Consider the following 52,404-nt stretch of genomic DNA (forward strand, 5'->3'; position numbering starts at 1 on the left):
TCAGTTCCGGGGCCGAGCGCGCGCCTTCCTTCTCCAGCAGGGCGCGGCCGAAATCGTCCAGCTCCTTGGTGGTCATGCCGGGTTCCAGGGCTTCGCCCATGGCCGCCAGGGTGCGAGCTACCAGGTTGCCGACGACGCGCAGCTTCTCCAGCTGGTCCTCGTTCTCGATGGTCATGGGGGCGCCTCCTAGGTAGTGGGCGCACGATGTCGGCTTCGACGGGTTGGCGCAACGCCCGCGTCCCGGCTATCAGCGACGGATGAACCAGACTCTAGGCCTGCTGGCCGCCCTTCTGTGGCCGCTTCCGATGTTTGTGGCCCTGTTCCTCGTCCTGCGCGACAGGACGCTGAAGCGCCGCATCGTGTTCGCGGTGGTGTGCTTCGTCGGCGTCGGGGCGTTCTGGATGGAACAGTCGACAGGACATTGGGGCTTCGTGCCGCTGGCGATCAGCCTGATGCCCAGCATGCAGCCCGGCTTCTACAAGGCCACGATCCCGGCCGGCGCGTTCGCCGTCTTGTTCGTGCTGTTCCTGCGCGCCCGCAAGCGCGCGTCCGCCGCTAAAACAGCACCCTCTTCAGAATAGAACTCTGGGATTCATGATCCGCTTGGGGTCCAGCGCCCCGCGGATCGCGCGCAAGGCAGCAACCTCGATCGGATCCTTGTAGGTCAGGGCCTCGGCCGTCTTCATCGCCCCCAGGCCATGCTCGGCGCTGATCGAGCCCGAGAACGTCGCGGTGATGTCGTGGACGATCTTGGCGCCCGCTTCGCGCAGGGCCTCGTGAGCGTCGCCATCGCCGCCGACCGGCTGCAGCACGTCGTAGTGGACATTGCCGTCGCCGACATGGCCGAAGGCGACGATGCGCGTGCCCGGGAAGGTCTTTTCGATCGCCGCGTTGGCCTGGCCGATGAAGTCGGGGATCTTCGAGACCGGCACGCTAACGTCGTGCTTCCACACCGCGCCCTCGGGCTTCTGGCCCGCCGAGTGGCCCTCGCGGATGTGCCAGAAGGCCTTCATCTGGGTTTCGGTCTGGGCGACCGCCGCGTCCGCGATCAGGCCGCGCTCCAGGGCGCCGGCCAGCAGGCGTTCCAGCGCCGCCTCGGCCACGCCGGGCTCGCCGCTGGCGATCTCGATCAGCACGTACCAGGAATGCACGTCCGGCAGCGGGTCGCGCAGGCCGGGCACGTTGCGGACGGTCAGCTCGAAGCCGAGACGGCCCATCAGCTCGAAGGCCTCGACCGCGCCGCCGGTCTCGTCCTTGGCGCGGGCCAGCAACTGGATGGCGTCGGCCGGCGAGGCCAGGCCCACGATCGCCACGGCCCGCGAGGCCAGCAAGGCGTGCAGCTTCAGGCTGGCGGCGGTGACCACACCCAGCGTGCCCTCGGCCCCGATCAGCAACTGCTTGAGGTCGTAGCCGGTGTTGTCCTTGCGCAGGCGTTTCAGGCCATTCCAGATCTCGCCATTGGGCAGGACCGCCTCGATGCCCAGCACCTGCTCGCGCATCATGCCGTAGCGCAGGACGGCGGTGCCGCCGGCATTGGTCGAGATCAGCCCGCCGATCGTGCACGAGCCTTCCGAGGCCACGCCGACGGTGAAGCGGCGGCCGACCTTGGCGGCCTGCTGGTGGGCCTCGTACAGGGTGACCCCGGCCTCCAGCACCATGGCGTCGTCGATCGGGTCGACGTCACGGATGGCGATCAGCTTCTGGGTGGAGAGCAGGATCTCGCCGTGCGGGATCTGGCCGGCGACCAGGCCCGTATTGCCGCCCTGGGGCGTGATCGCCACGCCCTCGGCCGCGCAGATGCCGACGACGGCGGCGACCTCGGCGGTCGAGCGCGGCGTGACCAGGATGGGCGTCTCGCCCTTCCAGCGGCCGCGCCACTCGACCAGCTTGGGCGCGATCACGTCGGGATCCTGGCTCCAGCCGCCCTCGCCGAGCACGGCCTTCAGGCGGGAGACGACATCGGCGGGAACGGGCTTGGTCATGGCGCGCAGTATAGGCGTCTCGCGGGCCTAGCCCAAGGCTGGGTCGGGCAGACCCCGAATGTCGCGCCAGTATTCCTCGCGCACATCGTCGTCGATCACCGGCGGATCCCCCGCGCCCTTGAAGAGCCGGTCGGCGCCGTCCTTGCGCGCCTTGGCGATCCAGTACGGCAGGCCCGTAGCCCTATCCTCGAAATTGGCCTTCAGGCCCGAATGGCGCAGCGTCGTGAACGTCTGGCCGGCGTAGTAGAGGGTCTCGCCGGTTTTGGACGACTCGACCCGCCCGATCCGCGCGGGCCCGTTTATGCCCTTGGACTTGTCCTCGACATACATGATCCGGGTTTTCATCGGTCTATCCTACGAAACCGGCGGCGCGACGCAGCCGGTCATTGATCGCTTCGCCCAGGCCGTCTTCCGGGATCGGCGCGACGGCGATGGCCGAGGGGCGCAGACGGTCGGCGGCGCGCAGGAACGCGAAAAGGTTGGCCGCGGCTTCAGCAAGATCGCCGGCCGGGCTGAGGTTGAAAACGCGCGGGCTTTCCGGCCAGTCGCCGAACGCGAGGTAGGCTTCGCCGGCCTCCGGCGTCTTGGCGTTGATCCGCACCGGGGCGTCGGGGGCGTAGTGCAGGGCCAGGCGGCCGGGCGAGCGCCTGGCGTCGTCCTCGGCTTCCGCCAGCGGGCCGACGATCTGCTGCAGCTGCACGCGGGTGACGGCGCCGGGACGCAGCAGGCGCGGATAGCCGTCCAGCACCGAGACGACGGTGGACTCCAGGCCGACAGCGCAGGGTCCGCCATCCAGGGCGGCGGTGGCCTTGTCGCCGGTCTCGGCGACAGCGTCGGCGAAGGTGGTCGGGCTGGGTCGACCCGAGCGGTTGGCCGAGGGCGCGACGACCGCGCCGCCGAACGCCTCGAGGACCGCATGCGAAACCGGGTGCCCCGGCACGCGGATGGCGACGGTGTCGAGCCCCGCGCGGGCCAGGTCGCAGACGGCGCTCGTGTCCTTGATCGGCGCGACGATGGTCAGCGGACCGGGCCAGAATTCGCGCGCCAGGGCGTAGGCGCGGTCGTCCAGGTCGGCGATCCGCGCCGCGGTCTCCAGGTCGGCGACGTGGGCGATCAGCGGGTTGAAGCGCGGACGGCCCTTGGCCTCGAAGATTGCCGCCACAGCCGCCGGGTTCGAGGCGTCAGCCCCGAGTCCGTAGACCGTCTCGGTCGGCAGCAGGACCAGCCCGCCGGCGCGCAGCGCGCCGGCGGCCGCTGCTATTTCTTCTTGGCGGTGATCGAGAAGCTGACCTTCACCTTCGCCGCAATTTCGTCCGTCGACGCCCATTCGCCCTGTCCAACTCCGAATGTCGTCCGGTCCAGGGTGGTTACACCCCGCGCGGTCGCCGTGTCGCCGTCGATCTTCAGGGTGAAGGGCAGGCTGAGCGGCTTTTTCACGCCGCGCAGGTCCAGCGTGCCGTCGGCGACGAACTTGCCCTCGCCGGTCTTGCGGAACTTGGTGGCGGTAAAGGTCGCCTTCGGGTGCTCGGCGGTGTCGAAGAAGTCGCCGCTGGGCAGGCTCTGGTCGCGCTGGTCGTCGCCGGTGGCGGCCGAGGCCATGTCGATGCTGACGCTGACCTTCGAGCGGTCCAGAGCCTCGGGCGAGAACAGGATGTCGGCGCTCCAGGTCTTGAACCGGCCCTCGATGCCGCTGCCCGACCAGGTGGCGGTGAAGGTCAGGGTCGAGCTCTTCTGGACGGTCCAGGCGACAGGGTCCTTCAGGGGGGATTCGGCCGGCGGCGCGACTGCGGTCTCAGCGGCGGGCGTCGGCGTGGTCTCGGCCGGCGCCGCGACCGGAGCGGGCTCCTCGACCGGCGCGGGGGCCGGGGTCGGGGCCTTCACGGCCGGCATGTAGAGGTAGCCGGCGGCGACCACGGCGGCCAGGCCCGCGGCGGCCAGCCACAAACGCGGCTCCTTGATCCCCGGCTTGGCGCCGACGGCCATGTGGCCGAAGACTTCGTCGCGATCCAGGATCTGGTGCTTGGCCACCGCGCCCAAGTGCAGGAGCAGCAGCAGGTAGGTGGTCTTGACCAGCACGCCGTGACCCAGCTCGCCGGCCTGATGCCAGGCGTGCTTGGCCCCGGCCGCCAGCTCGGGCAGGCCCGGAATGTGCGGCCACGGCACGGCCCCGTACAGCAGGGTTGGGATCGGCACGCGGCTGGTCGAGACGATGATCCAGCCCGTCACCGGCAGGCCGATCATGATGACGTAGAAGCCCCAGTGCACGACGTGCGAGGCGATCCGCTCCCACTTGGGCTGGCCCTCGGGTGGCGCGGGCGGCTTGTTGAACAGCCGCCAGGCCAGCCGCGCCAGGCTCAGCAGCAGGATGGTGATGCCGATCGACTTGTGGAGCTGGAACAGGGCGTAGGTGGTCGGCCCTTTCGGGCCATCCCCCATCCGCCAGCCCAGGATGATCTGGAAGATGATGGCCGCGGCGATCAGCCAGTGAATGACGATCGCCACCGTCGTGTAGCGCGTACGGCTCTCGGCCATGCAGGTCTCCCAGATCCCTGAACTCGGTCTAGCTTACTTCTTGTCGAACTCGACTTCGATGTTCAGCTGCACGTCGTCGCCGACCAGCGGAACGTACTTCGTCACGCCGAATTCCGAGCGCTTGATCGTGGTCGAGGCTGAGAAGCCCGTCTTGACGCTGCCCGGCACGAAGCCCGAGCCAACGCCGTTGAAGGTGACGTCCAGCACGATGGGCTTGGTCACGCCGTGCAGGGTAAAGTCGCCATAGACCTTGCCAGTCGCCGGCTCGACCTTGGTCGAGACGAAGGTGGCGGTCGGGAACTTGTTGGCTTCCAGCCAGCCGTCGCCAGCCAGTTCCTTGTTGAACTTCAGGCCGAAGGCGTCGGCGCCGGTCGCGGTGTCGACCGAGCCCGGATCGATGGTGACGCTGATCTTGGCGGCTTCCGGAGCCTTGGGATCGTAGTCGAAGCTGGCGTCCACCTTGGTGAAGCGGAACTGATAGTTCGAGAAGCCCATGTGCTTGATCTTGGCCACGACCGAGGCGTGGGTCTTGTCGAGCACATAGTGGCCGGCGGGCAGGTCGGCCGGCTTGGTCGAGGAGACGCCCGGCGCGGCCAGCGCGGCGGGGGCCGTCAGGAGGGCGACGGCGAGCGCGCCATAAGCGAGCTTGGAAACGGCGAACGGACGGGACATTGGGGGAAGGGCTCCAGTTAAAACTAAAACAGCAGCAGTTACTGTTTCCCCGACTTAGGAACTCCACCATGGGATGGAAGGGCCCAGCACCCACCATGTGATCACGAGACCGTGATCATGCACAGAAAGCCGACCTCGGCTTGGCGACGTAGCGTCACCCCGCCTAAACAGGTCGCCGAAAGTCTGGAGTTTTCGGCATGACCTACCGCGCGCCCGTTCGTGACCTTGCCTTCTCGCTGCGGCATGCGGCGGATTTCGGGCGGCTGGCCGACGCCTTCCCCGAGGCCGACGCCGACACAGTAGCAGCGGTGCTGGAAGCGGCCGGCGCCTTCGCGGCCGACGTGCTGGCCCCGCTGAACCGCCAGGGCGATCTGGTGGGCGCCAAGCTGGAGAACGGCGTGGTCCGCTGCGCCCCCGGGTTCGCCGACGCCTACAAGCAGTTTGCCGAAGGTGGCTGGGCCAGCCTGGCCGCGCCGGTCGAGCATGGCGGCCAGGGCTTGCCCAAGACGCTAGAGGTCGCGGTGCTGGAAATGGTCCAGGCCGCCAACATGGCGTTCGGCCTGTGCCCCATGCTGAGCCTGGGCGCGATCGAGGCGCTGGAGCACCACGGCACGGATAGCCAGAAGCATCTCTACCTGCCGCGCCTGGTCTCGGGCGAGTGGACCGGCACCATGAACCTGACCGAGCCGCAGGCCGGCTCGGACCTGGCCGCCCTGACCACGATGGCGACGCCCGACGGCGACGGCGGCTGGAAGATCACTGGCCAGAAGATCTTCATCACCTGGGGCGACCACGACGCGGCCGATAACATCGTCCATCTGGTCCTGGCCCGCACGCCCGACGCGCCTCCGGGCGTGAAGGGCATCTCGCTGTTCCTGGCGCCGAAGGTGCTGGTCAATGCCGACGGCTCACTGGGTGAGGCCAACAGCGTGCGGGTCGGCGGGTTGGAGCACAAGCTGGGCATCCACGGCTCCCCCACCTGCGTGATGCTGTTCGAGGGCGCCAAGGCCGAGCTGGTCGGCGGCCTGGGCCAAGGCCTGCCCAACATGTTCACGATGATGAACGCCGCCCGCCTGCAGGTCGGGACGCAAGGGACCGCCATCGCCGAGCGCGCCTATCAGCAGGCGCTGGCCTTCAGTCAGGAGCGCGCCCAGGGCCGCTCGGCCTGGACCGGCGCCTATCCCTCGCGCCTGTTCGATCACCCGGACATCCGTCGCACGCTCGTCCTGATGAAGGCCCATATCGAGGCCGCGCGGGGCATCTGCCTGTCGACCGCCGTCGCCGCCGACCTGTCGTGCGCCGCCACCGACGAAGCCACCCGCACCGGCGCCAAGCTGCGCGAGGAGCTGCTGACCCCGATCGCCAAGTCCTGGTCGACCGACGTCGGCGTCTGGGTCGCCTCGCAGGGCGTGCAGATCCACGGCGGCATGGGCTTCATCGAGGAAACCGGCGCGGCCCAGCACTATCGCGACGCCCGCATTGCCCCGATCTACGAGGGCGCCAACGGCATCCAGGCCATCGACCTAGTCGGCCGCAAGCTGATGCTGGGCGAGGGCCAGGCGGTCGGCGATCTGATGGACGACATCCGCGACACGATCGAGATCCTGGTCGCCGGCGACCTCAAGGCCGTCGGCCTGCGCCTGGAAGCGGCCCTGGACGCGGCCGCCTCGGCCACCGCCTGGCTGATCGAGCGCCGGGCCAAGTCGATGCCGGACGCGCTGTCGGGGGCCACGGCCTATCAGAAGCTGTTGGGCGATGTCGTGGGCGGCTGGATGCTGGCCAAAGGCGCCCTGGCGGCGGCCGGCGAGGCTGATGCGGCCTGGGCGGAAAGCAAGCGGGCCCTGGCGCGCGTGTTCGCCGAGAGCGTGCTGGCGCAGGTTCCCGGCGCGGCCGCCGGCGTGATGCTGGGCGCGGCGGACCTCAAGGCGATGACGCCGGAGGTCCTGGGGGCCTGATGCGCGAAAGCGCCCGTCCTCGCGGACGGGCGCTCGCATTGACGTCGAACCCTAGGCCTTGAAGAACGCCAGCAGGTCCGCGTTGATCACGTCCGGGTGCGTGGACGCCATGCCGTGCGGCAGGCCCGGATAGGTCTTCAACGTGCCCTTCTTGACCAGCTTGATGGCCAGGTGGGCGCTGTCGGCGATCGGGACGATCTGGTCGTCTTCGCCGTGCATGATGAAGACCGGGACATCGACCTTCTTCAGATCGTCGGTGAAGTCGGTTTCCGAGAAGGCCTTGATGCAGTCGTAGTGGGCCTTGGCGCCGCCCGTCATGCCCTGGCGCCACCAGTTGTCGATCAGGCCCTGGCTGACCTTGGCGCCCGGACGGTTGAAGCCGAAGAACGGGCCCTCGGGGATGTCGCGGAAGAACTGGGCGCGGTTGGCGACCAGAGCCGTGCGGAAGCTGTCGAACACCTCGATCGGCAGGCCGCCCGGATTCTTGGCCGACTTGAGCATCACCGGCGGCACCGCGCCGATCAGCACCACCTTGCCCACCCGGCCCGGCTTGGCGCGCGCCGCGTAGTGGATCGCCTCGCCGCCGCCAGTCGAGTGGCCGACGTGGAAGGCGCTCTTCAGGTCCAGGTGGTCGGCCAGGGCGATGACGTCGGCGGCGTAGGTGTCCATCTCGTTGCCGGTGTCGGTCTGGGTCGAACGGCCGTGGCCCCGGCGGTCATGGGCGATGACGCGATAGCCCTTCAGCAGGAAGAACATCATCTGCGCGTCCCAGTCGTCGGCGCTGAGCGGCCAGCCGTGGTGGAACACGATCGGCTGGGCGTCCTTGGGACCCCAATCCTTGTAGAAGATCTGGACGCCGTCCTTGGTGGTGACGAAGCCGCTCTCGGCGCGGTTCGCCGCGTGCGGCGTCGTGGTCGCTTTAGGGGTCGCGGCCTGGGCGGAAGCGCCCAGCGAGGCGGCCGCCACGGCGGCGAGACCGAAGCCGGCGGTCATCACGCCGCGACGGGAAGCTTGGTTCGACTGGCTCATGGATCAACCCTCATTTCTTGATTGCGATAATGATTATTGCGAGAACTAGAAGTGATCTAGACCGCGATCGCGGCGCTGTCCATCATTTTCTTTATCGCGATATCGTTTTTCGTGGTAAGAAGGATCCATGACGACCAAACCCCCATCCCCGCGCCCGCTGGAACAGCAGATCTGTTTCACCCTGTACGCGACCAGCATGGCGATCACCCGCGCCTACAAGCCCCTGCTCGACGAACTGGGCCTGACCTATCCGCAGTACCTGACGCTGAGCGTGCTGGGCGAGGCGGGCGAAGGCATCACCATCGGCGGCATCGCCGAACGGCTGGACCTGGAGTCCAGCACGGTGACGCCGCTGGTCAAACGCCTGGAAGCCGCCGGCCTGGTCGCGCGGCGGCGCGGACTCGAGGACGAGCGCCGGGTCGAGGTGACGATGACGGAGGCCGGGCGCGCCCTGCTGGTCCGCTCTGGATGCCTGAACGACACGCTGCTGGAGCGGTCCGGCATGGAAGGCGAGGACCTGGGCACGCTCAACAAGCGGATCCAGGCGCTGCACGAAGCGATCGTCAAAAAGTAGGTGAAAGTAGATGCTCCCCCGCGGTGCGGGGGAGCATCTATGTCTTACAGCTGTTCCAGCAGGTACTCGGCCGACGAGACCTTGAACTGGCCGGCTTCCTCGATGTTCAGCTGGGTGACGACGCCGTCCTTGGCGATCAGCGAATAACGCTGCGAGCGGCCGCCCATGCCGAACTTCGAACCGTCGAAGTCCAGGCCGATCGTGCGGGTAAAGTCACCGTTGCCGTCGGCCAGCAGCAGGACTTCACCGTCGATGCCCTGGTCCTTGCCCCAGGCCTTCATCACGAAGACGTCGTTGACCGAGACGCAGGCGATCGTGTCGACGCCCTTGGCCTTCAATTCGGCGGCCTTCTCCTTGAAGCCCGGCAGGTGCTTGGCCGAGCAGGTCGGGGTGAAGGCGCCGGGAACGGCGAACAGGGCGACGGTCTTGCCCTTGAAGATGTCGTCGCTGGTGAGCGGCGCCGGCCCTTCGGCCGTGCTGGTCATGAAAGTCGCCGCGGGCAGCGTGTCGCCAACCTTGATCGCCATGGGCCGTGTTTCCTCGTGTGTGCGATTGAATTGCGCCTGATCGCATATCCCTCGCGGGGGCAGTCGCCAAGCGCGCTTTGATAACGTGTGCGACTTGAAACCGTCACGTCGAAGGCCAATGCTCAATCCATGGCTAGCTTCATAGACGACGACGAAGATGACGACGCGGACTTCCTGACCGGACGCTTGCTGGTGGCGATGCCCGGCATCGAGGATCCGCGGTTCGAGCGCACAGTGCTGTATCTCTGCGCCCACGACGAGGAGCAGGCCATGGGCCTGGCCGTGAACCGACCGGTCGACGGCCTGACCGTCTACGAACTGCTGGACCGCCTGGGCGTGAAGTCCGAGACCCAGACGCCCAGCGATCTCGTGCTGCTCGGCGGCCCGATCGAGCGCGAGCGGGGCTTTGTCCTGCACACCGACGACTTCAACTCACCGGACTCGACCCTGCCCGTGGCCGACGGCCTGGGCCTGACCGCCACCCGCGACGTGCTGGACGCCATGGCCAGCCGCATGCGCCGGCCGCGCAAGGCGATCCTGGCCCTGGGCTATGCCGGCTGGGGTCCGGGGCAGCTGGAGCAAGAGCTGCGCGACAACATCTGGCTGATCTGCGACGCCGACGAGGGCATCCTGTTCGACGAGGACCACGAGCATAAGTGGACGCGGGCCCTGGCCAAGCTGGGGATCACCGCCGACCACCTGTCGGCGACAGCAGGCAGCGCTTAGCCGCGGGCCTTCACGGGCGCGGCGCCGTCGACATAGGCCTCGTTCAGATAGACCTCGGCCTCTTGCGGCGACAAGGCCGGCGCGTAGCCGAAGCCCTGGCCGTAGTCGCAGCCCAGCGATTGCAGGGCGCGGGCCATCTCGGCGTTCTCGACGCCCTCGGCGACGACTTCGAGGTCCAGGTCCTGGCCCAGCTTGACGACCGAACGGACGATCTTGGCCGAGCCAGCGTTGCCGCCCATGGTGCGGACGAAGTAGCGGTCGATCTTCAGCGTGTCGAACGGCAGGCGCGTCAGGTACGACAGCGACGAGAAGCCGGTGCCGAAGTCGTCCAGCGCCAGGCCGGCGCCCGCTTCGCGCAGGGTCTTGAGGATCACGGCGGCCCGCTCGGGATCGCGCATGATGTCGCTTTCGGTGACTTCCAGCTTCAGGGCGCCGCGCGGCAGACGGTTGACGCGCAAGGTCTCGGCGACGTCGGCCACCAGGCCGGGCCGGTCGATCTCGCCGGTCGACAGATTGACGCTGACGGTCAGGGCGCCCATCGCCGGGTGCGCATCGCGCCACGCAGCCAGCTGCTTGGCCGAGGTGTGCATCATGTGCGCCCCCAGCTCGCTCATCAGGCCCATCTCTTCGATCAGCGGCAGGAACTCGTCCGGCGGCAGCATGCCCCGGCGCGGGTGGATCCAGCGGGCCAGGGCCTCGAAGCCCGACAGCGCGCCCGTCGACAGGCGCACGACAGGCTGGAAGTAGGGCGTGATCTCGCCACGGCCGATGGCGCCGCGCAGGTCGGCTTCCAGGGCCAGCCGCGAGAGACCGTCGGTCTCCATCGAGCGGCCATAGGCGGCCGCGCCGCCACGACCGGCGGACGAAGCGGCCTCGACAGCCAGTTCGGCGCGGCGCAGCAGTTCACAAGCGTCCGGCGCATCCAGGCCGCCTTCGGCCGAGACGGCGCCGATCGACAGGGTCGGGTGAATGTCGAAGCCGGCCACGCGCAGCGGCTGCTCCAGGGCCTGGCGCAGCATCTCGGCCGGCTCGTAGCCTTGCGGCTCGCAGAGCACGGCGAACTCGTCCTCGCCGATCCGGCCCAGCAGGGCGTCGGACGGGAAGGCGGCGGCCAAGCGCGAGCCCAGGGCGGCCAGCACCAGATCGGCGCGTTCGTGGCCCAAGGCCTCGTTCAGGCGACGCAGACGGTCCAGGTCGGCCACGACCAGCTCGTGCATGCCGTCCTGGCCCAGGCGCTCACGGGCGCGGGCGATGAAGCTGCGGCGGTCCAGCAGGCCGGTGAGCTCGCAACGCTCGGAGGCGGTGAATTTGGTTTCCGGGGCGACGACACCGGCGGCGCGAACGCCCTCTTCCAGCCAGACGCCCCGCCAGAGACAGGTCTCGCCGCCGCGCACGCGGAAGCGGGCGACGACTTCACAGCCGGGTTCGCGGACCTTGAGGACTTCCTCGGCCTGGGCGCGATCTTGCGGCAGGGCCAGGGCGCGGAAGGCGGCCGACGAGCATTCCGGCGCCAGCGGACCCAGACCCAGGGCGCGCGCCGCGCCGTTCAGGCGAAGGCGGTCGGCTTCGGGTTCCCAGATCCACAGCGCGACGTCGGCCCCGCCCAACGCTTCAAGCGTGGCGGTGGTGTCCCAGATCCGTCGCTCACCGGTACGAAAAGACATGCCTATCCCGACTGTGCCGGCGTGCGCTTACTCGGGCGCGACCATGCCGAACAGACGATGATCTCTCCAACCGCCGTTAATTTTCAAATAAGCGGGCGCATATCCCTCTTCGGAAAAGCCGCATTTCAGCAAAAGCGCGGCCGAAGCGTGGTTTTCCGGCATGCATGCGGCTTCAAGTCTGTGCAGGTCCAGGCCGGTGAAAGCAAAGCGGATCACGGTCTCCACCGCGTCGCGCATGTGTCCTTGGCGAGTAAAGGGCTGACCGATCCAGTAACCGACCGAGCCAGTCTGGGCGACACCACGCCGCACGTGGAAAAGACGCACCGCGCCGACCAGGGCGTCGTCTTCCCGACGGAAAATGAAGAACGGATAGGCCTCGCCCAGCTCCAGCTCGCGGGCATAGGCCGACAGGCGGGCGCGGAAGGCGGCGCGAGTCAGGTCGTGCTCGGGCCAGGTCGGCTCCCAGGGCTCCAGGAACGGCCGGGACTTGGCGCGCAGGGCGGCCCAGGCGCGATGGTCGCCGGGACGCGGCGGCCGCAGATAGACGGCGCGGCCCTCCAGGCGCAAACGGGGCCGGGTCTTCAGGAACGGCAGTAAGGCATTCACGACCGCACCATCCGACGCTACGCCTTGGAGGACAACGCCTTGGAGAACGCTTCACCGGCCTTCAAGGCCGACTTGGCGCCCAGGACAGCGGTGGCGGGCGGGCCGCTCAGCAGGCGCGCGCCCAGGCGGGCGACGTCGGCGTGGGTCACCGCATCGACCTCGGCGGCCAGCTCGGTCGTCGGATAGAGGCGATCGAACAGCAGCACCTGCCCCGCCCCCTGCTCGGCGCGCGACAATGGCTGTTCGCGGGCCATGAACATGTGGGCCTTCAGCTGGGCCTTGGCGCGGGCCAGTTCTGCATCGTCGATCTTGTTGATCAGCTTGACCAGCTCCTCGGCGCAGACCTTGGCGGTCTCGACCGCGTCGCCGGCCGCGCAGCCGGCATAGATGCCCAGCGCCCCATGATCAGCGTAAGTGTCGGCATAGGCGTCGATATTGTAGGCCAGACCGCGCTTCTCGCGCGCTTCCTGGAACAGGCGCGAGGACATGCCGCCGCCAAGCGTCTCGGCGAAGATCCGCAGGGCGAAATAGTCCTGCTCGCGCGCGCCGCAGGCCGGCAGCATGAAGACCAGATGCGCCTGCTCCAGCTTACGGGTCTCGGCCTGCGGACCGCCGATGAAGGTCGCCGGCTGCGGGACGGTCGCGCCGGCCGTCGCGGGCAGGTCGCCGAAGGCGCGCTCTGCGGCGGCCATCAGCTCGGCCTCGTTCACCGCGCCCGTGGTGCTGACCACCAGGCGGTCGGCGGCGTAGACGCTGGCGCGCCAGTCCGAGAGGGCCTCGACCGTGGCGGCGTTGACCGTGTCGTCGCTGCCCAGGATCGGACGGCCCACCGGGTGGTCGCCCCAGCTGGCGCGTTGGATCAGGTCGAAGACGTAGTCGTCGGGCGCGTCGGCGGCCTCGGCGATCTCTTGGGCCACGACCTGCTTCTCGCGGGTCAGGTCGGCGGGATCGAGCGTGGGGCGACGGACCAGGTCGGCGATGACGTCCATGCCGAGATCCAGACCGCCCTTGAGGGCGCGAACCTGGAAGCTGGTGCGCTCATAGCCGGTGGCCGCGTTGATCGAGCCGCCCTGGTTTTCGATGACCTCGACGATGTCGCGGGCCGAGCGGCTGCCCGCGCCCTTGAACACCATGTGCTCGAGCAGGTGCGACCAGCCCGACCGCGCCGGATCCTCGTAGGCTGCTCCCCGTCCCGCCACGACCGTCAGGGCCAGGGTTTCAAGGCCCGGCATCGGGTCACACACGACGCGGACGCCGTTCGAAAGGGTGCGGAGAGTGGTCGTCATGTGGCGCGGTATCTAGGCGCGCTTGCGCCTAAATACCAGTCTCGCCTCAAGTATTGGCCGCGAAGGTCCGCACGAAGGCCTTCACCGAGGAGCCGTCCGCCGGCAGGCGCTCGAACTTCTCCGGCTTCTTGGAGAGGTCCGGCGTGGCGCGCGGGGTCGTCGGCGCCAGGCCCGTGGCGGCCAGGACGGCCTCGGGGAACTTGGCCGGGTGGGCGGTCGACAGCACCACCACCGGGACCGAGGCCGGGACGTCCACGCCCTTGGCGGCGGCCAGGCCGACGGCGGTGTGCGGGTCGATGACCTCGCCCGTCTCGTTCAGGGTCGAGAGCATGGTCTTGGCGGTGTCGGCCTCGCTGACCGAGGCGCCGCGGAACAGCTCGCGCATCCAGCCGTGGGCGCCGGGTGGGATGTCCAGCAGGCCGGTAGCGGCGAAGGCGCGGAAGGCTCGGCCGGTCTCGGCGCCATCGCGGCGGACGGCTTCGAAATAGAGGCGCTCGAAGTTGCTGGCGACCTGGATGTCCATGGCCGGGCTCTGGGTCGCCGCGACGTCGCCGCGCGAATAGCGGCCGGTCTCGATGGCGCGGGCCAGGATGTCGTTGGAGTTGGTGGCTGCCGTCACCGAATGGATCGGCAGGCCCAGCTTCTTGGCTACGAAGGCGGCATAGGCGTCGCCGAAGTTGCCGGTCGGCACCACGAAGGCCACCTGCCGCTCAGGCGCGCCCAGGGCGACGGCCGAGGTGAAGTAGTAGACGCTCTGAGCCGCGATCCGCGCCCAGTTGATCGAGTTGACGCCCGACAGGTCCACCGCGTGGCGGAACTGGTCGTCCTGGAACGCCGACTTGACGATGTGCTGGCAGTCGTCGAACGAGCCCAGGATCGAGACGCAGGCGACATTGGCGTCGGTCGCCGTGGTCATGAACCGGCGCTGCACCTCGCTGATGCGGCCCTCCGGGAAGAGCGCGACGATGCGGGCGTTCTTGCGGCCGCGGAACGCCTCGACGGCCGCGCCGCCGGTGTCGCCCGAGGTGGCGCAGATGATGGTCATCTTCCGCGACTGGCGCTCCAGCACGTAGTCGTACAGACGGCCCAGCAGCTGCATGGCGACGTCCTTGAACGCCAGGGTCGGCCCGTGGAACAGCTCCAGCAGGTACTGGTTCGGGGCCAGCTGCTTGACCGGCACGACGGCCGTGTGGGCGAAGCTGGCATAGGCCTCCTCGCACATGTGCAGCAGGTCTTCGGCCGGGATGTCGTCGCCGACGAACTTGCCGACCACGGCGGCCGCCACTTGCGCGTAGGGCTTGCCCGCGAACGCCGCGATTTCCGCCGGCTTGAAGCTGGGCCACTCGGCCGGCACGTACAGGCCGCCGTCGGGGGCCAGGCCGGCCAGCACCGCATCCAGGAAGCCGATAGGGGCGGACTCGCCGCGGGTCGACACGTAGCGCATCAGGGTCTCACTCTCCGCCAGAGCATGGCGGCATAGATAAACAGCAGGGTTACGGCAAGACCGAACCACGTCAGGGCGTATTCCAGGTGCCGATTGGAAATTTCTGCCGGCAGCGGCGCGGGCGTGATTTCGGCCGGCGTCGGGGTCTCGCGCTCGGCCATCAGCACCAGCGGCGCGGGCTTGCGGCCGGGGTAGCGGGCGAACACCTGGGCGCGGTCGCCGCCCATCTGCGCGATCGGGGTCAGCACGCCGACGACCTGGCGTGGGGCGGCGAAGGTCTTGGCCGGCGCCTGGACCTGGCCGGTCAGGCCGGGCACGACGCCGCGATCGACCAGGATCAGGTCATAGCCGCCAGCCTGTATCCCGCAGGCCGCTTGGGCCCGCCAGACCATGTCGCCGTCGCGCACGCCATAGGCCAGGGGCAGAGGCGCGCCGGGGACGTCGGCGCAGTCGACGCTGACCCGCTCCCAGGCCAGGGCCTCGGGCTTGACGCTGGTGGTCAGCACGCTGGCTAGGGGCACGGGCGGCGCGGTCTTCAGCTTCTCGACCCGCGCCAGCAGGTCTTCCTTCCAGTGTAGGCGCTGCATCTGCCAGCCGCCCAGGCCGCACAGGATGGCGAACGAGATGCCCGTGGCGACCGTCAGGCCGATCGGAAAGCCGGTTTTCTTGGGAGCGGGCTCAGACATCGGCGCGGCCCGCTTCAGAGGCCTTCTGGGCGATCTGGGCGGCGACCATCAGGCCCTTGGCCGGTCGCATCAAGCCCAGGGTGATGACCAGCACCGCCGGCAACCAGACCAGCAGCAGCAGCCACACCGGCCAGTTCCAGGCGAACATCGAGAACAGCGCCCCGAACGCGCAGACCGTGCCGGCGATCAGGATCACGAAGGTCGCCGCGCCGTCGCCGGTCTCGAACTTGCCCAGCTCGAAGCCGCAGGCCTCGCAGGTGGGGGTCACCTTCAGGAAGCCCTCGAACAGATAGCCCTCGCCGCAGTGGGGGCACAGGCCGCGCGCGCCGGCGGCGTAGGGGTTGGTCTTGGTCATCGACAAACAGGGCCTTGAAACGAAAAAGGCCCGGAACGCTGGTCTGCGTTCCGGGCCCCTCGGGATCTTTCGATCCGGAGCGCGTCGCCGCGCTCATCTTTTGTGAGCTAGAGCCTTCTAATGAAGGCTCTAGTGGGCCGAGGCCCCGAAGATCACGTAGATGAACGCGAACAGGAACAGCCAGACCACGTCCACGAAGTGCCAGTACCAGGCGGCCGCTTCGAAGCCGAAGTGCTGCTTGGGCGTGAAGGCGCCGTTCAGCAGGCGGATCAGGCAGACGATCAGGAACAGGGTGCCGACGAACACGTGGAAGCCGTGGAAGCCGGTGGCCAGGAAGAAGGTCGAACCGTACAGGCCCGAGTTCGCCGCGGCTTCCGAGTAGAACAGCTGCTCGTGGTTGATGTGGGCGTATTCATAGACCTGGATGCAGGTGAACAGCGCGCCCAGCAGGATGGTCAGGATCAGGCCCCACTTGGCGCCCTTGCGGTCGCCGACTTGCAGAGCGTGGTGAGCCCAGGTGACGGTCGTGCCCGAGAGCAGCAGGGTCAGGGTGTTGACCAGCGGCAGGTGCCAGGGCGAGACGGTCTCGACGCCGGCAGGCGGCCAGGTGGCCCAGGCGGTGCGGACTTCTTCGATGCCCGACAGGGTGCGGTGGTGATGGAACAGCGCCATCTCGAAGAACATCCAGAACCACGCCACGAAGAACATCACTTCCGAAGCGATGAACAGGATCATGCCGTAGCGCAGGCCGATCGAGACGACCGGGGTGTGGTCGCCGGCCTTGGCTTCCTTGGCCACGTCCGACCACCAGCCGAACATGGTGTAGAGCACGCCCGCGAAGCCGGCGGCGAAAATGGCCCAGTTGCCCTTCTCGATGCCGAACACGCCGCCCTTGATCCAGCCGATGAGGCCGATCGCCATGACGGTGGCCGCAGCCGAGCCCACGAAGGGCCACGGGCTGGGCGGAAGGATGTGGTAGTCGTGTTTGACGGCGCCGGCCATGTTGCTGCTAACCCTTATATCCCTCTTGATCACGTCGCCGGTTCCCCCCGCGACATGGTCGTTGTGAACGCTATAGCCCTCTCGACGGTGCGCCGCCAAGGGGTTCCACGATGCGAGGCGTCGCCACGGCGGCGACTTTTTTGTTTTTGCCTTTGCCGTCTCCGCCGGCGGGGTCGTCCTCGACGGCCGGGAAGAACGTGTAGCTGAGCGTGATCTCGTTCTTGCCCTTGGTCTCGGGATCGTCCGCGAATTGGGGATCCACGAAATAGACGACCGGGAATTCCACCGTCTGGTGGGGCTGGATCGTCTGGCTGGAGAAGCAGAAGCACTCCAGTTTCTGGAAGTACGGACCCGCCGATTCCGGCACCACATTGTACAGCGCCCGGCCCGTCTGCGGCTTGTCGGTGGGGTTGGTGACCTTGAAGAAGGCCAGGCCCGTGTCGCCGATGCGGATGTCCTGGCTGGCCTGCAGGGTCTGGAACTGCCACGGCAGCTCGCGGATGTTGGCGTCGAAGCGGACGGTGACCTTGCGGTCCAGGATCCGGGTCGGAGCGACCTCGGCCTTGCGCACCGTGCCGTCGAAGCCGGTGGCCTGGCAGAACAGCTTGTACAGCGGCACGGCGGCATAGGCCGCGCCGATCATGCCGAAGAACGCGCCCGCGCAGATCAGGGCCACCTTGCCGTTGCGGCGGGCGGCCAGTTCCTGCGGCGTGAGCTCCGAGTCGGGCTTCTTAGTGCGGGTGCGCGACATTGCCGCCGAGCCTCACGAGGGTGACCACGAACACCAGGAGCACGAAGCCCACCAGGCCCAGGGCGAGCGCGATGTTGCGCCCGTCGCGAGCCTTCTTGGCCGCGGCCGTCTGGTCCGGGGCCGTCTGATTGTCGACCGGTTGATTCACTTGAGCAGCTCCAGGGCGTGCACGTTCGCCACGGCCTCGCCCAGCAGGGCGGCGAACATCGCGAAGAGATACAGGATCGAGAAGGCGAACAGGTTGCGCGCGGCCTTGGCGCCGGCGGCCTTCTCGTCCTCGGTGACGTCGTACAGGTCGCGGTCGGCCGCGCGCGGGTCGGCCGCATCGCCAGCCTTGCTGGTGAACACGCGCCAGGCCAGGATCAGGAACACCGCGCCGCCCAGGGCGGCCACGGCCAGGTAGATCGGGCCGCCCAGGCCGGTCAGCACCGGCGTCAGGCAGATCGGGATCAGGAGCAGGCTGTAGAGCAGGATCTGCTTGCGCGTCTCCTTGGCGCCCTTGACCACCGGCAGCATCGGCACGCCGGCCTTGGCGTAGTCGGTGGTGATGTACAGCGACAGCGCCCAGAAGTGCGGCGGGGTCCAGAAGAAGATGATGGCCACCATCAGCCAGGCATTCAGCGGGGCCGAACCCGTGGCCGCGGCCCAGCCGATGGCGGGCGGAAGGGCGCCGGCCAGGCCGCCGATGACGATGTTCTGCGCCGTCCAGCGCTTGAGCCACATCGTGTAGACGACGGCGTAGAAGACGATAGTGAAGGCCAGAAGGGCGGCCGCGAACCAGTTGATCGCAAACCCCAAGAACATCACCGACAGGATCGAGAGGACCACGCCCAGCGAGGCGGCTTCCTCGCCCTTGACCTTGCCGGCCGGGACCGGGCGGCCGCGCGTGCGGCGCATCTCGGCGTCGATGTCGGCGTCGTACCACATGTTCAGCGCGCCCGAGGCGCCGGCCCCGACGGCGATGCACAGCACCGCGATCGCGCCCAGAACGGGGTGGATCGGCGCGCGGGCGGCCAGCAGACCCGTCAGGCCCGTGAACACCACCAGCGACATGACGCGGGGCTTCATCAGCTGGAAGTAGTCCTTCCAGCTGGCGGTCTGCGTCGTATCCGGCTGAGCCGTCTCTGCCTGAGCGGTTTCCGGGGTCATGGCGAGGGTCTTCGACATCGAGGTTGGAATATATCGGTCTTGAATGGGCGAAGGGCGCGGCCTGGACCCTTAAGGATCCCGACCGCGCCCCCGCTTTAGGTCCGGTTACGGACGACAGAGCACCTTAGTGGTGGCTGTCTTCCTTGATCACCGGCGGTTCGCTGAACTGGTGGAACGGCGGCGGCGAGGACAGGGTCCATTCCAGCGTCGTGGCGCCTTCGCCCCACGGGTTGGCTTCCGCCGGACGGCGACGGATCGCGGCTTCCAGCAGCAGGATCAGGAACACGCCCACGCCAGCGGCGGTGATCATGTAGCCGACCGACGACACGTAGTTCCACTTCGCGAAGGCTTCCGGATAGTCGACGTAGCGACGTGGCATGCCTTGCAGGCCCAGGAAGTGCTGCGGGAAGAACACCAGGTTCACGCCGACGAACATGATCCAGAACTGGATGCAGCCCAGGGCCTCGTTGTACTTCACACCCCACATCTTCTCGAACCAGTAGAAGAAGCCGGCGAAGATCGCGAACACGGCGCCCAGCGACAGCACGTAGTGGAAGTGGGCGACGACGTAGTAGGTGTCGTGCAGGCTGTAGTCGATGCCGGCGTTCGACAGGACGACGCCCGTCACGCCACCGACGGTGAACAGGAAGATGAAGCCGATCGCCCACAGCATGGGCGTCTTGAACTCCAGCGAGCCGCCCCACATCGTGGCGATCCAGCTGAAGATCTTCACGCCCGTCGGGACGGCGATGATCATCGTGGCGGCCACGAAGTAGGCGCGCAGGTTGATGCTCATGCCGACGGTGTACATGTGGTGCGCCCACACGACGAAGCCGACGAAGCCGATGGCGACCATCGCGTAGGCCATCGCCAGGTAGCCGAAGACCGGCTTCTTGGAGAAGGTCGAGACGATGTGGCTGATGATGCCGAACCCGGGCAGGATCAGGATGTACACTTCCGGGTGACCGAAGAACCAGAACAGGTGCTGGAACATGACGGGGTCGCCGCCGGCGGCCGGGTCGAAGAAGTGGGTGCCGAAGTTACGGTCGGTCAGCAGCATAGTGATGGCGCCGGCCAGGACGGGCAGCGACAGCAGCAGCAGGAAGGCGGTGATCAGCACCGACCACGCAAACAGCGGCATGCGGTGCAGGGTCATGCCCGGCGCGCGCATGTTGAAGATCGTGGTGATGAAGTTGATCGCGCCCAGGATCGACGAAGCGCCGGCCAGGTGGAGCGACAGGATCGCCAGGTCCATGGCCGGACCCTTGTGACCGATGGTCGACAGGGGCGGATAGATCGTCCAGCCGCCGCCGAAGCCGTGGCCCGGGCCGCCGTCGACGAACATCGAGCTGACCAGCAGGACCCAAGCGGCGACCAGCAGCCAGAACGAGATGTTGTTCATCCGCGGGAAGGCCATGTCCGGCGCGCCGATCATGATCGGAACGAACCAGTTGCCGTAGCCGCCGATCATGGCGGGCATGACCATGAAGAAGATCATGATCAGGGCGTGGGCGGTGACGACGGCGTTGAAGCCGTGCTTGCCCTTGAAGATGCCGAGTTGGGCCAGCAGGCCGTCGTCGGTGAACACCTGGATGCCCGGGTGCATCAGCTCCCAGCGGATCAGGCCCGACAGGAGGCCGCCGACCAGGCCCGCCATGATGGCGAACAGGATGTACAGCGTGCCGATGTCCTTGTGGTTCGTCGAGAAGAACCAGCGGGCGATGAAGGGCGGCTTGTGGTCGGCGTCGTCGTGACCGCCGTGGCCGTGGGTGTCTGCGGCGTGAGCCATCGGACTTCTATCCTACGTAGTCTTTAGGCCGCCGGCGCGGCGGGAGCCGCGGCCGGAGCGGAAGCGGGGGCGGCGGCCGGAGCCGAGGCGGGGGTCGCGCCAGGAGCCACGGGGGCGGCAGGCGCAGCGCCTTCGGCCGGAGCGGCCGGGGCCGGCGGAGCGACCTTTTCCTTAACCCACGCATCGAACTGGGCCTGGGTCACGACCTGGATCTCGATCGGCATGTTCGAGTGATCGACACCGCACAGTTCCGAGCACTGACCGTAGAAGACGCCCGTCTTCTCGGCCTTGAACCAGGTTTCGTTCAGGCGACCCGGGATGGCGTCGATCTTCAGGCCGAAGGCCGGAAGCGCGAAGGCGTGGATCACGTCGGCGCCGGTGACCTGCACGCGGACGACCTGGTTGACCGGGACGACCATCGCCTTGTCGGCGGCCAGCAGGTACGGGACCTTCTTGGCGTTGGCCTGTTCCTTGGTCAGAGGCAGCGACACGATCTCGCTGATCTTCTGGTCCGGATACTCGTAGCCCCAGTACCACTGATAGCCCGTGGCCTTCACGGTCATGTAGGGCTTGGGCATGTCGTTGTAGTGGAACAACAGGCGGAACGAGAAGATGGCGATGACCATCAGGATCAGCACCGGGACCAGGGTCCAGATGATCTCGATCGTGGTGTTGTGACTGAACTTGGCCGGAACCGGGTTCGCTTTCTTATTGTAGCGCACCACGATCCAGATCAGCAGGCCCAGCACCAGCAAGGTGATGAGCGTGATGATCGGCATCAGGACCAGGTTGTGGAACTGGATCGCGTGGTGCTTCAGCTCAGAAGCGGCCGGCTGAAGGTCGATCGCCCCCGGCGTCGGCTGGCCCAGCAGATCCTCGGCGAGGGCGTTCCCCGCGAACATCATCGTGGCGGCGAGGGCGGACGCGCCCGTCAAGAACCGCTTAATCCCCGAAAATTGCGCCTTCATATCCCTCACGGCCCGTTTCGGCGGCGATTTGGACTCCGGATCCCATGGGGAATCCCAAGACCGCGCCGCGCCGACTTTGCGTATTACGACCCCCGGGCCGGCCCTCTGCAATCGATGCTGCTCACAGGTGAGTCGCGCGTCGACGCCCAGTCCGCCCGATGGTCGGTCCGGAGGCTGCATACGCGCATCGCCAGCGGTTGCCAAGCACCAGAGACCACGTGTGCGACATGGGATTGTCCGGTTATCGCCACAAGGGCGGGTCCAGTTGCGAACCCCTCTCAACACCGTCGTGGAACCTTGCCCGGAACGGCTCGCGCCACCCTTCCGGAACGCCCCAAACATTACGTATCATTCATCAGTAGGTACCTTGCGATACCCAGTACCTGGCGATAGATAGGTCTTATCAACGGAGGCCAAGGACGCCGTGCCGGAAACGATTGAGATCCAACTGAAGAAAGGCGTGCTGGCGCTGTGCGTGCTGGCCCTGCTCTCGCACGCCGACAGCTACGCCTACGAGATCGCCAGCAGGCTCACGAGGGACATCGATATGGGGGAAGGGACGATCTATCCGCTGATGCGCCGCATGCAGTCGGATGGCCTGGTCGAGACCTATCTGGTGGAAAGCCAGAGCGGTCCGCCACGCAAGTACTACCGCCTGACGCAGACCGGGCGCCTGAGCCTGGAACAGCAGAAGGCCGAATGGACCGCCTTCTCGAGCGCGGTCAACGACATCGTGGGAGCTTCCGCATGACCCGCGCCGAGTTCATCACCCGTCTGCGTCGTGGCCTGGCCGGCCTGCCGGTCACCACGATCGCCGACGTCGTCGCCGACCACGAGGCCCACTTCGCCGACGGCCAGGCCGCCGGCCGGACCGAGGCCGAGGTCGCCGCCGCCCTGGGCGATCCCGACCGCCTGGCCCGCGAGATGCGCGCCGAGGCGGGCCTGAAGTCGTGGGAAGAGAAGAAGACGCCGTCCAACGCCATGGGCGCGATCATCGCGCTGATCGGCCTGGGCGCCCTGGACGTGATCTTCCTGCTGCCCCTGCTGATGGGCGTGCTGGGCGCGCTGTTCGGGTTCCTGGTCGCCGTGGTGACCATGTTCATCGCCGGGGGCTTCGTCTTCGCCGCCGGCCCGCTGACCGGACCGCCCGGCGGCCCGATCACCGCCTTCCTGGCGGGCCTGGGCCTGATGGGCCTGGCCACCTGCTTCGGCGCCCTGCTGACGCTGGTGACCATCGGGGTCTTCAACGCGGTCGTCTGGTACGCCCGCCTGCACTACCGGCTGCTGAAGCCGGCCATCGAACAAGTCTGAGCGGAACAGGAGGGGACCATGTTGATCCGCAATACGCTCATCGTCGCCGGGGCCAGCTTCGCGCTCGCCGTCGGCTGCTTCGTCGGGGTGGCGGCCATCGCCGGCCCGGAAATCATGAAGAATGGCTGGACCCTGCCGTTCGACGGCGACGGCGAGACCGTCATCGTCCGCGACAACGGTCAGGTGATCCGCTCGGCGCGCCACGTCACCGTCACGGGCCAGGCCTCGTCGCCGGCCATCGACCGCACCTTTCCCTGGACGGGCAAGGACCAGCTGATCATCGACCTGCCGGTCGACGTGGTCTTCGTCCAGGGCGCAGAGGGCAAGATCGTGGCGTCCGGCCCCAAGGACTACATCAACCGCCTGCGCGTCGACGGCGGCCGCATCAGCCTTGAGGGCGGCGACGGCGGCGACCACGACCGCCTGACCATCGACGCCATGGGCCTGCGGGTCGAGAGCGACTCCGAACGGGTGAAGATCACGGTCATCGCCCCCGACGTGACCCGCTTCGACATCCGAGGCTCGGGTGATCTCGACATCCGCCGCTACGACCACCCGACCATCGGGGTCAGCGTCAGCGGCAGCGGCGACCTTGGCGCCACGGGTCGGGTCGATCTCGTGACGGTCGACAATTCGGGCTCGGGCTACGTCAACCTGACCGACCTGAAGGCCAAGGACGCGGTCGTCGCGGTGTCGGGCAGCGGCGGCGGCGCGATCTTCGCCACCAACAAGGCCAAGGTCGACATCTCCGGCAGCGGCGACGTCGAACTGCGCACCGAACCCAAGTCGGTCAGCAGCGAGATCACCGGCTCCGGCGAAGTCCGCCGCGAGTATTGATCAGCCTTGCGACAAAAGGGGCGGGGTGACGGATGCGCTCGGAAGTCTTACCTGTAGGACCATGAACGCTCCCATCTCCGCCCCTTCCCTTCTGGACGCCGCCGGCGTCGATCGTGACCGCGCCCAGTCGATCCTCGGCGAAGCCCTGGCGGGCGCCGACGACGGCGAGCTGTTCCTCGAACGCTCCGAGAGCGAGGCCTTCGTCTTCGACGACGGACGCCTCAAGAGCGCCTCCTACGACAGCGGCGAAGGCTTTGGCCTGCGCGTTGTGGCCGGCGAGACGGCCGGCTACGCCCACGCCGCCGAGATTTCCGAGGCCGCCATCGGCCGCGCCGCCGATTCGGCCAAGCTGGCCAAGCGCGGCTATGCCGGCGTCACCGCCGAAGGTCCGCGCTCGACGAACGAAAAGCTGTACGGCGAGGACAACCCGGTCAGCGCGCCCGACTTCTCCGACAAGGTGTCTCTGCTCCAGGAGATCGACGCCTTCGCTCGCGCCCGCGACCCGCGCGTCGTGCAGGTGATGGCCTCGATGGCCGGCGAGCGCCGCGTGGTCGAGATCCTGCGCGCCGACGGCAAGCTGATCCGCGACGTGCGCCCGCTGGTGCGCGTCAACGTCCAGGTCACCGTCGAGAAGGACGGCCGTCGCGAGAGCGGCAACTCCGGCGCCGGCGGCCGCGCCGGCTTCTCGGCCTGGATCAGCCCCGACAAGTGGCAGGGCCAGGTCGACGAGGCCCTGCGCATGGCGCTGGTCAATCTGGACGCCGTCGCCTGCCCGGCCGGTGAAATGGACGTGGTCCTGGGCCCGGGCTGGAACGGCGTGCTGCTGCACGAGGCCGTCGGTCACGGCCTGGAAGGCGACTTCAACCGCAAGGGCATCAGCGCCTTCTCGGGCCGCATCGGCGAGCGCGTGGCCGCCAAGGGCGTCACCGTCTTCGACGACGGCTCGCTGGCCGGTCGCCGCGGCTCGCTGACCGTCGACGACGAAGGCACGCCCACCGAACGCACCGTGCTGATCGAGGACGGGATCCTGGTCGGCTACATGCATGACCGCATGAGCGCGCGCCTGATGGGCATGAAGGCCACCGGCAACGGTCGCCGCCAGTCCTACGCCCACATGCCGATGCCGCGCATGACCAACACCGGCATGCTGGCCGGCAATGACGACCCGCAGGAAATGATCGCATCGCTGAAGCGCGGCCTCTACTGCGCCAATTTCGGCGGCGGCCAGGTCGACATCACCAACGGCAAGTTCGTCTTCCAGTGCACCGAGGCCTATCTGGTCGAGGACGGCAAGATCACCGCGCCGGTCAAGGGCGCGACGCTGATCGGCGATGGCCCGAGCGCCCTGACGCGGGTGACGATGATCGGCAACGACTTCGCGTTTGATCCCGGTATCGGTGTCTGCGGCAAGTCAGGCCAGGGCGTGCCCGTGGGCGTCGGCCAGCCGAGCCTGAAGATCACCGGCCTGACGGTAGGCGGGACGGCGGTTTAACCTATATCCGTTTCCCCGGCGAAAGCCGGGGCCCAGATGCAAGAGCGCCCGCGTTCCGGAGAGGTTCGCGGGCGTCTTTGCGTGCGCCTCACAGCCCTACGATCTGAGTCCCGGCTTTCGCCGGGAAATCGGAATTAGAGAGGGCGCGCCAAGTACGTCACCGTCTTCTTCCCGCCGTGGATCTGCGCCGTACCCACGGTCACAAACCCAAGCGCCGCGTGGAACCTGTCCGACGCCGGGTTCGGCGGATCGGAATTGACCTCGCACACGATCCGCTCGTGCCCCGCCGCCTTGGCCGCCGCGAACAGGTCGTCGTAGAGCGCCCGCGCCAAGCCCCTGCCCCGCGCGGCGTCATCCACCACCACCCGGTCGACATAGACGAAGGCCGGATAGCGCTCGCGGAACCACAGATAGTTGACGCTGTCATAGTCGGCGGCCTGGTCGAAGGTCAGCAGCAGGGCGTCGGCCACGCCCACGCGACGCGCGACGAAGGCCTCGGCCACCAAATGCGCCAGGCGCTCGGGCTCCAGCCACGACAGCTCCACCGCATGGGCGTTGTTCAGCGCCAGCAGGGCCTCGCCGTCCGCGCCGGCCAGGTCGTTCGTCGTCAGCGGCGTCACGGTCATCTGGAGCTCCCTCAGGAACGAGCACCTAGGGCTGCGCAAGCCTGGCCGCAAGCCGGTCCGCGACAGTGATCACCGGCAACGTGTCCGCGATTTAATCCACATTTCACGCTTGTAACTTTCAACGCACCGCGCCCCCGGCCACGTTGCCCCGGCAGAACGAAGGCCCTGGGGAGGGCCTCCAAGGGGACGACCGCGATGCTGGCAAGCGTGCTGATGATGGCCATGGCGGGCGTCGCCCCGCTCGACGCGGATCCGCCCATCTCGACCGCGGCCCTTGCCGCAGCGCCTGTTGCGCAAGACATCGACCCCGCCCAGCGCGGCGTCATTCCCTATGCGCCCGACTTCTTCGCCGCCGCTCAGCCCAGCACCGCGCTGGACATGATCACCCGCCTGCCCGGCTTCTCGCTGGAACAGGGCGACAGCGCGCGCGGCTTCGCCGGGACGGCCGGCAACGTGCTGATCAACGGCGAGCGCCCGACCAGCAAGAACGAATCGCTGGAGGACATGCTGCGCCGGATCGCGGCCCCGACCGTCGAGCGCATCGACCTGATCCGCGGCGGCGCGCCGGGCATCGACATGCAGGGCCGCACGGTGATGGCCAACATCGTGCTCAAGCGTACGGTCCAGGTGCAGAAGGTCCTGAACGTCCAGACCTATGTCTATCCGGACGGCCTGTTCGGCCCCATCGTCGAGCTGGAAGGCTCGCGCCGCGAAGGCGACTACGCCCTGGAAGGCTCGCTGAAGGCCACCCAGGACCGCACCGACAACACCTTCGACGGCGCCGTGCGCCTGCGCTCCGACGGCAAGGGCGTCCCCACCGCCAAGGACGCGCTGAAGGGCTACGACACCATCTACAACTACGTGCTGCGCGGCGCGGTGCAACGACCGACCCTTGGCGGCAAGGCGCGGGTCAACGCCAAGCTCGAGTACTTCGGCTACGACCGCGACGTGACCGCCACGCGGGTCTTCCCCGCCCCCGGCCGCGAGGTCACCGGCGAGAAGCTGCACAGCTGGTCGGGCGAGTTCGGCGCCCGCTTCGACCGCAGCCTGTCGGCGCGCTCGGACCTGCAGCTGGTCGTGCTGCAGAACCTCAACCGCGAGATCTACGGCTCGACCTTCGAGGATCCGCGCCTGTTCGTGGATTACAAGGCGCGCACCGACACTGGCGAGACCATCGTCCGTTCGGAACTGCGCCACCGCCGCAGCGACAAGCTGTCGTTCGAGGCCGGGCTCGAGGGCGCCTACAACGTCCTGGACGGCGACACGCGCTATTTCGAGAACAGCGTCGCCATTCCCCTGCCCGCCGCCCAGGTCAAGGTCGAGGAGCTCCGCGGCGAGCTATCGGGCAAGGCGATCTGGCGCGCCAGTCCCAAGCTGAACGTCGAGGCTGGGGCGCGCCTGGAGGTCTCGAAGATCAGCCAGAGCGGCGACACCGATCTGTCGAAGAAGTTCTTCTATCCCAAGCCCCGGGTGCTCGCGACCTGGTCGCCGACCACCACCGACCAGCTGCGGGTGCGGATCGAGCGCGAGGTCGGCCAGCTGGACTTCGGCGACTTCGTCTCGTCGGCCGGCACCGAGACCGGCACGGTCGACGCCGGCAATCCCGACCTGGTGCCCGAGCGCAAGTGGGTCATGGAGACAGCCTGGGAGAAGCGCTTCTGGGGCGGCGGCGCTCTGGTGCTGCTGTGGCGCCACGCCGAGATCCAGGACGTCGTCGACGTCATCCCGATCAACAAGGTGTTCGAGGCGCCGGGCAATATCGGCGACGGCGCCAGCGACTTCTACCAGGTCAACCTGACCCTGCCGACCGACAGGCTGGGCGTCAGCGGCGGCCAGCTGAAGATGCGGGCCTCGTGGGCGGAAAGCGAGGTCACCGACCCAGTCACCCTGGGCAAGCGCCGCATCTCGGCCCAGACGCCGTTCACCTGCAATGTCAGCTTCACGCGCGACATGCCGGGCGGCAAGTGGAGCTGGGGCGTCACCACCATCTGCCCGAACGAGCAGCGCTACTACCGCGTCGGCGAGGTGCGCACCTTCACGTTCGAGCAGTGGATCGAGGGCTTCTTCGAGTGGCGGCCGCGCAAGGACCTGACCATTCGCACCGAGCTGGCCAACTGGACCAGCCGGCACAAGCACCGCACGCGGGTGATGTACGCCGGTGGCCGGGGGAGTGGCGTCGTCACCCAGGTCGAACAGCGCGAAATCCCTTTCGAGCCGTACCTGTTCATCAAGGTGCGCAAGAGCTTTGGGTAGGGAGCGGAAACGGTCTCGGGCGGTTTGAGCCACCCCCGAGACCGTCCCACCCGAAGGTGAGGCGTGGCCCCTCCACGCCTCGTGAAGGGCCCCGGGCAAGCCGCCGGGGCCCTTCTTTCATTTGGGCCTAGGCTTGGCCCGTAACGGTCGAGTCCGCGATCGGCTGAGGATCGGTCTCGTCGGCGCCGTGCGACCACTTCTTCAGAACCGGCGCCAGGATCAGGAACAGCACGCCCAGGCCGATGGCGGCCAGGCCGATGACCTTGAAGACCAGCAGCGACTGGGCCATGGCGGCGGCGGGGTTCAGGACCTGGCCGCCGATGGTCTCGGTCGCGGCGATGGCGGCGATCCAGCCGCCGAACAGGTTGGCCATGGCCAGGGCCATGTACCAGACGGCCATCACGAACGAGACCATGTGCAGCGGCGACAGCTTGGTCATCTGCGACAGGCCGACCGGCGACATGCACATCTCGCCGCCCGTATGCAGCATGTACATCAGCACGAGGAAGATCAGCGGCATCTTGAAGGCGCCGTCGGCGAACTGAGCCCCGACCAGCAGGATCAGGAAGCCGGCCCCGACCTGGATCAGCGACAGGCCGAACTTGATCATCGGGTTGGGGTTAATCCCCCGCGCGGTCAGCACCGTCCACAGGGCGGCGAAGACCGGGGCGAAGATCAGGATCCAGCCGGCGTTGATGGCCTGGGTCTGGGCGGCGTTGAAGTCGGTGTTGACCCAGAATTTGCCGACCGTCGAGATGCCGGCGGCGGTCAGCTGAGCGGGCGAGCCCAACACCACCGAACCGCCGAACCACTCGACCGGTTTGGAGATCAGGGTCAGGTTGACGTTGGTGGCCGCGAACAGGTTCAGCGACGACCCGGCCTGCTCGAACAGGGTCCAGAACACCACCGCCCCCAGCACCAGCACCGTGGCCAGCAGCAGACGCTCGCGCTCGACCTTCTCGCACTTGGCGAAGGCGAACCACAGGATGTAGCCCAGCGAGCCGAACATGCCGGCCAGCAGGGTGACGTTCACAACAGGGGTGCGCTGGACGACCAGGAACACCGCCGCCACGGCCAGCAGGGAGATGCCGTAGATCACGATCTCGCGGCTGATCGGGCCGATGACCTTCTCCTTCAACTTCGCGCCTTCCGGCGGCTCGCCGCGACCCAGCAGCCAGGGCTTGCCCAGCACGAAGATCACGAAACCGGCCAGCATGCCGAGGCCGGCGGCGCCGAAGCCCGCCCACCAGCCGACATTGACGCCCAGGATGCCGCACAGGATCGAGGCCCAGAACGAGCCCAGATTGATGCCGAAATAGTAGAGGGTGAAGCCCGGATCCCGTCGCGGATCGCCCTGCGGATAGAGCTGTCCGACCAGGGCCGCGACGTTCGACTTCATGAAGCCCACGCCGACGATGATCAGCGACAGGGCCAGCCAGAAGATGTTCAGGTACATCGGGTCGCGGTCTTTGACGTCCAGCTTGTACGCGCCCTTGGGCAGCACGGCTGGCAGGCCCGCGTCGGCCGGCAGGTTCTTGACCGTGAAGTCGCCCGCCTCGGTCGCCGTGACGTCGTAGGGCTTGCCCGCCACGATCATCTTGGCCACGCGGCTGTCACCCCGGCCTTCGGCCTGGAACTCGTAAGTCTGGCCGGCATAGGTCAGGGTCTGGACGGCCGGCTTGCCTTCGACGGCCATGGCCAGGTGGCCGGCTACCAGCAGGATCGCGCCGAACGCCACCGCCTTGCGGGTGCCCAGATAGCGGTCGGCCAGGAAGCCGCCCAGCAGGGGCACGATATAGACCAGCGAGGTGTAGGAGCCGTAGTGGCCGCTGGCGACCTTGGGGTCGAACAGGAAGTGCTGGGTCAGGTAGAAGATCAGCAGGCCCCGCATGCCGTAGTAGGAGAAGCGCTCCCACATCTCGGCCAGGAAGCAGATGATCAGGCCGCGCGGATGGCCCTTCAGAAGTTGGACCAGAACGGGAATGCCGGTCACGAGCGTGACCAGGATGCCCGCGGCGATAACGATGTTCATACGCTAGCCTTGAAACGTAACGAGTGGCGCGGACGGACCCCCCATTGGTCAAATCATCCCCGCCGGCCCCAATTTGGCGGGGAGAAGATCACGCGGAGGACGGTTTCACAAGCAACGGCTTGCCGGGCGGGTTTGGCGTTCCGATCTAAGGCATGAAGCCTGGCAGTCGCCTCATGCGTTTGCATGGCGAACCCTTTCACGGCGGAGCCCGCGATGAAGATCCCCGACGAAAGCCACCCGATCACGATCACCCGCGCGCCCAACACGGTGCGGGTGCTGTTCGAGGGCCACGAGATCGCCGATAGCGACGATGTGCTGGTGCTGAAGGAGGCCAACTATCCGCCGGTCTTCTACTTCCCGCGCGACGACGTGCGGATGGCGTTCCTGCGCCGCACCGACAAGGTGACCCACTGCCCCTACAAGGGCGACGCCAGCTACTTCACCATCTATCGCGACGCCCAGCTGATCGAGAACGCGGTCTGGACCTATGAGGACCCGTTCCCCTCTGTCGGCCAGATCGGCAATCGCGTGGCCTTCTATCCCGAGCATGTCGAGTTCCAGGTCGGCGCGCTGACGGCCGCCGACACCGACGCCCTGAACGTCGACGAGGTTGTGCGCCACACCGACAGCGGCTCGGGCTCCAGCCAGGCCGAGCATTGGCCGCCGAATGTCGAAGGGCCTGATCCCGACCGGATCGAGCGCGACGTCGACAAGCCCTACCGCGACATCGGGTCGCTGTAGGGCCGGGGCGGGCTTAAGCCCGCGTTAACCGCTGGGAGCGTGACCATAAGGTCTAGCTCCCATCAGAGGGGCGCGGAGGAAACCATGGCCTACGTCTCCTATCGGACGGACGCTGTTCACGCGACGACCACTCCCCAGCGCAAGCTCGCCTGGGGCCGCCTGTTCGCCCTGGCAGCGACTGTAACCCTGTGGGTCGGCATCATCGCCGGCGTGCGGGCGATCTTCTAGAGGTTCGCCGCGTCGGCCTCGCACGAGGTCTTCGGCAGCGAGAAGCGCGGATCGGCGACGAAGCGGTCGTCGGTCAGCGTGCGCAGGAACGCGACGAGGTCCTCGACCTCGCCGTCCTTCAGGTCCGTCGCCATCCGGTGCCGCCGGATCGCGCCCGTCAGGGTGTGCGCCGATCCGTCGTGTAGATACGGCGCGCTGATCCCGACGTTGCGTAGCGACGGCGTGCGGAACTTGCCGTTGTCGGCGGTCTTGCCCGTGATCTCGCCCAGCCCCTGGTCGCCGGAGAACGGCAGGTCGATGCGGTGGAAGGCGTTCGGGCCGGTCGCGTCGGTGAAGTCCGGCGCCGCATGGCAGCTCGCGCAGCCGGCCTTGCCGAAGAACAGTTTCTCACCGCGCAGGGCTTCGATCGACGTATCGACCGACTCGCCGCGCTTTTTACGGTCATAGGGCGCGTCGCGGGACACCAGCGTCCGCTGGAAGGCGGCCAGGGCCTTGGTGATGGTCGTCATGCTGACCGCTTCGTTCGGAAAGGCGGCGGCGAACAGCTTGTGATAGCAAGCGCGGCCGCTGATGCGGTCTTCCAGCACCTTCTCCTGGCCGTGGAAGCCCATCTCGACCGGCGTGGTCCCCGCGATCGGGATCAGCGCCTGGTCCTCAAGGCGCATCACGCGCGGGTCGCCCCAGGTCAGGCTGGCGAAGGTCCCGACATTGGCCAGGGTCTGGATGTTGCGCCGCCCCGGATCACCGTGGACGCCCGGCCGCGTGGCGTTGCCGTCGGTGAAGCCGTGATGCTGCTCGTGGCAGGTGGCGCAGGCCATGGTCCCGTCGATCGACAGGTCGGCGTCGTAGAACAATCGCCGGCCCAACTCGACTCGCACTTCGGAAGCCGGACGCTGCGCCAGGCCGGGCGTGAAGATGGCCAGCAGGCTTAGGGCGCCGATCAGCCCCAGCGCCGTGCTGACCGCCCCCAGTCTCATGTCAGGGCTTGGCCGCGACCATGATCGGCAGATTGGCCTCGGCATTGGCCGAGATCTGCACGACATAACGGCCCGGCTGCAGGTCGAAGGTCACCATCTTGCGCAGGGTGGTGCAGGCCGGCCCGCGTCCGTGGCCGGTCGAACGCTGGGCCGCATCGCCCTTCAGCACGTCGATCCAGGCGCCCGTGCCGAGGGCGATGACATAGGACCCGGCGGTCGGCACATCGATGGCGAACAGGCCACCCCTGCTGACCGTGCCGCCCGGCTTTTGGGGCTGGACGATGTAGGTCACGTCCGGCGTCGGGGCCAACGCGGCGACGAAGGCCTGGCCCGGCGTCAGCACAGCCTTGTCCAGATCCTGGACGCCCTTGGCGGCGGTCAGATCCTTCTTGGCCGGCCAGGCGGCCAGTTCGGCCGGCAGGTCCTTGTCCAGGGCGGCGCAGGCCGGGGCCGGCGCGGTCGGAGCCATCTGGGCCGAGGCGGCGAACGGCGTCGCCAGTACGGCGAGAGCGGCGAGAACGGTCAGGCGCATCGTGATCCTCCTAGAACTTGACCCGCAGGTCGGCGCGGAAGTTGCGGCCTTCCTCGGGGAAGCCGTCGACCAGCTGGTACTTCTGGTCCAGCAGGTTGCGGGCCGAGACCTGCACGTCGATCTTTTCCGTCACCTGCACCCGGGCGGTCAGCGCGGCCAGCACATAGGCCCCGGTGCGGTAGTAGCGGACCGGGGTGATCAGGCTGCTTGAGGTCACCGTCCAGCGCTTGGAGGCGGTCTCGACGCTGGGCGTCAGGGTCAGGCGCTCGGCCACCTGCCAGTCGGCATAGGCAAAGAGCTTGTGGGTCGGCACGCCCTGCGGCCGGAACGCGGCGTTGCTCGGGTCGGTGAAGTCGCGGTGCAGATAGGTGTAGTTGCCGCCCAGGGTCAGCTTCGGCGACACCCGTGCGGTCACGGAGCCCTCGGCGCCGTAGTACTCGCCGTCGCCGACATTGCGGGTCTGGCTGACCGTGCCGAACGGCGCCCCCAGGGCCACCGGGATGGCGATCAGGGCGTCGCGGACGTCGCTGTAGAACACCGCGCCCTCGACCGTGATGAAGGGTGTGATGTCGCCGCGCGCGCCGACCTCGTAGTTCACCGCCCGCTCGGCCTTGATGTTCGGGTTCGGGATCGCCGTGCCGAACCGCGAGGAGAACCGCTCGAACAGGGTCGGGAAGCGGGTGCGCGACGAGACGCTGGCGTGCAGCTGGGCGGTGTCGGTCGGCCGCCAGACCAGCGCCGCCTGGCCGTTCCAGGCGCTGTCGCTGGTCAGCGGATAGGCCACCAAGACGTTAGTGTTGAAGTCCTGGGCCATAGACAGGTCGCGATGGTCGCGCGAGACGCCGATGACGAGGTCGACGTCCTTGCCGAAGCTCTGGGTGTCCTCCAGGGCGATCGAGGTGGTGTCCTCGGTCGTGGTCTGACGCGGCTCGATCAGCGGCGGCGCGAAGCTCTGCTGCCACTCGACATGCTCGTCGCGGCGATAGAAGGCGGCGGCCTTCAGGGTGTTGCTCGGGGTCAGCTGGACGCCCAGCTCGACATTCCCGCCATAAGCAACGTCATCGTAGTAGGATCGGAACGCCCGCCCCAGGGTCTGGGTGTTCTGGCGGGCGTTGTCGTACGAGAACAGGCCGTTCTTGAAGGTGTTCCGGTAGAAGCGGGTCTTCAGATAGGCGTTTTCGGCGATCTGGGTGCGGGTCAGCAGGGCCAGGCTGTCGATGTTCCAGTAGGGCCAGGTCCAGTAGCGGGCGCCAGCCGTGTCGGTGACGTGGAACGGCGCGTTCTTCGAACCCTCCTGACGCGTGAAGGTCAGCGAATAGTCATCGCCCTCGCGCGGGGTGAAACCGACCTTGGCGTTGACCCGCCAGTCCTCGCTGTCGGAGTGATCGCGATAGCCGCCGTTCTCCAGCGTGGTGGGACGATAGCCGTCCGGTAGGGCCCAGTGGTTGCGCTCGTTCCGCGCGCCGCTCAGCTGGGCGTAGAAGTGTTCGGTGCGACCGCCGACCCGGCCCGACACCGCGTTGCTGTTCAGCGAACCATCGGCGTCGAAGCCCGCGCCCAGGCGGACTTCGCCCTCGAACGGGGCCTGGGGCGTGCGGGTCACGAGGTTGATCGCACCGCCAATGCCGCCGGGGCCGTCGAGGACCGAGACGTAGCCCTTCGACACCTGCACTTCCGACAGGTCCGCCGTCAGGAAGCGGGCGAAGTCGATGCGGTTGTCGGCCGGCAGGAACACCCGCACGCCGTCGATCGACAGGGTGGTCTGGAAGCGGTCGAAGCCGCGGATGAACACCAGCCGCTCGTTGCGCGACCCGCCGCTGTTGCCGGCCGAGGCGCCGGGGATCAGGTCCAGAGCCTGGTCGACGCTGATCTTGTCGAACTTGCGAAGGTCCTCGCCCTTGATCACCGAGCCGCCGATCAGCCCGCCGTCGCTGCCCCGCGCGGTGATCCGCACCTCGCCCAGCGAATAGACGTCGTCAGATTGCGCGTGCGCGGCGCCGGCCAGCAGCGTGCCGGCGAGCAGGACGGATCGGAACAGCATCGGAAACCCCGTTATGTATTTTGACTACATAACGGGGTGAAGCCGTCAAGGTAAGGGCTTTCCGGTCCTTAAGCGGCCTAGTAGGCGCAGTCGGTGAAGACGCGGCTGATGTCGCCCTGCCATTCGCCGTTGTACAGCGACAGCAGGCGTTCGGCGGGGGTGATGCCGCTGTCGGCGATCTGTTCCAGCTCGCCCAGATAGATGGTCTCGTCCAGGAAACCGCCGTTGATGTGGGCGCGGTTCTTAAGGCCCGACTTGGCGATGGCGACGAAGTCCTTGGCCACGTCCTGCACGGTGCGGCCGGCGACCTGGGCCTTCAGGCCCAGCTTCGGCACATCGCGGCGCAGGCCTTCGCGGTCCTCGAGCGACCAGTCCTTGCAGAGGTCCCAGGCGGCCGCGAGCGCGGCGTCATCGTAGAACACGCCCGTCCACAGCGCCGGCAAGGCGCACAGACGGCTCCAGGGACCGGCGTCGGCGCCGCGCATTTCCAGATAGGTTTTCAGGCGCACTTCCGGGAAGGCCGTGGTCGTGTGGTCGGCGAAGTCCTTGATCGTGGCGATCTCGCCCGGCAGCTCGGGCAGCTTGCCTTCAATGAAGTCGCGGAACGAGCGGCCGGCGACGTCGATATATTTGTCGCCGCGCTTGACGAAATACATCGGCACGTCGAGCGAATAGCGGGCGTAACGCTCGAAATCGAAGCCGTCCTCGAACACGAAGTCGAGCAGGCCCGTGCGGTTGGGATCAGTGTCGGTCCAGACATTCGCCCGCGCGGAGAGGAAGCCGTTGGGCTTGCCTTCCGTGAACGGAGAATTGGCGAACAGCGCCGTGGCGATCGGCTGCAGGGCCAGGCTCATGCGGAACTTGGCGACCATGTCGGCTTCGCTGGAGAAGTCGAGATTGGCCTGCACCGTGCAGGTGCGCAGCATCATGTCGAGGCCGAGGTTGCCGACCTTGGGCATGTAGTTGCGCATGATCACATAGCGGCCCTTGGGCATGATCGGCACGTCGGCGCGCTTCCACACCGGCGAGAAGCCGAGGCCCAGGAAACCCAGGCCCAACTCGTCGGCGACGGTCTTGACCTCGTCCAGGTGCTGGCCGGTCTCGTCGCAGATGTCGTGCATGGTCGCCAGCGGCGCGCCCGACAGCTCGAACTGGCCGCCCGGCTCCAGGCTGACATTGGCGCCATTGCGCTCGAGGCCGATGATGACCTCGCCTTCCATGACCGGCTTCCAGCCAAAGCGCTGCAGCCCGGTCAGCAGGGCGTGCACGCCCTTGTCGCCTTCGTAGGGAACGGGCTCGTGCGAACCCAGGTAGAAGCCGAACTTCTCGTGCTCGGCCCCCACGCGGAAGGCCTCCTTGGGCTTGGACCCTTGAGCGAAATAGTCGGTCAGATCGGCGAGCGTCAGTTGACGCTCTTGGACGCTAGCGGTGTCGGCCATGCAAGCCGTCCCTCCCCAGGGGTTGCGATGCTGAGGGAGGAGAGGGCCCATGCTCTCCGCCGACGGCTATACTAATCGGTCACGCCCAGTTGGGCGTTTTCCCAGTTGGGCGTTTTCTTTAAGAACCTCAAGAGGCGACCTGCGCCTTAAATGCTAACGCCAGTCGCCAGCCGCCGCTTGCCACAGCGTCATCGCCGAAATGGCTGCGGTGTCGGCGCGCAGGATGCGTGGGCCCAAGGACACCGGCGTGACGAAGGAAAGCCCCCGCAGGCGCTCGCGTTCCTCCGGCGCGAACCCGCCTTCGGGACCGATCAGGATGGCGGCCGGCGCGCCGGTTCCCGCCAGCGCCTCGATCGCGGGTTTCGCGTCGCCGCCTTCGTCGCAAAACACCAGGCGGCGGGCTGGATCCCACTCGTCCAGGATCTTTTCCAGCTTTTCGGGATCGGCGACCTCGGGCACGTCCAGGCGGCCGGTCTGCTCGGCGGCCTCCATGGCGATGGCGTCCAGGCGGCCCAGCTTGACGAAGTCGACGTTCGTGCGCCGGGTCATGGTCAGCCGCACGCGGCGGACGCCCAGCTCGGCGGCCTTCTCGACGATGGTCTCGACCCGGCTGCGCTTGACCATGGCGATGATCAGGTCGAGGTCCGGACCCATTTCCATCGGCCGGACCTGTTCGTCGGCCTTCAGCAGGCAGCCGCGCTTGGTCGACTCGATGATGCTGGCTCGCCACTCTCCATCGCGGCCGTTGAACAGCAGGAGCTCCGCCCCCACGCCCAGGCGCATGACCGAGGTCAGGTAGCGCGCCTGGTCGACAGTGGGCACGACTCCGGCGCCGGCGGAGAGGTTGTTGGGAACGAAAAGTCGGATCATTTCGTCCTTCTAGCGCAACAAGTCTTTCCAGGGGTAGGCTCAGCGCATGAGCAAGTCCGACGACTACGAAAACGAGCTGATGCAGCTGCAGTTGGCCCTGATCGCGCTGCAGAAGAAGGCCATCAAGGACGGCGACAAGATCCTGGTGATCTTCGAGGGCCGCGACTCGGCCGGCAAGGACGGCACGATCGCCCGGGTCACCGAGCACCTGTCCAAGCGCGCCACCACGATCGTCGCTCTGCCCAAGCCCACCGAGCGCGAACGCAGCGAGTGGTACTTCCAGCGTTATGTGGACTATCTGCCGGCCTGCGGGGAGGCGGTGATCTTCAACCGCTCTTGGTACAACCGGGCCGGGGTCGAGCGGGTGATGGGCTTCTCCAGCCCCGAGCAGCAGGAGCAGTTCCTCAAGGACGTGCCGGCCTTCGAGCGGATGCTGGTCGAGAACGGCCTGCGCTACGTCAAGTTCTGGCTCGACATCGGCCGCGAGGAACAGGCCGAGCGCCTGAAGGCCCGCCGCGAGGATCCGCTGAAGGCCTTCAAGACCAGCGACCTGGACAAGGTCGCCCAGGACAAGTGGGACGACTACACCAAGGCCCGGGACGAGATGTTCATGCGCACCCACAGCGACGTCGCGCCGTGGATCTGCGTGCGCGCCGACCACAAGAAGGCCGCGCGCCTCAACGTCATCCGCTGGCTGCTGCACGCGGCCGGCGACAAGAAGCTGATCAAGGGCGTGGCAAAGCCCGACCCCAGCGTCATCTTCTCGTTCGAACCGGCGGCGCTGGAAGACGGGCGGCTGGCGCGCTAGCGCTTCTTCCGCGCCGCGCGCTCGGCCACGATCTCCAGGTTCTGCACGATCCTGTGTTGGACGATGTCGGCGATCAGGTCCGGCGGCAACGGGCTGTCGGGCTGGAAGCGGATCGTGCCCTTGGCGGTCTCGAAGCCTTCCAGCCGGTCGGCGAAATGGCCGATCAGCGCGCCCGGATAGAAGGCGCAGTGCTTGGCCGCCGCGCCGAAGTGGACCAGGTTTCCCTGCAGCTTGAAGGTCGGCAGGCCGTAGCTGATCGTCTCCTCGGCCTCCGGCGCGACGTCTCGGATCTGGCCGCGCAGGGTTTCCAACGCCGCGCGCTGGTCGGGCGGCAGCTTGGCCAAGTAGTCGTCGATCGAGGCGGCGGGCGGTTTCATCATCGCGAGATCCTCCGGAACGCGGCCCATCCGGCCACGAAACCAGGACGTTCGAAAAGCCCCCATCCCGACACGCAGCTTCACAACGGTGCGCTAGCGTGGTGCTGTCGCCGAAACGGAGAGAAACGCCCGCATGGACGCGACTGACGCCAAGACGGTTCGCACCGCCGCCGTGACGCGCCTGGCGATCGGCCTCGCCCAGGGCGTGCTGCTGTTCCTGCTGCATCATGCCGACGACACCAAGACCTGGCCGGCCACTCAGCCACTGCTGTTCGCGCCGCTGCTGGTCTGCATCCTGATGGTCCCGCTGATCGCGCTGGGCGGGCTGTCGGCCATGCGCCGCACGCCGCTGATCGTCTGGAGCGCGATCGCGACCGTGCTGGCGGCCGTGCTGGCGGTCCACGCCGCTTGGACCGGGGCCGCGCCCGGCCGGATCGGCGCGGGGGCCCTGTCGCCGGCGGTGTTCCCGGCCGTGGCGGCGCTGCTGTTCATCGCCCACCACCTGATCCAGCCGGCGGAGGCCGCCCGCAAGCCGGTGGCCCCCTACGCGGAATACTTCGACCTGGCCTGGATGCACGGGGTGCAGCTGGTGCTGTCGATCGCCTTCACCGGCGTGTTCTGGATCGTGATCGCGCTGGGCGGGGCGCTGTTCAAGCTGATCGGCATCGACGCCATCCAGAAGCTGACCAACGAGGCGGCCTTCGCCATGCCGGCCACCTGCGTGATGTTCGCCGCCGCCGTGCAGCTGACCGACGTCCGCGCCGGCCTGGTGCGCGGCGTGCGCACCGTCGCGCTCACCCTGCTGGCCTGGCTGCTGCCGCTGATGACCCTGATCGCGGCCGGCTTCCTGGCCAGCCTGCCGTTCACGGGCCTGGCGCCGCTGTGGAAGACCAAGGCCGCCACCGCCCTGCTGCTGTCGGCCGCCGCCCACCTGATCGTGCTGATCAACGCCGCCTATCAGGACGGGACCGAGCCCGGCCCGGTCGTCCTGCGTTGGGCCGCGCGGATCGCCGGGGTGCTGCTGATCCCGATCGCCATCCTGGCCGGCTACGCCCTCTTCCTGCGCGTCGACCAGTACGGCCTGACGCCCGAGCGGGTGTTCGCCGCCGCCTTCGTGGTGGTCGCCGCCGGCTACGCCCTGGGCTATGCGATCGCCGCGATCCGCCCCGGCGCCTGGATGAAGACGCTGGAGCCGACCAACCTGCTCCTGGCCGTGGTCGCGGTCGTGCTGCTGGTCGCCCTGTTCACCCCGATCGCCGACCCGGCCCGCCTGTCGGTGAACAGCCAGGCCCAGCGCCTGGAGGCCGGCAAGGTCGCGCCGGAGAAGTTCGACTACCAGTTCCTGCGCTTCGACAGCGGTCGTTACGGTCGCGAGGCGCTGGACCGGCTGAAGACCGACAAGAACCCCGACATCGCCAAGCGCGCCGCCGACGCCGCGGCCATGAAGGAAAAGATCTACGCCCCCGCCAACCGCGGGCCGGACTTCGCCAACATGAAGGTCTATCCGGCCGGCAAGGCGCTACCGGGCAGCTTCAAGACCCAGGACTGGACCAACAACAGCTCGAACGTGGTCTGCACCTTCGCCGGCATGCAGTGCTCGGCCCTGGTGATCGACATCGACGGCGACGGGACCGACGAGGTGCTGCTGGCCAACGGCTCCAGCTTCGTCGCCTTCAAGGCTACCGACCATGGGTGGCGGCAGGTCGCCGAGGCCAGCTCGTCCTGCCCCGGCGTCGACATCGACGCGGCGCTGAAGGCGGGCACGGTGCGGGCCGAGGAGCCGACCACGCGCCGCGACCTGCTGGTCGGCGACCAGCGGCTAGTGCTGGCCCCTGCGGGCGACGGCTGCAACGGCAGCGTTCCCAACAAGCCGGGCGTCTGGCTGCCGACGGATATCCGCCCGCCTAACCCACCCCAGCGCTGATCGCGTTCAGCCGGGCATAGACCCCGCCACCGGCTGCCAGGTCGGCGTGGCGGCCCTCCTCGACGACCCGCCCGCCCTGGAAGACCAGGATGCGGTCGGCGCCGCGCACGGTCGACAGGCGGTGGGCGATGACGATGGTCGTGCGCCCGTCCATCAGCGCCTCGGCGGCGGCCTGGACCTGGCCCTCGGTCTCGACGTCCAGCGACGAGGTCGCCTCGTCCAAAACGAGGATCGGCGCGTCGGTCAGGAAGGCGCGGGCGATGGCCACGCGCTGGCGCTCGCCGCCCGACAGCTTGACACCCCGCTCGCCGACCAGGGTGTCGTAGCCCTGGGGCAGGCGCAGGATGAAGTCGTGAGCCTTGGCCTTCTTGGCCGCCGCCTCGACCTCCTCGCGGGTCGCGCCGGGCTTGCCGTAGGCGATGTTTTCGAACAGAGAGCGGTGGAACAGGGCCGGGTCCTGCGGCACCACCGCGATGGCGCGGCGCAGGGAGGCCTGGCTGACCCGCGAGACGTCCTGGCCGTCGATGACGATCGCCCCGTCCTGCAGGTCGTGCAGTCGCTGAACCAGCTTGACGAAGGTCGACTTGCCCGAGCCCGTCGGCCCGACCAGCGCCACCCGCTCGCCGGGCGCGATCTTCAGGCTGAAGTGGTCGTACAGCGGCGCGCCGGCCGCCTTGTAGCGGAAGGTGACGTCCTTGAACTCGATGCTCCCGGGACCCGGCTGGAAGGCCGGCGCGTCGGGGATGTCGGCGATCTGGGGCGCGAGGCTGGTCCAGGCCGCAACGTCCTCGGTGTCGTCGATGCCCTTCTGCAGCATGCGGATGTTCTCGCCCAGATTCCGCAGATAGCCGCTCATCAGCATGAACGAGGTGATGGCGAAGACCACGTCACCGGGCGTCGCTGTGCCCTTGGCCCAGCCCCAGACCATGGCCCCGGTCAGGCCGGCCTGCAGCACCACCAGCAGCAGGTTCTGACCCAGCCAGACGTCGGTGAAGCGGCTCCAGGTGACCATCACCGCGTCGCGCCAGGCGGCGGTGACCTCGGCCAGGCGCGCGGCCTCGCGCTGCTCGGCGCCGAAGCTCTTCACGGTTGGGTTGGAGGTCACGGCGTCGGCCAGCGCCCCGCCGATCTGCGAGTCCAGGGCGTTGGAGCGCAGGTTGCTGGGGCGCACGTAACGCTCGGTGATCCACAGGTTCACCGACAGATAGGCCACCACGACGATCAGCGAGATCGCGCCCGCCAGCGGCTGGCGCAGCAGCATGCCGATCGACAGGCCGACCAGCACGATGATGCCCGGCCCCAGCCAGATGGTCACCGCGTCGGTGACGCTGTCATAGCCCCACATGGCGCGGGTCAGCTTGCGCACGGTCGCGCCGGCGAAGCTGTCGGCGTGCCAGTCCGACGAGAAGGCCTGCACTTTCGCAAAACCTTCGTTGGTCATCTCCTCCATGTTCCGGGCCGCCAGCGGTATCCAGAACCGGTGGGCGATGTTGCGCACCACCGCGAAGGCGAAATAGACGCCGACGAACACGCCCAGCGCCTGCCAGGCGGCGACGTCGCCGCGCGGCTTGCTGCCGATGATGTCCACCAGGTGGCCCGAGGCGTAGGGCAGGGCCAGGTCGAAGGCGATCGCCACCAGGGTCAGGCCGACGCCCAGGCCAAACAGCACCGGCCGCCGCTTCCAGAAGCGGGCCACGAAGGCCAGCACCTGGCGGTTCGACAGCGCGCGCTTGCGGGCGCCGGTTTCGTCTTCAGCCTCGATCGCGTCGGTCATGGGCGGGGAGATAGTGCTTTAGCGGCCCGCCGTCAGCCCTTCCGTCTGCGCTTGCGTCCGCCGCCGAACGGCCGCCAGCGCAGGAACCAGCGGATCGCCGGCCCGATCACCGGCACGCGCAGCATCGGCCGGACCGTATGCGGTCGGGTCTTGAGGAAACACAGCACCGCGCCGATCCAGAACACAGTCGTCGGCATGTAAGGAACGACCAGGCCCACCGCGCCCGTGGCGAACAGGGCACCGCCCAGGCCGTCGAGCAGCCGGCGCTCCGTGCGGGTCAGGTCTCGGCGCTTCTTGCGGACGGGCTCAGGGGTCATTCGGGGATCGCGCTGGTGCAAGACGCAAGGCTAGCGCGGGCGCAGGATCGGTCAAAGCCCGGCGGAACCTTAAGCGAGCCTTTCATGAGCGATCTTGTCCTCCCCAAGGGCCGCACCGCCCTGCTGCTGATTGATCCCTACAACGACTTCCTGGCCGACGGCGGCAAGCTGTGGGGCCGCGTGGCCGCCACGAAGGGCGCCGAAGGGCTGCACGACCACATGAAGGCGGTGCTGGCCGCCGCCCGCGCGGCGGGGGTCACGGTGTTCGTCGTCCCGCACCACCGCTACGCGCCGGGCGATCTCGACACCTGGGAGCATCCCAATCCGTATATCCAGGCCAGCGCTCGAGGCCTGGTGTTCGAGAAGGGCGGCTGGGGTGGCGAATGGCATCCGGACTTCGCGCCGAAGCCGGGCGACGTGATCGTCGGCGAGCACTGGTCCAGCGGTTTTTCCGGCACGGATCTGGACTTGCGGCTGAAGCAGCGCGGGGCCACCCACCTCGTGCTGATCGGCCTGGCAGCCCACACCTGCGTCGAGGGTACCGGCCGTTCGGCTTCTGAGCTGGGCTATCACGTGACCCTGGTGCGCGACGCCACCGCCGCCTTCAGCGACGAAGCCCTGCACGCGGCCCACGACATCAACGGCCCGACCTATGCCCACGCCATCGTCACCAGTGACGAGGTCGTCGCGGCGCTGAAGGCCTAGAACGCCTCGGCCACGCCGCCGACCCGACGCGGCGGACGGCGGTTCATGCCGCGCTCGACGCGGGGGCCGAACTTGGTGGCGGCGGTCAGGCGGCGGACCATCTCGTGGTCGCCGACGCGGGCGAACAGCTTGGCCGAAGCGGTCCACAGGCTGGTGGTCACCGGATGAGGCAGGACGATCCCGGCCCCGACGCCCGCCAGCAGCAGGCTCCAACCGGACAGGCGAATGGCGGCGGTGGTCATGGCGGGCTCCTGCGAATGGCTTGCAGGAAGACCTTCGCCGCTGGGGGCAGATAAATCCAATTGATCGTTTCTACTGAGAGGATCGATCTTCCCTATAGGACGCCGCAAAGCGCGCGGGTTAAGCCTCGCCGCATGACCACAGCGATCCTGCCCGACGCCGCCGCGACCAACTGGGTCGACCGCCACGCCCCCGAGGGCCTGCGGCCCTGGCTGAAGCTGGGCCGGTTCGATCGGCCGGCGGGGATCTGGCTGCTGATGTTGCCCGGCTGGCAAGGCATCGCCCTGGCGGCCGCCGAGCAGGGCCGCTGGCCAAACCCGCTGCTGCTGCTGGCGGTATTCATCGGCGCGGCCCTGATGCGGGCGGCCGGCTGCGCGTTCAACGACATCGTCGACCGCGACTTCGACGCGCAAGTGGCTCGCACCGCGATGCGCCCGATCCCGGCGGGCCTGATCACCGTCAAGCAGGCCTGGCTGTTCCTGGTGGGCTGCAGCCTGGTCAGCCTGCTGATCCTGCTGACCCTGGGCTGGGTGGCGATCGGGCTGGGCGTGCTGTCGCTGGGCCTGGTGGCCGGCTACCCGTTCATGAAGCGCATCACCTGGTGGCCGCAGGCGTGGCTGGGCCTGACCTTCAACTGGGGGGCCCTGTTGGGCTACGCCGCCGCCACCGGCCATCTCTCTTGGTCGGCCGCCCTGCTCTACATCGCGGGGATCTTCTGGACCCTGGGCTACGACACGATCTACGCGATCCAGGACATCGAGGACGACGCCCTGGCCGGCATCAAGTCGTCGACCCGTCGGCTGGGCGGTCACGTCCAGATCGGCGTGGCGGCCTTCTACCTGGCCTCGTTCTGCTTCGTGTTCGCGGCCGGCTGGGCAGGCGATGTCGGCCCGCTATTCCTGCCGCTGGCGGCGTTGTTCGCCCTGCACCTGTCGCGCCAAGCGGCTGCCGTCCGCGTGGACGACGGCCCCTTGGCGCTGAAGCTTTTCAAGTCCAACGCCATCGCCGGCGTGATCGTCTTCGCGGGCCTGGTGGCCGGGCTGTGGAAGCCGGGCGTGCGGTTCTAGCCACCCCTTCCTCGCGAGGAAGGGGATCTGCCTAGAACGGCCCCTGCTGGTAGATGCGCTGCATGCCGTTCTCCAGCTCGCCTAGCCGCTTGTCGTAGGCGCGGTTCAGGCAAGCCTTGTTGGCCCCGCACGCGCGGCGATTACGCAGCCATTCCTGTTGCTGGTCGATGAGCGCGCCGCGCCCGCCCATCGCCAGAGTGTGGCGGTTGATCCCGTAGAGCACGTCCATCCGCACGTCCTTGTCGTTCAAGGATCGCTCGGCGCAGATCGCCTTCTCGTCGGCGGTGCGGGCCTTGCGGCAGTCGAAGCTGGCGGCGCTGGCCGGTAGCGCGAGGGCGGCGCACGTGGCGGCCAGAACGAGAGCGGGGATCAGTCGGCGCATGGGCGGCTCCAAATGTGACGTCGGGTCATCCTGTCAGGCCTAAGCTGAATGTGCGATGATCGTTCCATGGCCGTAGCCCCCCGCGTCAAACCGCAGGACCTGTTCACGCCCGCCGAATGGACGCGGATTTCCGCGCGCTCGTCCTGGCGCGGCATCGCCATGGTGGCCCACGCCTGGGCCGTGATCATCGCCGCCGGGGCGCTGTTCGTCTTCTTCCCCAATCCGCTGACCTATGTGCTGGCCGTCATGCTGATCGGCGCGCGGCAGCTGGGCCTGGCGATCCTGATGCATGAGGCCGCGCACGGCGGCCTGCATCCGAACCTCAAGGTCAATGACTGGCTTGGCGAGTGGCTGTGCGCCGCCCCGACGGGCGCCTCCCTGGCCAGCTACCGCCCCTATCACCTGACCCACCACAAGTTCGCCCAGCAGGCCGAGGACCCGGACCTGATCCTGTCGGCGCCCTTCCCGACCACGCGGGCGTCGCTGCGGCGGAAGATCATCCGCGACCTGACGGGCCAGACCTTCTTCAAGCAGCGGTTCGGGCCCTTGCTGGGAAAGATGAAGGGCGACCAACCGAAAGGCGTGATCTTCGCCGGCGAGGTGGCGCGGCAGAAGCCGTTCCTGCTGTGGAACCTCGGCATCCTCGTGGTGCTGTCGGCGATGGGCCTGTGGTGGGCCTGGTTCGCCCTCTGGATCGTGCCGATGGCCACGTGGTTCCCGTTGGTCACCCGCCTGCGCAACATCGCCGAGCACGCCCTGGTGGCCAAGGACGAGCCCGACCCGTTCCGCCACGCTCGCACCACCAGCGCCAACTGGCTCGAACGCGCCCTGATCGCGCCCTACTATGTGAACTTCCATTCCGAGCATCACATGTTCATGCACACCCCTTGCTGGAACCTGCCGCTGGCCCACAGGGTGCTCGAGAAGAAGGGCCTGACCAGCGGCATGCTGACCGCGCCGGGCTATCTGACCGTGCTGAAGGCCGCCTCGAGCAAGACGGTCGCCGCCTAGGCGGGGGCGTGCTCTAAGCGCGCCATGATCGTCCAGACCCTGGAAGGCCGCCGGGCCTTCATCCGCGACAACACGCGCTTCCAGCCGACGCCGCACGCGCCGGAGCTGTCGCTGCACCTGGCCGACGAGATCACCCCAATCTGGAAGCTGACCGAGGAAGCGCTGGAAGCGATCGGCCTGCCGCCGCCGTTCTGGGCCTTCGCCTGGGCCGGCGGCCAGGCCCTAGCGCGCTATATCCTCGATCACCCAGAGACCGTCGCCGGCAAGCGGGTGATCGATTTCGCCACCGGCTCGGGCATCGTCGCCATCGCGGCCATGAAGGCCGGCGCGACCAGCGTGCTGGCGGCCGACATCGACGTCTTCTGCGAGGCCGCCGTCGGCCTGAACGCCGAGGCCAACGGCGTCGCGGTGAGCTTCACCGACATCAACCTGCTGGACTCCCCGCCACCGAGAGCCGACGTGCTGCTGGCCGGCGACATCTGCTACGAAAAGCCCATGGCCGAGGCGGTGATGGACTGGCTGCGGCAGGGCCGGGCCAGCGGGTCTAGCGTGCTGATCGGCGACCCGGGCCGCACCTATTTCCGCAAGGACGACCTGGTGAAGCTGGCCGAGTACCAGGTCGAGACCACCCGCGAACTCGAGGACTTCGCCGTCAAGCGCACCAGCGTCTGGACTCTGCCTTAGCGGCCAATTAGAACATTTGCGGAACATCGTTCAAGGAGACCGCCATGCGTGAAGACGGCAAGATCGACTATATCGAATGGCCCGGCGGCGACCTGCCGGCCACCAAGAGTTTCTATTCGGCCGCCTTCGGCTGGAGCTTCGTCGACTACGGTCCCGACTATGTCGCCTTCGAGGGCCAGGGCGCCGACGGTGGTTTCACCAAGCCGCAGGAAGGCGCCACCGAGCGACCGCTGGTCATCCTGTACGCCAACGACCTGGAAGCCATGTTGGACAAGGTGGTGAAGGCCGGCGGCGTGATCACCGCCCCGATCTTCAGCTTCCCCGGCGGCCGCCGCTTCCATTTCACCGACCCGTCCGGCAATGAGCTGGGCGTCTGGAGCGAGACGGGTGTCGAGTAGAAATATGCGTCTGGTGAGCGTGAGCGTCTTGTTGCTGGCCACGGCTGGAGCCGCGCGTGCGGAGGATCCGCCGCCAGCACCCATTCCCGCCGAGGTCCGCGCGCTGGAAGGCTGCTGGCGCGGCGCCGGCGACGTCATGGGCAAGCCGGTCGAGATCACGCTAGCTGCCCGTCGGGTCGCGCTCGGGACCGCGCTGACGGTTGACGCCGACAGTTTCGCCAAGGCCGATCCGAAGGATCGTTATGCGGCCCACCTGGTGCTGGCCGGCCGGGGCGCGCCGCCCAAGGACGGAGCGCCCACCGGCGTCTCCGGCTTCTGGGCCGACAGCTTCGGCGGCGACTTCACCGCCGTCGGCAAGGGCGAGGTGCAGCCGGGCGGCTTCGACATCGCCTATGCCTATCCGGACGCCAGCTTCCTCAATCGCTGGCGGCGCGACGGCGACCGGCTGACCTGGACCATCGTCGCCCGCACCGGCGCCAAGGAAGCGCCGTTCGCCCACTACGACCTGACCCGGTCGGCCTGCCCCGCGAAGAACGGCTGACGTCTCCGGCCCATCAAACCGTCACACAAGTTTCGTAATGTCCGCCTCCTGACGATTAAGCTCGGTTCGGGCAGGGGCGAGATGGGCGACAAGAGCTGCGGCGGTTGCGGCATGTGCTGCAAGCTGATGGGCGTGGAGGCGCTGGCCAAGCCGCCCCACGCCTGGTGCGGCCATTTCAAGAAGGGCGCGGGCTGCGCGATCTACGTCGATCGCCCGACCGCCTGCGCCGACTTCGCCTGCTATTGGCTAAAAAGCGAAGGCCTAGGCGAGGAGTGGCGGCCCGACCGCGCGCGCTTCATCCTGCACCGCGAAGACCAGGGCCAGCGCATGGTGGTCGAGGTCGATCCGGCCAGCCCCGAGGCCTGGCGCAAGGCTCCTTATCACGCCACCCTACGAGCCTGGGCCGCGCGCGGCGCCGCCGACGGCCTGACCCTGAACGTGCTGGTCGGCCAGCGCGGTTTCGAGATCCGTCCCGACCGTGATGTCGACCTGGGGGTCGTCCGGAGCTTCGCGGCATGAGCCCGCTGGAATTCGCCCAACCCGCCGCCGGCAAGTCCTGCGGCGCGTGCGGCCTGTGCTGCAAGGTCCTGGCGATCGAGGCCCTGGACAAGGCCGATGGCGTCTGGTGCACGCACTTCAGGAAGGGCGGCGGCTGCGGCAACTACGAGCTGCGCCCGACGGCCTGCCGGGGCTTCATGTGCCTGTGGATCACGTCCGAGAAGCTGGGCCCCGAGTGGCGGCCCGACAAGGCTGGCTTCGTGATGTACAGCGACCGCGACGGCAAGCGCCTGAACATCGTCGTGGACGCCGGTAAGCCGGCCGCCTGGCGACGCGAGCCCTACTATTCCTACATCAAGAACATGTCGCGCCGGGCTCTGGACGGCTACGAGCTGGTGGTCTGCATCGGCGACCGCCGCATCGTGGTGTTCCCCGGCGAAGAGATCGACCTCGGCGTCCTGCCGCCCGACCGCAAGCTGGTCAGCGGCTATGTCGAGCGCGACGGCGCGTTGACGCCGTTCGCCATGGTGCTGACAGACGCCGATTAGGCGCGGACTAGAAGCGCGGGTGGAACTTGCGGGGGCTCCACCCGAAGTCCCGCATGGCGTCCGAGCTGTCGAACGTCAGGTCCTGGCCCATCCGCGCGCCCATGGCGACGGTCGCGCCGGGATAGAACGGCTTGGCCAGGCGCATGATCAGGCCAAACAGCCACACCGGCATAGGCAGGCTGCGCGGGTGCTTGCCCAGGCCCTCGAACACCCGGTCGACCATCACGCGATAGGTCACCGTCTCGCCGCCCACCAGGTCGTAGGCGCGGTTGCGCGTGGCCGGGGCGTGGGCGGCGGCCAGGGCGCCGGCGGCCAGGTCGGCGGCGTGCACCGGCTGGCGCAGGCCCTCGCCCTTGCCCGACAGCGGCATCAGGTGGAAACGGCGGATCAGGCGGGCGATGCGGCTGACGTTCTCGTCATGGCCTTCGTCATAGATCAGGGTCGGCCGCAGGATGGTCCAGGCCACGCCGTGCTCGGCGCACCACTTTTCGACCGCGGCTTCCGCGCCGGCCAGCTCCAGGGCCACGGCCCGCTCGCCGGCGTCCGGGGAGTCGGTCTTGGTGAAGCGGCTGGTCGAGGAAAACGCGATCAGCCGCTCCATGCCCCGCGCCTTCAAGGTCGGCAGGGCGTGGGGCAGCAGCCAGATCGGCGACAGCGAGAACACCGTGGCCGCCGGCGGCAGGCGCTCGTCCAGGTCGGGATCCTTCAGATCGCCGCCGATCCAGCAGGTCTCCTCGGTCGGCGGCCGGCGGCTGAAGGCTGTCGGATCCAGGTCCTCGGCCTTGAGCAGGGCCAGCAGGTGACCGCCGATCAGGCTGGTCGCGCCCAGCACCAGCACCGGCGTCTTCAGGGTGTTCTCGGTGTCCATTCGCAACATATAGTCGCGGTTCCGAGGGGTTGCCCATGACATACGAAGACGTGAGAGCCTTCGCGTTCAAACTGCCCGGCGTCGAGGACGGGACCGCCTATGGCCGCCCGTGCCTGAAGGCGCACGGCAAGTTCCTGACCCGCCTGTTCGAGGACGGCGAAAGCCTGGTCTGCCCGGCCGTGCCGTTCGACGAGCGCGAGATGCTGATCGAGGCCGAGCCGGACGTCTTCCACTTCACCGACCACTTCAAGAACTACCCCTATGTCCTGGTCCGGCTGGCGGGCGCCCATCGCGGCACGGTCGAGCGGCTGGTCCTGCGCCAGTGGCGCGCCACCGCGCCCAAGAAGGTGCTGAAGGCCTGGGACGAAGCCCATCCGACGGAGACCGCATGAGAGCCTGGCGTATCCTGATCGCCGCCATCGCCTGCCTGGGCCCGGCCCTGCAGTACGGCCTGATGGTCTATGACGAGACCCTGGTCTCGGCCGCCGTGAAGTCGGTCGAATTCTTCAGCTACTTTACCATCCTGTCGAACATGCTGGCCGCCGCTGCTCTGACCGCGCCGCTGGTCGCGCCGACCAGCCGGTTCGCGACCTGGGCCGAACAAAGCGGTCCGCGCGCGGCGATCGCGACCTATCTGACGATCACCGCCGTGGTCTACCACCTGCTGCTGGCCAGCCAGTGGAACCCGCAGGGTCTGCGTTTCGTGTCCAACCTCATCCTGCATACGATCACCCCGCTGGCCTATCTGGCCGACGTCGCCCTGCGCGGCGGAGCGGGCCAGGCGCGCGGGATCGCGGCGGCCAAGGCCATGGCCTTTCCGGCCCTGTTCGGCGCCTGGACCCTGGTCCATGGGGCGTTGTCGGGCTTCTATCCGTACCCGTTCATGAACGTGGCCAAGCGCGGCTATCCCGCCGTGGTGCTGACCATGGTCGAGATGAGCCTGGCCTTCGCCGCCGTCGCCCTGATCTTCGTGTTTCTCTTACGCGTTCGCACCAGGGCGCCGCTGGCCAAGCCCGCCCCCATATCCGCCTGATCGCTTTTCCGGAGTTCCCCATGTCCAAGCTCGTACCCGCCGTCCGCTCGGGCGATGTCCTGATGCCCGCCCTCGGTTTCGGCACCTGGCAGCTGGAGAACGGCACGGCCGTCCCGCTGGTCGAGAAGGCGCTGGAGGTCGGCTACCGCCACATCGACACCGCCCAGATCTATGGCAACGAGCGCGACGTCGGCGCCGGCATCAAGAACAGCGGGATCAAGCGCGACGAGATCTTCCTGACCACCAAGGTCTGGATCGACAAGTTCGCCGACGGCGACCTGCAGCGCTCGGCCGAGAAGAGCCTGGAGCGCCTGGGCGTCGACCATGTCGACCTCTTGCTGCTGCATTGGCCCAAGCCCGAGGTGCCGCTGGCCGAGACCCTGAAGGCCCTGAACGAGGTCCGCGCCAAGGGCTGGACCCGCGCCATCGGCCTGTCGAACTTCCCTTCGACCCTGCTGGAAGAGGCCAGCAAGCTGTCGGACGCCCCGATCGCCACCGACCAGGTCGAGTACCACCCCTACCTGTCGCTGAAGACGCTGAAGGCCAAGGCCGACGAACTGGGGACCTCGATCACCGCCTGGTCGCCTTTGGCCCAGGGCAAGATCGCCGACGATCCGGTGCTGGTCGAGATCGGCCGCGCGCATGGCAAGACGCCGGGCCAGGTCACCCTGCGCTGGATCATTCAGCAGGGCGTCATCGCCATTCCGCGCACCAAGAACCCGGCGCGCATCGCGGAGAACTTCGACATCCTCGACTTCAGCCTGTCCGACGACGAGATGACCCGCATCCACGGTCTGGCGCGTCCGGACGGTCGCCTGGGCGACTGGCTGGACAAAGCCTACGCCTGGGACGCGGAATAGCGGGGATGATGAGGGCCGGCGGTTCATCCGCCGGCCTTTGTTCTAGAACGTCGGCAGCAGCTGACGCCGACGCGGAGCCGGACGGCGCAGGGCGTTGATCAAGGCCGAGCCGCCCAGGACCACCACCGCGCCGCCGCCCAGAACAAGCCACAGCACCCAGCCTTGCAGCTCCAGCAACGCCAGGCCGCGCGCCGCCAGATAGCCCGGGGCCAGCAGCACGCCGACCCACAGCATGGCCGAGGTCACATTGGCCAGCTGGAAGACCCAGCGACGCATCCGCAGCATGCCGACCATCACCGGCACGAAGGCCCGCAGCGGGCCGAAGAACCGTCCGACGAACACCGAGGCCACGCCATACTGGCGGGCGAACAGGCGCGTGCGGGCCACGGCGCGGCGACGCGGACGCAGGACCGGATGGCGCAGGGCGCGGGCGCCCAGCTGGCGGCCGATCTGGAAGGAAATGGCGTCGCCCAGCACCGCGCCGGCCACGCACCAGAAGAACACCTCGACCGGATCAAGCGCGCCGCTGGCGATCAGACCGCCGGCCAGCAGCATCAGCGCCGTCGCCGGCACGAACGCGCCGATCAGGAGCATCGATTCCAGAAGCGTGAGAATCCCGAGGATCGGACCGGCCCAGGCCTGGTGCTCAGAAACGAACGCGGTGACGGGGGAAAGCAAACTGTCCATGGGCTCCTCGGAACGCACAGATAGGTGCGCCCGACGCCCCTCATAAGGCGAGGAGATGACCAGTCCGCGAATACCGGTCACACTGTGACCAATAAGCCGCTGCCAGCGAGGCGCGGCATGGTGACGCTCTCTCCCCTCAGCCGCACGGCGGATAGTCGGCGAAGTGCTGGGCGTAGGCCTCCAGGGTCTCGCCAAATCCCATCGCCTTGCGACGTTCCTCGACGTGGTCGGGGTCTTCCAGCGTGTCGACGACGTACTTGCCGTCCTTGCAAGTCATCTGGCTGCCATAGCGCTGGGGCCGGCCCTCCTCGAGCGCCAGGCGGTCGAACATCAGCGCGTAGTCCGTTCCCTTGACCTCGCCCTTGGCCACCAGCGGCTCCAGCACTGGCACGAAGCGGCGCCACAGCTCGAGATCACCGTGTTGCACAATCAGGAATGCGGCCTCCGCGCCGTCCGAGCCGTACTTGCTCCTGTAGAACCAGCCCTCGGGCGGCGCCATGGTGAGCAGCCGGTCCTGGTTGGCTTTGTCGACGGCCAAGATTGGCGCCCACATCGCCCGGAAGGCCATGTCTCGTTCGGGCTTGGGCAGGTCGTGCAGGTCGACCT

Annotated in this window: 59 protein-coding genes and 1 pseudogene (2 of these 60 cut by a window edge); 24 read left to right on the forward strand and 36 right to left on the reverse strand. The window is 68.0% G+C overall.

Annotated elements, in window-relative coordinates; translation table 11 throughout:
* Window positions 1-175: the 5' portion of a type I methionyl aminopeptidase gene (map, locus tag AC1RR5_RS12370; RefSeq protein ID WP_492921908.1), read on the reverse strand. 572 nt of this gene lie to the left of the window's left edge; only the first 175 of its 747 coding nucleotides appear in the window; the start codon lies at window positions 173-175; its stop codon lies beyond the left edge, outside the window.
* An 82-nt stretch (window positions 176-257) separates the two neighbouring features.
* Between map and AC1RR5_RS12375 the strand changes: the two genes are divergently transcribed.
* Window positions 258-581 (forward strand): hypothetical protein, encoded by a 324-nt coding sequence (locus AC1RR5_RS12375; protein ID WP_492921909.1) that lies wholly within the window; start codon window positions 258-260, stop codon window positions 579-581.
* Here the strand turns inward: AC1RR5_RS12375 and AC1RR5_RS12380 are convergent.
* The 5 genes from AC1RR5_RS12380 to AC1RR5_RS12400 are packed head-to-tail and all read right to left on the reverse strand — an operon-like array spanning window position 573 to window position 5,186.
* Window positions 573-1,982: an FAD-binding oxidoreductase gene (locus AC1RR5_RS12380; RefSeq protein ID WP_492921910.1), complete on the reverse strand. Its 1,410-nt coding sequence runs from the start codon at window positions 1,980-1,982 to the stop codon at window positions 573-575. The two genes, AC1RR5_RS12375 and AC1RR5_RS12380, sit on opposite strands and share 9 nt — an antisense overlap.
* 27 nt (window positions 1,983-2,009) lie before the next feature.
* Window positions 2,010-2,327: a 1-deoxy-D-xylulose-5-phosphate synthase gene (locus AC1RR5_RS12385; RefSeq protein WP_492921911.1), complete on the reverse strand. Its 318-nt coding sequence runs from the start codon at window positions 2,325-2,327 to the stop codon at window positions 2,010-2,012.
* A gap of 4 nt (window positions 2,328-2,331) precedes the next feature.
* Complete coding sequence (locus AC1RR5_RS12390; protein WP_492921912.1) at window positions 2,332-3,309, reverse strand: L-threonylcarbamoyladenylate synthase; 978 nt, start codon at window positions 3,307-3,309, stop codon at window positions 2,332-2,334.
* Window positions 3,240-4,514, reverse strand: a complete 1,275-nt coding sequence (locus AC1RR5_RS12395; RefSeq protein WP_492921913.1) for a YceI family protein — start codon at window positions 4,512-4,514, stop codon at window positions 3,240-3,242. Before AC1RR5_RS12395 ends, AC1RR5_RS12390 begins: the two co-directional genes overlap by 70 nt.
* A 33-nt stretch (window positions 4,515-4,547) precedes the next feature.
* Window positions 4,548-5,186, reverse strand: a complete 639-nt coding sequence (locus AC1RR5_RS12400) for a YceI family protein (RefSeq protein WP_492921915.1) — start codon at window positions 5,184-5,186, stop codon at window positions 4,548-4,550.
* Window positions 5,187-5,383: 197 nt separating this feature from the next.
* Here AC1RR5_RS12400 and AC1RR5_RS12405 point away from each other — a divergent pair, with 197 nt between their 5' ends.
* Window positions 5,384-7,141 (forward strand): acyl-CoA dehydrogenase family protein, encoded by a 1,758-nt coding sequence (locus AC1RR5_RS12405; protein WP_492921916.1) that lies wholly within the window; start codon window positions 5,384-5,386, stop codon window positions 7,139-7,141.
* Between the two features lie 51 nt (window positions 7,142-7,192).
* Here AC1RR5_RS12405 and AC1RR5_RS12410 read toward each other — a convergent pair whose 3' ends face one another.
* The gene (locus AC1RR5_RS12410) at window positions 7,193-8,170 is read right to left on the reverse strand and encodes an alpha/beta fold hydrolase (protein ID WP_492921917.1); all 978 of its coding nucleotides are present in this window, start codon (window positions 8,168-8,170) and stop codon (window positions 7,193-7,195) included.
* 127 nt (window positions 8,171-8,297) lie between these two features.
* Here AC1RR5_RS12410 and AC1RR5_RS12415 point away from each other — a divergent pair, with 127 nt between their 5' ends.
* Window positions 8,298-8,744: a MarR family winged helix-turn-helix transcriptional regulator gene (locus AC1RR5_RS12415; RefSeq protein WP_492921919.1), complete on the forward strand. Its 447-nt coding sequence runs from the start codon at window positions 8,298-8,300 to the stop codon at window positions 8,742-8,744.
* Window positions 8,745-8,788: 44 nt separating this feature from the next.
* Here AC1RR5_RS12415 and AC1RR5_RS12420 read toward each other — a convergent pair whose 3' ends face one another.
* Entirely contained in the window at window positions 8,789-9,271 is a 483-nt protein-coding gene (locus AC1RR5_RS12420; protein WP_492921921.1) for a peroxiredoxin, read from the reverse strand.
* A gap of 129 nt (window positions 9,272-9,400) precedes the next feature.
* Here AC1RR5_RS12420 and AC1RR5_RS12425 point away from each other — a divergent pair, with 129 nt between their 5' ends.
* Window positions 9,401-9,997 (forward strand): YqgE/AlgH family protein, encoded by a 597-nt coding sequence (locus AC1RR5_RS12425; RefSeq protein WP_492921923.1) that lies wholly within the window; start codon window positions 9,401-9,403, stop codon window positions 9,995-9,997.
* Here the strand turns inward: AC1RR5_RS12425 and AC1RR5_RS12430 are convergent.
* The 12 genes from AC1RR5_RS12430 to coxB form a co-directional block, all read right to left on the reverse strand.
* A complete protein-coding gene (locus AC1RR5_RS12430; protein ID WP_492921924.1) occupies window positions 9,994-11,661 on the reverse strand; it encodes a putative bifunctional diguanylate cyclase/phosphodiesterase in 1,668 nt (555 codons plus the stop codon). The genes AC1RR5_RS12425 and AC1RR5_RS12430 overlap by 4 nt on opposite strands.
* 27 nt (window positions 11,662-11,688) lie before the next feature.
* Window positions 11,689-12,267: a GNAT family N-acetyltransferase gene (locus AC1RR5_RS12435; protein WP_492921926.1), complete on the reverse strand. Its 579-nt coding sequence runs from the start codon at window positions 12,265-12,267 to the stop codon at window positions 11,689-11,691.
* A gap of 17 nt (window positions 12,268-12,284) precedes the next feature.
* Entirely contained in the window at window positions 12,285-13,553 is a 1,269-nt protein-coding gene (locus tag AC1RR5_RS12440) for a M16 family metallopeptidase (protein ID WP_492921928.1), read from the reverse strand.
* Between the two features lie 46 nt (window positions 13,554-13,599).
* Complete coding sequence (gene thrC / locus AC1RR5_RS12445) at window positions 13,600-14,997, reverse strand: threonine synthase (protein ID WP_492921929.1); 1,398 nt, start codon at window positions 14,995-14,997, stop codon at window positions 13,600-13,602.
* Entirely contained in the window at window positions 14,997-15,683 is a 687-nt protein-coding gene (locus AC1RR5_RS12450) for an SURF1 family protein (RefSeq protein WP_492921930.1), read from the reverse strand. Before AC1RR5_RS12450 ends, thrC begins: the two co-directional genes overlap by 1 nt.
* Entirely contained in the window at window positions 15,676-16,038 is a 363-nt protein-coding gene (locus AC1RR5_RS12455; protein WP_492921931.1) for a DUF983 domain-containing protein, read from the reverse strand. Before AC1RR5_RS12455 ends, AC1RR5_RS12450 begins: the two co-directional genes overlap by 8 nt.
* Before the next feature lie 129 nt (window positions 16,039-16,167).
* Complete coding sequence (locus AC1RR5_RS12460; RefSeq protein WP_492921933.1) at window positions 16,168-17,040, reverse strand: cytochrome c oxidase subunit 3; 873 nt, start codon at window positions 17,038-17,040, stop codon at window positions 16,168-16,170.
* A 70-nt stretch (window positions 17,041-17,110) separates the two neighbouring features.
* The gene (locus AC1RR5_RS12465) at window positions 17,111-17,791 is read right to left on the reverse strand and encodes a cytochrome c oxidase assembly protein (protein WP_492921934.1); all 681 of its coding nucleotides are present in this window, start codon (window positions 17,789-17,791) and stop codon (window positions 17,111-17,113) included.
* Entirely contained in the window at window positions 17,772-17,939 is a 168-nt protein-coding gene (locus tag AC1RR5_RS12470) for a cytochrome c oxidase system small membrane protein (RefSeq protein ID WP_492921936.1), read from the reverse strand. Before AC1RR5_RS12470 ends, AC1RR5_RS12465 begins: the two co-directional genes overlap by 20 nt.
* Window positions 17,936-18,958 carry a heme o synthase gene (gene cyoE / locus AC1RR5_RS12475; protein ID WP_492921938.1) on the reverse strand — a complete coding sequence of 341 codons (1,023 nt, stop codon included), beginning with the start codon at window positions 18,956-18,958 and terminating at the stop codon, window positions 17,936-17,938. Before cyoE ends, AC1RR5_RS12470 begins: the two co-directional genes overlap by 4 nt.
* Window positions 18,959-19,064: 106 nt before the next feature.
* Window positions 19,065-20,729, reverse strand: coding sequence for a cytochrome c oxidase subunit I (gene ctaD / locus AC1RR5_RS12480; protein WP_492921940.1), 1,665 nt, complete (start codon window positions 20,727-20,729; stop codon window positions 19,065-19,067).
* Window positions 20,730-20,752: 23 nt separating this feature from the next.
* Window positions 20,753-21,697, reverse strand: a complete 945-nt coding sequence (gene coxB, locus AC1RR5_RS12485) for a cytochrome c oxidase subunit II (protein WP_492921942.1) — start codon at window positions 21,695-21,697, stop codon at window positions 20,753-20,755.
* Window positions 21,698-22,121: 424 nt separating this feature from the next.
* Between coxB and AC1RR5_RS12490 the strand changes: the two genes are divergently transcribed.
* From AC1RR5_RS12490 to tldD, 4 genes are all read left to right on the forward strand, one after another.
* Window positions 22,122-22,448: a PadR family transcriptional regulator gene (locus AC1RR5_RS12490; RefSeq protein ID WP_492921943.1), complete on the forward strand. Its 327-nt coding sequence runs from the start codon at window positions 22,122-22,124 to the stop codon at window positions 22,446-22,448.
* Window positions 22,445-23,008 carry a DUF1700 domain-containing protein gene (locus tag AC1RR5_RS12495; protein ID WP_492921944.1) on the forward strand — a complete coding sequence of 188 codons (564 nt, stop codon included), beginning with the start codon at window positions 22,445-22,447 and terminating at the stop codon, window positions 23,006-23,008. Before AC1RR5_RS12490 ends, AC1RR5_RS12495 begins: the two co-directional genes overlap by 4 nt.
* A gap of 18 nt (window positions 23,009-23,026) precedes the next feature.
* Window positions 23,027-23,845 (forward strand): GIN domain-containing protein, encoded by an 819-nt coding sequence (locus AC1RR5_RS12500; RefSeq protein WP_492921945.1) that lies wholly within the window; start codon window positions 23,027-23,029, stop codon window positions 23,843-23,845.
* Window positions 23,846-23,906: 61 nt separating this feature from the next.
* Complete coding sequence (tldD, locus tag AC1RR5_RS12505) at window positions 23,907-25,337, forward strand: metalloprotease TldD (protein ID WP_492921947.1); 1,431 nt, start codon at window positions 23,907-23,909, stop codon at window positions 25,335-25,337.
* Window positions 25,338-25,471: 134 nt separating this feature from the next.
* On the opposite strand, the gene AC1RR5_RS12510 is transcribed toward tldD, so the two are convergent.
* The gene (locus AC1RR5_RS12510) at window positions 25,472-25,963 is read right to left on the reverse strand and encodes a GNAT family N-acetyltransferase (protein ID WP_492921948.1); all 492 of its coding nucleotides are present in this window, start codon (window positions 25,961-25,963) and stop codon (window positions 25,472-25,474) included.
* Window positions 25,964-26,158: 195 nt separating this feature from the next.
* Here AC1RR5_RS12510 and AC1RR5_RS12515 point away from each other — a divergent pair, with 195 nt between their 5' ends.
* On the forward strand, window positions 26,159-28,216 hold the full coding sequence (locus tag AC1RR5_RS12515) for a TonB-dependent receptor plug domain-containing protein (RefSeq protein ID WP_492921949.1): 2,058 nt from the start codon (window positions 26,159-26,161) through the stop codon (window positions 28,214-28,216).
* 127 nt (window positions 28,217-28,343) lie between these two features.
* Here AC1RR5_RS12515 and AC1RR5_RS12520 read toward each other — a convergent pair whose 3' ends face one another.
* Complete coding sequence (locus tag AC1RR5_RS12520; protein ID WP_492921951.1) at window positions 28,344-30,248, reverse strand: peptide MFS transporter; 1,905 nt, start codon at window positions 30,246-30,248, stop codon at window positions 28,344-28,346.
* 53 nt (window positions 30,249-30,301) lie between these two features.
* Window positions 30,302-30,370: pseudogene (locus AC1RR5_RS12525) on the reverse strand (hypothetical protein); the annotation flags it as partial.
* Between the two features lie 91 nt (window positions 30,371-30,461).
* Between AC1RR5_RS12525 and AC1RR5_RS12530 the strand changes: the two are divergent.
* Together AC1RR5_RS12530 and AC1RR5_RS12535 are read left to right on the forward strand one after the other, a co-directional pair.
* Window positions 30,462-30,989 carry a DUF427 domain-containing protein gene (locus AC1RR5_RS12530; RefSeq protein ID WP_492921953.1) on the forward strand — a complete coding sequence of 176 codons (528 nt, stop codon included), beginning with the start codon at window positions 30,462-30,464 and terminating at the stop codon, window positions 30,987-30,989.
* A gap of 84 nt (window positions 30,990-31,073) precedes the next feature.
* On the forward strand, window positions 31,074-31,217 hold the full coding sequence (locus tag AC1RR5_RS12535) for a hypothetical protein (RefSeq protein WP_492921954.1): 144 nt from the start codon (window positions 31,074-31,076) through the stop codon (window positions 31,215-31,217).
* On the opposite strand, the gene AC1RR5_RS12540 is transcribed toward AC1RR5_RS12535, so the two are convergent.
* The 5 genes from AC1RR5_RS12540 to AC1RR5_RS12560 all read right to left on the reverse strand — a co-directional run bounded on the left by AC1RR5_RS12540 (window position 31,214) and on the right by AC1RR5_RS12560 (window position 37,076).
* The gene (locus AC1RR5_RS12540; RefSeq protein WP_492921955.1) at window positions 31,214-32,194 is read right to left on the reverse strand and encodes a cytochrome-c peroxidase; all 981 of its coding nucleotides are present in this window, start codon (window positions 32,192-32,194) and stop codon (window positions 31,214-31,216) included. The genes AC1RR5_RS12535 and AC1RR5_RS12540 overlap by 4 nt on opposite strands.
* A gap of 1 nt (window position 32,195) precedes the next feature.
* Window positions 32,196-32,726 carry a homogentisate 1,2-dioxygenase gene (locus AC1RR5_RS12545; protein WP_492921956.1) on the reverse strand — a complete coding sequence of 177 codons (531 nt, stop codon included), beginning with the start codon at window positions 32,724-32,726 and terminating at the stop codon, window positions 32,196-32,198.
* A 10-nt stretch (window positions 32,727-32,736) separates the two neighbouring features.
* Window positions 32,737-34,767 carry a TonB-dependent receptor plug domain-containing protein gene (locus tag AC1RR5_RS12550; protein ID WP_492921957.1) on the reverse strand — a complete coding sequence of 677 codons (2,031 nt, stop codon included), beginning with the start codon at window positions 34,765-34,767 and terminating at the stop codon, window positions 32,737-32,739.
* A 77-nt stretch (window positions 34,768-34,844) separates the two neighbouring features.
* The gene (locus AC1RR5_RS12555; protein WP_492921959.1) at window positions 34,845-36,206 is read right to left on the reverse strand and encodes a glutamate--cysteine ligase; all 1,362 of its coding nucleotides are present in this window, start codon (window positions 36,204-36,206) and stop codon (window positions 34,845-34,847) included.
* A 153-nt stretch (window positions 36,207-36,359) separates the two neighbouring features.
* A complete protein-coding gene (locus tag AC1RR5_RS12560; RefSeq protein ID WP_492921961.1) occupies window positions 36,360-37,076 on the reverse strand; it encodes a 16S rRNA (uracil(1498)-N(3))-methyltransferase in 717 nt (238 codons plus the stop codon).
* A gap of 46 nt (window positions 37,077-37,122) precedes the next feature.
* Between AC1RR5_RS12560 and ppk2 the strand changes: the two genes are divergently transcribed.
* Entirely contained in the window at window positions 37,123-37,884 is a 762-nt protein-coding gene (gene ppk2 / locus AC1RR5_RS12565; protein ID WP_492921963.1) for a polyphosphate kinase 2, read from the forward strand.
* Here the strand turns inward: ppk2 and AC1RR5_RS12570 are convergent.
* Window positions 37,881-38,264: an iron chaperone gene (locus AC1RR5_RS12570; protein WP_492921964.1), complete on the reverse strand. Its 384-nt coding sequence runs from the start codon at window positions 38,262-38,264 to the stop codon at window positions 37,881-37,883. The genes ppk2 and AC1RR5_RS12570 overlap by 4 nt on opposite strands.
* A 130-nt stretch (window positions 38,265-38,394) precedes the next feature.
* On the opposite strand from AC1RR5_RS12570, the gene AC1RR5_RS12575 reads away from it, so the two are divergent.
* Complete coding sequence (locus tag AC1RR5_RS12575) at window positions 38,395-40,185, forward strand: DUF4153 domain-containing protein (RefSeq protein ID WP_492921965.1); 1,791 nt, start codon at window positions 38,395-38,397, stop codon at window positions 40,183-40,185.
* Here the strand turns inward: AC1RR5_RS12575 and AC1RR5_RS12580 are convergent.
* Entirely contained in the window at window positions 40,166-41,959 is a 1,794-nt protein-coding gene (locus tag AC1RR5_RS12580) for an ABC transporter ATP-binding protein (protein ID WP_492921967.1), read from the reverse strand. The genes AC1RR5_RS12575 and AC1RR5_RS12580 overlap by 20 nt on opposite strands.
* Window positions 41,960-41,991: 32 nt before the next feature.
* A complete protein-coding gene (locus AC1RR5_RS12585; RefSeq protein WP_492921969.1) occupies window positions 41,992-42,276 on the reverse strand; it encodes a DUF454 family protein in 285 nt (94 codons plus the stop codon).
* Window positions 42,277-42,360: 84 nt separating this feature from the next.
* Between AC1RR5_RS12585 and AC1RR5_RS12590 the strand changes: the two genes are divergently transcribed.
* On the forward strand, window positions 42,361-42,981 hold the full coding sequence (locus tag AC1RR5_RS12590) for a cysteine hydrolase family protein (protein ID WP_492921971.1): 621 nt from the start codon (window positions 42,361-42,363) through the stop codon (window positions 42,979-42,981).
* On the opposite strand, the gene AC1RR5_RS12595 is transcribed toward AC1RR5_RS12590, so the two are convergent.
* Window positions 42,978-43,223: a hypothetical protein gene (locus AC1RR5_RS12595; RefSeq protein WP_492921973.1), complete on the reverse strand. Its 246-nt coding sequence runs from the start codon at window positions 43,221-43,223 to the stop codon at window positions 42,978-42,980. The two genes, AC1RR5_RS12590 and AC1RR5_RS12595, sit on opposite strands and share 4 nt — an antisense overlap.
* A 132-nt stretch (window positions 43,224-43,355) precedes the next feature.
* Here AC1RR5_RS12595 and ubiA point away from each other — a divergent pair, with 132 nt between their 5' ends.
* Window positions 43,356-44,288, forward strand: a complete 933-nt coding sequence (gene ubiA, locus AC1RR5_RS12600) for a 4-hydroxybenzoate octaprenyltransferase (protein WP_492921975.1) — start codon at window positions 43,356-43,358, stop codon at window positions 44,286-44,288.
* Between the two features lie 31 nt (window positions 44,289-44,319).
* Here ubiA and AC1RR5_RS12605 read toward each other — a convergent pair whose 3' ends face one another.
* A complete protein-coding gene (locus tag AC1RR5_RS12605) occupies window positions 44,320-44,670 on the reverse strand; it encodes a lysozyme inhibitor LprI family protein (RefSeq protein ID WP_492921976.1) in 351 nt (116 codons plus the stop codon).
* A 66-nt stretch (window positions 44,671-44,736) separates the two neighbouring features.
* Between AC1RR5_RS12605 and AC1RR5_RS12610 the strand changes: the two genes are divergently transcribed.
* The 6 genes from AC1RR5_RS12610 (at window position 44,737) to AC1RR5_RS12635 (ending at window position 48,350) form a co-directional block, all read left to right on the forward strand.
* On the forward strand, window positions 44,737-45,681 hold the full coding sequence (locus tag AC1RR5_RS12610) for a fatty acid desaturase family protein (protein ID WP_492921978.1): 945 nt from the start codon (window positions 44,737-44,739) through the stop codon (window positions 45,679-45,681).
* A 24-nt stretch (window positions 45,682-45,705) separates the two neighbouring features.
* Window positions 45,706-46,365 (forward strand): class I SAM-dependent methyltransferase, encoded by a 660-nt coding sequence (locus AC1RR5_RS12615; RefSeq protein ID WP_492921980.1) that lies wholly within the window; start codon window positions 45,706-45,708, stop codon window positions 46,363-46,365.
* 44 nt (window positions 46,366-46,409) lie between these two features.
* Window positions 46,410-46,763 carry a VOC family protein gene (locus AC1RR5_RS12620; RefSeq protein ID WP_492921981.1) on the forward strand — a complete coding sequence of 118 codons (354 nt, stop codon included), beginning with the start codon at window positions 46,410-46,412 and terminating at the stop codon, window positions 46,761-46,763.
* 4 nt (window positions 46,764-46,767) lie between these two features.
* Entirely contained in the window at window positions 46,768-47,304 is a 537-nt protein-coding gene (locus AC1RR5_RS12625; protein WP_492921983.1) for a hypothetical protein, read from the forward strand.
* An 81-nt stretch (window positions 47,305-47,385) separates the two neighbouring features.
* Entirely contained in the window at window positions 47,386-47,823 is a 438-nt protein-coding gene (locus AC1RR5_RS12630; RefSeq protein WP_492921985.1) for a YkgJ family cysteine cluster protein, read from the forward strand.
* Window positions 47,820-48,350, forward strand: a complete 531-nt coding sequence (locus AC1RR5_RS12635) for a CxxCxxCC domain-containing protein (RefSeq protein ID WP_492921987.1) — start codon at window positions 47,820-47,822, stop codon at window positions 48,348-48,350. Before AC1RR5_RS12630 ends, AC1RR5_RS12635 begins: the two co-directional genes overlap by 4 nt.
* Window positions 48,351-48,357: 7 nt before the next feature.
* On the opposite strand, the gene AC1RR5_RS12640 is transcribed toward AC1RR5_RS12635, so the two are convergent.
* Window positions 48,358-49,218: an SDR family oxidoreductase gene (locus AC1RR5_RS12640; RefSeq protein ID WP_492921988.1), complete on the reverse strand. Its 861-nt coding sequence runs from the start codon at window positions 49,216-49,218 to the stop codon at window positions 48,358-48,360.
* A gap of 29 nt (window positions 49,219-49,247) precedes the next feature.
* Here AC1RR5_RS12640 and AC1RR5_RS12645 point away from each other — a divergent pair, with 29 nt between their 5' ends.
* The 3 genes from AC1RR5_RS12645 to AC1RR5_RS12655 are packed head-to-tail and all read left to right on the forward strand — an operon-like array spanning window position 49,248 to window position 51,111.
* On the forward strand, window positions 49,248-49,610 hold the full coding sequence (locus AC1RR5_RS12645) for an MmcQ/YjbR family DNA-binding protein (RefSeq protein ID WP_492921989.1): 363 nt from the start codon (window positions 49,248-49,250) through the stop codon (window positions 49,608-49,610).
* Entirely contained in the window at window positions 49,607-50,251 is a 645-nt protein-coding gene (locus tag AC1RR5_RS12650) for a Pr6Pr family membrane protein (protein WP_492921990.1), read from the forward strand. Before AC1RR5_RS12645 ends, AC1RR5_RS12650 begins: the two co-directional genes overlap by 4 nt.
* A 20-nt stretch (window positions 50,252-50,271) precedes the next feature.
* Entirely contained in the window at window positions 50,272-51,111 is an 840-nt protein-coding gene (locus AC1RR5_RS12655; RefSeq protein WP_492921991.1) for an aldo/keto reductase, read from the forward strand.
* A gap of 42 nt (window positions 51,112-51,153) precedes the next feature.
* On the opposite strand, the gene AC1RR5_RS12660 is transcribed toward AC1RR5_RS12655, so the two are convergent.
* Together AC1RR5_RS12660 and AC1RR5_RS12665 are read right to left on the reverse strand one after the other, a co-directional pair.
* The gene (locus AC1RR5_RS12660) at window positions 51,154-51,798 is read right to left on the reverse strand and encodes a DedA family protein (protein ID WP_492921992.1); all 645 of its coding nucleotides are present in this window, start codon (window positions 51,796-51,798) and stop codon (window positions 51,154-51,156) included.
* 136 nt (window positions 51,799-51,934) lie between these two features.
* A protein-coding gene (locus AC1RR5_RS12665; RefSeq protein WP_492921993.1) for a DUF6624 domain-containing protein crosses the window boundary here: on the reverse strand, window positions 51,935-52,404 show its 3' portion. The gene runs 205 nt beyond the window's last position; 470 of the gene's 675 nt are visible here — the last part of the coding sequence; its start codon lies off the right edge, out of view; its stop codon occupies window positions 51,935-51,937.

The sequence above is a fragment of the Caulobacter sp. GW821-FHT11E11 genome, from assembly GCF_058808315.1.

What these genes read in the sequence shown, in the direction of transcription:
- AC1RR5_RS12375 (WP_492921909.1), top strand. Translation starts at nt 258, where the DNA reads ATGAACCAGACTCTAGGCCTGCTGGCCGCCCTTCTGTGGCCGCTTCCG.
- AC1RR5_RS12380 (WP_492921910.1), bottom strand. Translation starts at nt 1,982, where the DNA reads ATGACCAAGCCCGTTCCCGCCGATGTCGTCTCCCGCCTGAAGGCCGTG.
- AC1RR5_RS12385 (WP_492921911.1), bottom strand. Translation starts at nt 2,327, where the DNA reads ATGAAAACCCGGATCATGTATGTCGAGGACAAGTCCAAGGGCATAAAC.
- AC1RR5_RS12390 (WP_492921912.1), bottom strand. Translation starts at nt 3,309, where the DNA reads ATGGGCGTCGACGGACGAAATTGCGGCGAAGGTGAAGGTCAGCTTCTC.
- AC1RR5_RS12395 (WP_492921913.1), bottom strand. Translation starts at nt 4,514, where the DNA reads ATGGCCGAGAGCCGTACGCGCTACACGACGGTGGCGATCGTCATTCAC.
- AC1RR5_RS12400 (WP_492921915.1), bottom strand. Translation starts at nt 5,186, where the DNA reads ATGTCCCGTCCGTTCGCCGTTTCCAAGCTCGCTTATGGCGCGCTCGCC.
- AC1RR5_RS12405 (WP_492921916.1), top strand. Translation starts at nt 5,384, where the DNA reads ATGACCTACCGCGCGCCCGTTCGTGACCTTGCCTTCTCGCTGCGGCAT.
- AC1RR5_RS12410 (WP_492921917.1), bottom strand. Translation starts at nt 8,170, where the DNA reads ATGAGCCAGTCGAACCAAGCTTCCCGTCGCGGCGTGATGACCGCCGGC.
- AC1RR5_RS12415 (WP_492921919.1), top strand. Translation starts at nt 8,298, where the DNA reads ATGACGACCAAACCCCCATCCCCGCGCCCGCTGGAACAGCAGATCTGT.
- AC1RR5_RS12420 (WP_492921921.1), bottom strand. Translation starts at nt 9,271, where the DNA reads ATGGCGATCAAGGTTGGCGACACGCTGCCCGCGGCGACTTTCATGACC.
- AC1RR5_RS12425 (WP_492921923.1), top strand. Translation starts at nt 9,401, where the DNA reads ATGGCTAGCTTCATAGACGACGACGAAGATGACGACGCGGACTTCCTG.
- AC1RR5_RS12430 (WP_492921924.1), bottom strand. Translation starts at nt 11,661, where the DNA reads ATGTCTTTTCGTACCGGTGAGCGACGGATCTGGGACACCACCGCCACG.
- AC1RR5_RS12440 (WP_492921928.1), bottom strand. Translation starts at nt 13,553, where the DNA reads ATGACGACCACTCTCCGCACCCTTTCGAACGGCGTCCGCGTCGTGTGT.
- thrC (WP_492921929.1), bottom strand. Translation starts at nt 14,997, where the DNA reads ATGCGCTACGTGTCGACCCGCGGCGAGTCCGCCCCTATCGGCTTCCTG.
- AC1RR5_RS12450 (WP_492921930.1), bottom strand. Translation starts at nt 15,683, where the DNA reads ATGTCTGAGCCCGCTCCCAAGAAAACCGGCTTTCCGATCGGCCTGACG.
- AC1RR5_RS12455 (WP_492921931.1), bottom strand. Translation starts at nt 16,038, where the DNA reads ATGACCAAGACCAACCCCTACGCCGCCGGCGCGCGCGGCCTGTGCCCC.
- AC1RR5_RS12460 (WP_492921933.1), bottom strand. Translation starts at nt 17,040, where the DNA reads ATGGCCGGCGCCGTCAAACACGACTACCACATCCTTCCGCCCAGCCCG.
- AC1RR5_RS12465 (WP_492921934.1), bottom strand. Translation starts at nt 17,791, where the DNA reads ATGTCGCGCACCCGCACTAAGAAGCCCGACTCGGAGCTCACGCCGCAG.
- cyoE (WP_492921938.1), bottom strand. Translation starts at nt 18,958, where the DNA reads ATGTCGAAGACCCTCGCCATGACCCCGGAAACCGCTCAGGCAGAGACG.
- ctaD (WP_492921940.1), bottom strand. Translation starts at nt 20,729, where the DNA reads ATGGCTCACGCCGCAGACACCCACGGCCACGGCGGTCACGACGACGCC.
- coxB (WP_492921942.1), bottom strand. Translation starts at nt 21,697, where the DNA reads ATGAAGGCGCAATTTTCGGGGATTAAGCGGTTCTTGACGGGCGCGTCC.
- AC1RR5_RS12495 (WP_492921944.1), top strand. Translation starts at nt 22,445, where the DNA reads ATGACCCGCGCCGAGTTCATCACCCGTCTGCGTCGTGGCCTGGCCGGC.
- AC1RR5_RS12500 (WP_492921945.1), top strand. Translation starts at nt 23,027, where the DNA reads ATGTTGATCCGCAATACGCTCATCGTCGCCGGGGCCAGCTTCGCGCTC.
- tldD (WP_492921947.1), top strand. Translation starts at nt 23,907, where the DNA reads ATGAACGCTCCCATCTCCGCCCCTTCCCTTCTGGACGCCGCCGGCGTC.
- AC1RR5_RS12510 (WP_492921948.1), bottom strand. Translation starts at nt 25,963, where the DNA reads ATGACCGTGACGCCGCTGACGACGAACGACCTGGCCGGCGCGGACGGC.
- AC1RR5_RS12515 (WP_492921949.1), top strand. Translation starts at nt 26,159, where the DNA reads ATGCTGGCAAGCGTGCTGATGATGGCCATGGCGGGCGTCGCCCCGCTC.
- AC1RR5_RS12520 (WP_492921951.1), bottom strand. Translation starts at nt 30,248, where the DNA reads ATGAACATCGTTATCGCCGCGGGCATCCTGGTCACGCTCGTGACCGGC.
- AC1RR5_RS12530 (WP_492921953.1), top strand. Translation starts at nt 30,462, where the DNA reads ATGAAGATCCCCGACGAAAGCCACCCGATCACGATCACCCGCGCGCCC.
- AC1RR5_RS12535 (WP_492921954.1), top strand. Translation starts at nt 31,074, where the DNA reads ATGGCCTACGTCTCCTATCGGACGGACGCTGTTCACGCGACGACCACT.
- AC1RR5_RS12540 (WP_492921955.1), bottom strand. Translation starts at nt 32,194, where the DNA reads ATGAGACTGGGGGCGGTCAGCACGGCGCTGGGGCTGATCGGCGCCCTA.
- AC1RR5_RS12545 (WP_492921956.1), bottom strand. Translation starts at nt 32,726, where the DNA reads ATGCGCCTGACCGTTCTCGCCGCTCTCGCCGTACTGGCGACGCCGTTC.
- AC1RR5_RS12550 (WP_492921957.1), bottom strand. Translation starts at nt 34,767, where the DNA reads ATGCTGTTCCGATCCGTCCTGCTCGCCGGCACGCTGCTGGCCGGCGCC.
- AC1RR5_RS12555 (WP_492921959.1), bottom strand. Translation starts at nt 36,206, where the DNA reads ATGGCCGACACCGCTAGCGTCCAAGAGCGTCAACTGACGCTCGCCGAT.
- AC1RR5_RS12560 (WP_492921961.1), bottom strand. Translation starts at nt 37,076, where the DNA reads ATGATCCGACTTTTCGTTCCCAACAACCTCTCCGCCGGCGCCGGAGTC.
- ppk2 (WP_492921963.1), top strand. Translation starts at nt 37,123, where the DNA reads ATGAGCAAGTCCGACGACTACGAAAACGAGCTGATGCAGCTGCAGTTG.
- AC1RR5_RS12570 (WP_492921964.1), bottom strand. Translation starts at nt 38,264, where the DNA reads ATGATGAAACCGCCCGCCGCCTCGATCGACGACTACTTGGCCAAGCTG.
- AC1RR5_RS12575 (WP_492921965.1), top strand. Translation starts at nt 38,395, where the DNA reads ATGGACGCGACTGACGCCAAGACGGTTCGCACCGCCGCCGTGACGCGC.
- AC1RR5_RS12580 (WP_492921967.1), bottom strand. Translation starts at nt 41,959, where the DNA reads ATGACCGACGCGATCGAGGCTGAAGACGAAACCGGCGCCCGCAAGCGC.
- AC1RR5_RS12585 (WP_492921969.1), bottom strand. Translation starts at nt 42,276, where the DNA reads ATGACCCCTGAGCCCGTCCGCAAGAAGCGCCGAGACCTGACCCGCACG.
- AC1RR5_RS12590 (WP_492921971.1), top strand. Translation starts at nt 42,361, where the DNA reads ATGAGCGATCTTGTCCTCCCCAAGGGCCGCACCGCCCTGCTGCTGATT.
- AC1RR5_RS12595 (WP_492921973.1), bottom strand. Translation starts at nt 43,223, where the DNA reads ATGACCACCGCCGCCATTCGCCTGTCCGGTTGGAGCCTGCTGCTGGCG.
- ubiA (WP_492921975.1), top strand. Translation starts at nt 43,356, where the DNA reads ATGACCACAGCGATCCTGCCCGACGCCGCCGCGACCAACTGGGTCGAC.
- AC1RR5_RS12605 (WP_492921976.1), bottom strand. Translation starts at nt 44,670, where the DNA reads ATGCGCCGACTGATCCCCGCTCTCGTTCTGGCCGCCACGTGCGCCGCC.
- AC1RR5_RS12610 (WP_492921978.1), top strand. Translation starts at nt 44,737, where the DNA reads ATGGCCGTAGCCCCCCGCGTCAAACCGCAGGACCTGTTCACGCCCGCC.
- AC1RR5_RS12615 (WP_492921980.1), top strand. Translation starts at nt 45,706, where the DNA reads ATGATCGTCCAGACCCTGGAAGGCCGCCGGGCCTTCATCCGCGACAAC.
- AC1RR5_RS12620 (WP_492921981.1), top strand. Translation starts at nt 46,410, where the DNA reads ATGCGTGAAGACGGCAAGATCGACTATATCGAATGGCCCGGCGGCGAC.
- AC1RR5_RS12625 (WP_492921983.1), top strand. Translation starts at nt 46,768, where the DNA reads ATGCGTCTGGTGAGCGTGAGCGTCTTGTTGCTGGCCACGGCTGGAGCC.
- AC1RR5_RS12630 (WP_492921985.1), top strand. Translation starts at nt 47,386, where the DNA reads ATGGGCGACAAGAGCTGCGGCGGTTGCGGCATGTGCTGCAAGCTGATG.
- AC1RR5_RS12635 (WP_492921987.1), top strand. Translation starts at nt 47,820, where the DNA reads ATGAGCCCGCTGGAATTCGCCCAACCCGCCGCCGGCAAGTCCTGCGGC.
- AC1RR5_RS12640 (WP_492921988.1), bottom strand. Translation starts at nt 49,218, where the DNA reads ATGGACACCGAGAACACCCTGAAGACGCCGGTGCTGGTGCTGGGCGCG.
- AC1RR5_RS12650 (WP_492921990.1), top strand. Translation starts at nt 49,607, where the DNA reads ATGAGAGCCTGGCGTATCCTGATCGCCGCCATCGCCTGCCTGGGCCCG.
- AC1RR5_RS12655 (WP_492921991.1), top strand. Translation starts at nt 50,272, where the DNA reads ATGTCCAAGCTCGTACCCGCCGTCCGCTCGGGCGATGTCCTGATGCCC.
- AC1RR5_RS12660 (WP_492921992.1), bottom strand. Translation starts at nt 51,798, where the DNA reads ATGGACAGTTTGCTTTCCCCCGTCACCGCGTTCGTTTCTGAGCACCAG.